General features: G+C 46.3%; 51 protein-coding genes and 1 other RNA gene (2 of these 52 running past the window's edge). 13 read left to right on the forward strand and 39 right to left on the reverse strand.

Going from position 1 to position 57,671, the window contains the following annotated elements:
• From ftsZ to rsmI, 15 genes are all read right to left on the reverse strand, one after another.
• Positions 1 to 333, reverse strand: partial view of a cell division protein FtsZ gene (gene ftsZ, locus L3V32_RS15065; protein WP_237284630.1) — the 5' portion only. 906 nt of this gene lie to the left of the window's left edge; only the first 333 of its 1,239 coding nucleotides appear in the window; the start codon lies at positions 331 to 333; the stop codon falls past the left edge of the window.
• Between the two features lie 30 nt (positions 334 to 363).
• Positions 364 to 1,626 (reverse strand): cell division protein FtsA, encoded by a 1,263-nt coding sequence (gene ftsA, locus L3V32_RS15070; protein ID WP_012842150.1) that lies wholly within the window; start codon positions 1,624 to 1,626, stop codon positions 364 to 366.
• A 16-nt stretch (positions 1,627 to 1,642) separates the two neighbouring features.
• Complete coding sequence (locus tag L3V32_RS15075; protein ID WP_237284631.1) at positions 1,643 to 2,401, reverse strand: cell division protein FtsQ/DivIB; 759 nt, start codon at positions 2,399 to 2,401, stop codon at positions 1,643 to 1,645.
• Positions 2,402 to 2,593: 192 nt separating this feature from the next.
• Positions 2,594 to 4,051 (reverse strand): UDP-N-acetylmuramate--L-alanine ligase, encoded by a 1,458-nt coding sequence (gene murC, locus L3V32_RS15080; RefSeq protein ID WP_237284632.1) that lies wholly within the window; start codon positions 4,049 to 4,051, stop codon positions 2,594 to 2,596.
• Between the two features lie 22 nt (positions 4,052 to 4,073).
• Positions 4,074 to 5,141 (reverse strand): undecaprenyldiphospho-muramoylpentapeptide beta-N-acetylglucosaminyltransferase, encoded by a 1,068-nt coding sequence (gene murG / locus L3V32_RS15085; protein WP_237284633.1) that lies wholly within the window; start codon positions 5,139 to 5,141, stop codon positions 4,074 to 4,076.
• The gene (ftsW, locus tag L3V32_RS15090) at positions 5,128 to 6,324 is read right to left on the reverse strand and encodes a cell division protein FtsW (RefSeq protein ID WP_005396444.1); all 1,197 of its coding nucleotides are present in this window, start codon (positions 6,322 to 6,324) and stop codon (positions 5,128 to 5,130) included. Before ftsW ends, murG begins: the two co-directional genes overlap by 14 nt.
• A gap of 18 nt (positions 6,325 to 6,342) precedes the next feature.
• A complete protein-coding gene (gene murD / locus L3V32_RS15095) occupies positions 6,343 to 7,656 on the reverse strand; it encodes a UDP-N-acetylmuramoyl-L-alanine--D-glutamate ligase (protein WP_237284634.1) in 1,314 nt (437 codons plus the stop codon).
• A gap of 39 nt (positions 7,657 to 7,695) precedes the next feature.
• Positions 7,696 to 8,778 (reverse strand): phospho-N-acetylmuramoyl-pentapeptide-transferase, encoded by a 1,083-nt coding sequence (gene mraY / locus L3V32_RS15100; protein ID WP_005372931.1) that lies wholly within the window; start codon positions 8,776 to 8,778, stop codon positions 7,696 to 7,698.
• Positions 8,778 to 10,142, reverse strand: a complete 1,365-nt coding sequence (murF, locus tag L3V32_RS15105) for a UDP-N-acetylmuramoyl-tripeptide--D-alanyl-D-alanine ligase (RefSeq protein ID WP_047009074.1) — start codon at positions 10,140 to 10,142, stop codon at positions 8,778 to 8,780. Before murF ends, mraY begins: the two co-directional genes overlap by 1 nt.
• Entirely contained in the window at positions 10,139 to 11,620 is a 1,482-nt protein-coding gene (gene murE / locus L3V32_RS15110) for a UDP-N-acetylmuramoyl-L-alanyl-D-glutamate--2,6-diaminopimelate ligase (RefSeq protein WP_237284635.1), read from the reverse strand. Before murE ends, murF begins: the two co-directional genes overlap by 4 nt.
• Before the next feature lie 62 nt (positions 11,621 to 11,682).
• Positions 11,683 to 13,476, reverse strand: a complete 1,794-nt coding sequence (locus L3V32_RS15115; protein ID WP_134647748.1) for a penicillin-binding transpeptidase domain-containing protein — start codon at positions 13,474 to 13,476, stop codon at positions 11,683 to 11,685.
• Complete coding sequence (gene ftsL / locus L3V32_RS15120) at positions 13,473 to 13,790, reverse strand: cell division protein FtsL (protein WP_124008985.1); 318 nt, start codon at positions 13,788 to 13,790, stop codon at positions 13,473 to 13,475. Before ftsL ends, L3V32_RS15115 begins: the two co-directional genes overlap by 4 nt.
• 5 nt (positions 13,791 to 13,795) lie before the next feature.
• Positions 13,796 to 14,746 (reverse strand): 16S rRNA (cytosine(1402)-N(4))-methyltransferase RsmH, encoded by a 951-nt coding sequence (rsmH, locus tag L3V32_RS15125; protein WP_006743238.1) that lies wholly within the window; start codon positions 14,744 to 14,746, stop codon positions 13,796 to 13,798.
• Positions 14,747 to 14,975: 229 nt separating this feature from the next.
• Positions 14,976 to 15,403: RNase P RNA component class A (gene rnpB, locus L3V32_RS15130), an RNA gene on the reverse strand.
• A gap of 167 nt (positions 15,404 to 15,570) precedes the next feature.
• Complete coding sequence (gene rsmI, locus L3V32_RS15135) at positions 15,571 to 16,434, reverse strand: 16S rRNA (cytidine(1402)-2'-O)-methyltransferase (RefSeq protein ID WP_005396454.1); 864 nt, start codon at positions 16,432 to 16,434, stop codon at positions 15,571 to 15,573.
• Positions 16,435 to 16,502: 68 nt separating this feature from the next.
• Here rsmI and L3V32_RS15140 point away from each other — a divergent pair, with 68 nt between their 5' ends.
• The 4 genes from L3V32_RS15140 to L3V32_RS15155 are packed head-to-tail and all read left to right on the forward strand — an operon-like array spanning position 16,503 to position 19,950.
• A complete protein-coding gene (locus L3V32_RS15140; RefSeq protein WP_145533433.1) occupies positions 16,503 to 18,314 on the forward strand; it encodes a penicillin-binding protein activator in 1,812 nt (603 codons plus the stop codon).
• The gene (locus L3V32_RS15145) at positions 18,301 to 18,669 is read left to right on the forward strand and encodes a YraN family protein (RefSeq protein ID WP_012842156.1); all 369 of its coding nucleotides are present in this window, start codon (positions 18,301 to 18,303) and stop codon (positions 18,667 to 18,669) included. The genes L3V32_RS15140 and L3V32_RS15145 overlap by 14 nt, the downstream gene beginning before the upstream one ends.
• Positions 18,670 to 18,672: 3 nt before the next feature.
• On the forward strand, positions 18,673 to 19,263 hold the full coding sequence (locus L3V32_RS15150) for a phosphoheptose isomerase (RefSeq protein WP_005372901.1): 591 nt from the start codon (positions 18,673 to 18,675) through the stop codon (positions 19,261 to 19,263).
• 21 nt (positions 19,264 to 19,284) lie between these two features.
• Entirely contained in the window at positions 19,285 to 19,950 is a 666-nt protein-coding gene (locus L3V32_RS15155; RefSeq protein WP_005396458.1) for a BON domain-containing protein, read from the forward strand.
• A gap of 70 nt (positions 19,951 to 20,020) precedes the next feature.
• On the opposite strand, the gene sspB is transcribed toward L3V32_RS15155, so the two are convergent.
• From sspB to zapE, 8 genes are all read right to left on the reverse strand, one after another.
• Complete coding sequence (gene sspB, locus L3V32_RS15160; RefSeq protein WP_031780550.1) at positions 20,021 to 20,506, reverse strand: ClpXP protease specificity-enhancing factor; 486 nt, start codon at positions 20,504 to 20,506, stop codon at positions 20,021 to 20,023.
• Positions 20,507 to 20,523: 17 nt separating this feature from the next.
• A complete protein-coding gene (gene sspA / locus L3V32_RS15165; protein WP_005372897.1) occupies positions 20,524 to 21,159 on the reverse strand; it encodes a stringent starvation protein SspA in 636 nt (211 codons plus the stop codon).
• A gap of 96 nt (positions 21,160 to 21,255) precedes the next feature.
• The gene (locus L3V32_RS15170; protein ID WP_005372881.1) at positions 21,256 to 21,993 is read right to left on the reverse strand and encodes a cytochrome c1; all 738 of its coding nucleotides are present in this window, start codon (positions 21,991 to 21,993) and stop codon (positions 21,256 to 21,258) included.
• Positions 21,990 to 23,255 (reverse strand): cytochrome bc complex cytochrome b subunit, encoded by a 1,266-nt coding sequence (locus L3V32_RS15175; RefSeq protein ID WP_005372880.1) that lies wholly within the window; start codon positions 23,253 to 23,255, stop codon positions 21,990 to 21,992. The genes L3V32_RS15170 and L3V32_RS15175 overlap by 4 nt, the downstream gene beginning before the upstream one ends.
• The gene (petA, locus tag L3V32_RS15180) at positions 23,255 to 23,845 is read right to left on the reverse strand and encodes a ubiquinol-cytochrome c reductase iron-sulfur subunit (protein ID WP_005396462.1); all 591 of its coding nucleotides are present in this window, start codon (positions 23,843 to 23,845) and stop codon (positions 23,255 to 23,257) included. The genes L3V32_RS15175 and petA overlap by 1 nt, the downstream gene beginning before the upstream one ends.
• Before the next feature lie 618 nt (positions 23,846 to 24,463).
• Entirely contained in the window at positions 24,464 to 24,856 is a 393-nt protein-coding gene (gene rpsI / locus L3V32_RS15185; RefSeq protein ID WP_005372876.1) for a 30S ribosomal protein S9, read from the reverse strand.
• 15 nt (positions 24,857 to 24,871) lie between these two features.
• Complete coding sequence (gene rplM, locus L3V32_RS15190; protein WP_012842158.1) at positions 24,872 to 25,300, reverse strand: 50S ribosomal protein L13; 429 nt, start codon at positions 25,298 to 25,300, stop codon at positions 24,872 to 24,874.
• 250 nt (positions 25,301 to 25,550) lie between these two features.
• On the reverse strand, positions 25,551 to 26,654 hold the full coding sequence (gene zapE / locus L3V32_RS15195) for a cell division protein ZapE (RefSeq protein WP_237284636.1): 1,104 nt from the start codon (positions 26,652 to 26,654) through the stop codon (positions 25,551 to 25,553).
• Positions 26,655 to 26,849: 195 nt separating this feature from the next.
• On the opposite strand from zapE, the gene zapG reads away from it, so the two are divergent.
• From zapG to degS, 3 genes are all read left to right on the forward strand, one after another.
• Complete coding sequence (zapG, locus tag L3V32_RS15200) at positions 26,850 to 27,293, forward strand: Z-ring associated protein ZapG (RefSeq protein ID WP_005395919.1); 444 nt, start codon at positions 26,850 to 26,852, stop codon at positions 27,291 to 27,293.
• Positions 27,294 to 27,496: 203 nt separating this feature from the next.
• Complete coding sequence (locus tag L3V32_RS15205) at positions 27,497 to 28,864, forward strand: Do family serine endopeptidase (protein ID WP_005395920.1); 1,368 nt, start codon at positions 27,497 to 27,499, stop codon at positions 28,862 to 28,864.
• 189 nt (positions 28,865 to 29,053) lie between these two features.
• Entirely contained in the window at positions 29,054 to 30,118 is a 1,065-nt protein-coding gene (gene degS / locus L3V32_RS15210) for an outer membrane-stress sensor serine endopeptidase DegS (protein ID WP_005395921.1), read from the forward strand.
• Positions 30,119 to 30,156: 38 nt separating this feature from the next.
• Here the strand turns inward: degS and parC are convergent, their stop codons facing one another.
• From parC to nudF, 6 genes are all read right to left on the reverse strand, one after another.
• The gene (gene parC, locus L3V32_RS15215; RefSeq protein ID WP_237284637.1) at positions 30,157 to 32,442 is read right to left on the reverse strand and encodes a DNA topoisomerase IV subunit A; all 2,286 of its coding nucleotides are present in this window, start codon (positions 32,440 to 32,442) and stop codon (positions 30,157 to 30,159) included.
• A gap of 3 nt (positions 32,443 to 32,445) precedes the next feature.
• The gene (gene parE / locus L3V32_RS15220; protein ID WP_005395924.1) at positions 32,446 to 34,326 is read right to left on the reverse strand and encodes a DNA topoisomerase IV subunit B; all 1,881 of its coding nucleotides are present in this window, start codon (positions 34,324 to 34,326) and stop codon (positions 32,446 to 32,448) included.
• A gap of 249 nt (positions 34,327 to 34,575) precedes the next feature.
• Positions 34,576 to 35,160, reverse strand: a complete 585-nt coding sequence (gene yqiA, locus L3V32_RS15225) for an esterase YqiA (protein WP_046874000.1) — start codon at positions 35,158 to 35,160, stop codon at positions 34,576 to 34,578.
• Positions 35,161 to 35,207: 47 nt separating this feature from the next.
• Positions 35,208 to 36,014, reverse strand: coding sequence for a 3',5'-cyclic-AMP phosphodiesterase (gene cpdA, locus L3V32_RS15230; RefSeq protein ID WP_046874001.1), 807 nt, complete (start codon positions 36,012 to 36,014; stop codon positions 35,208 to 35,210).
• A gap of 61 nt (positions 36,015 to 36,075) precedes the next feature.
• On the reverse strand, positions 36,076 to 36,519 hold the full coding sequence (locus L3V32_RS15235) for a DUF1249 family protein (RefSeq protein WP_005395930.1): 444 nt from the start codon (positions 36,517 to 36,519) through the stop codon (positions 36,076 to 36,078).
• A complete protein-coding gene (gene nudF / locus L3V32_RS15240) occupies positions 36,519 to 37,169 on the reverse strand; it encodes an ADP-ribose diphosphatase (RefSeq protein ID WP_170892353.1) in 651 nt (216 codons plus the stop codon). The genes L3V32_RS15235 and nudF overlap by 1 nt, the downstream gene beginning before the upstream one ends.
• A gap of 229 nt (positions 37,170 to 37,398) precedes the next feature.
• Between nudF and tolC the strand changes: the two genes are divergently transcribed.
• Positions 37,399 to 38,727: an outer membrane channel protein TolC gene (tolC, locus tag L3V32_RS15245; protein WP_012842165.1), complete on the forward strand. Its 1,329-nt coding sequence runs from the start codon at positions 37,399 to 37,401 to the stop codon at positions 38,725 to 38,727.
• 178 nt (positions 38,728 to 38,905) lie between these two features.
• Here the strand turns inward: tolC and hldE are convergent, their stop codons facing one another.
• The 3 genes from hldE to L3V32_RS15260 form a co-directional block, all read right to left on the reverse strand.
• Positions 38,906 to 40,336 (reverse strand): bifunctional D-glycero-beta-D-manno-heptose-7-phosphate kinase/D-glycero-beta-D-manno-heptose 1-phosphate adenylyltransferase HldE, encoded by a 1,431-nt coding sequence (gene hldE / locus L3V32_RS15250; RefSeq protein ID WP_237284638.1) that lies wholly within the window; start codon positions 40,334 to 40,336, stop codon positions 38,906 to 38,908.
• 67 nt (positions 40,337 to 40,403) lie between these two features.
• Complete coding sequence (glnE, locus tag L3V32_RS15255; RefSeq protein WP_048626622.1) at positions 40,404 to 43,247, reverse strand: bifunctional [glutamate--ammonia ligase]-adenylyl-L-tyrosine phosphorylase/[glutamate--ammonia-ligase] adenylyltransferase; 2,844 nt, start codon at positions 43,245 to 43,247, stop codon at positions 40,404 to 40,406.
• A 113-nt stretch (positions 43,248 to 43,360) separates the two neighbouring features.
• Positions 43,361 to 44,617: a methyl-accepting chemotaxis protein gene (locus L3V32_RS15260; RefSeq protein WP_237284639.1), complete on the reverse strand. Its 1,257-nt coding sequence runs from the start codon at positions 44,615 to 44,617 to the stop codon at positions 43,361 to 43,363.
• A gap of 105 nt (positions 44,618 to 44,722) precedes the next feature.
• Here L3V32_RS15260 and L3V32_RS15265 point away from each other — a divergent pair, with 105 nt between their 5' ends.
• The gene (locus tag L3V32_RS15265; protein WP_182036187.1) at positions 44,723 to 45,496 is read left to right on the forward strand and encodes a potassium channel family protein; all 774 of its coding nucleotides are present in this window, start codon (positions 44,723 to 44,725) and stop codon (positions 45,494 to 45,496) included.
• 40 nt (positions 45,497 to 45,536) lie between these two features.
• On the opposite strand, the gene L3V32_RS15270 is transcribed toward L3V32_RS15265, so the two are convergent.
• A complete protein-coding gene (locus L3V32_RS15270) occupies positions 45,537 to 47,069 on the reverse strand; it encodes an inorganic triphosphatase (RefSeq protein WP_237284640.1) in 1,533 nt (510 codons plus the stop codon).
• A gap of 212 nt (positions 47,070 to 47,281) precedes the next feature.
• Between L3V32_RS15270 and L3V32_RS15275 the strand changes: the two genes are divergently transcribed.
• The 3 genes from L3V32_RS15275 (at position 47,282) to L3V32_RS15285 (ending at position 50,143) form a co-directional block, all read left to right on the forward strand.
• The gene (locus L3V32_RS15275; RefSeq protein WP_031780508.1) at positions 47,282 to 47,962 is read left to right on the forward strand and encodes a TIGR00153 family protein; all 681 of its coding nucleotides are present in this window, start codon (positions 47,282 to 47,284) and stop codon (positions 47,960 to 47,962) included.
• Between the two features lie 131 nt (positions 47,963 to 48,093).
• Complete coding sequence (locus L3V32_RS15280) at positions 48,094 to 49,353, forward strand: inorganic phosphate transporter (protein ID WP_005395948.1); 1,260 nt, start codon at positions 48,094 to 48,096, stop codon at positions 49,351 to 49,353.
• A 178-nt stretch (positions 49,354 to 49,531) separates the two neighbouring features.
• Entirely contained in the window at positions 49,532 to 50,143 is a 612-nt protein-coding gene (locus L3V32_RS15285; protein WP_031780509.1) for a TIGR04211 family SH3 domain-containing protein, read from the forward strand.
• 91 nt (positions 50,144 to 50,234) lie between these two features.
• On the opposite strand, the gene ggt is transcribed toward L3V32_RS15285, so the two are convergent.
• The 3 genes from ggt to L3V32_RS15300 form a co-directional block, all read right to left on the reverse strand.
• On the reverse strand, positions 50,235 to 51,965 hold the full coding sequence (ggt, locus tag L3V32_RS15290) for a gamma-glutamyltransferase (RefSeq protein ID WP_237284641.1): 1,731 nt from the start codon (positions 51,963 to 51,965) through the stop codon (positions 50,235 to 50,237).
• Positions 51,966 to 52,242: 277 nt separating this feature from the next.
• Positions 52,243 to 52,926 (reverse strand): general secretion pathway protein GspB, encoded by a 684-nt coding sequence (locus L3V32_RS15295; RefSeq protein WP_237284642.1) that lies wholly within the window; start codon positions 52,924 to 52,926, stop codon positions 52,243 to 52,245.
• Positions 52,926 to 54,542 carry an ExeA family protein gene (locus L3V32_RS15300; RefSeq protein ID WP_237284643.1) on the reverse strand — a complete coding sequence of 539 codons (1,617 nt, stop codon included), beginning with the start codon at positions 54,540 to 54,542 and terminating at the stop codon, positions 52,926 to 52,928. Before L3V32_RS15300 ends, L3V32_RS15295 begins: the two co-directional genes overlap by 1 nt.
• Positions 54,543 to 54,680: 138 nt before the next feature.
• Between L3V32_RS15300 and L3V32_RS15305 the strand changes: the two genes are divergently transcribed.
• Positions 54,681 to 55,901 carry a multifunctional CCA addition/repair protein gene (locus L3V32_RS15305; RefSeq protein ID WP_237284644.1) on the forward strand — a complete coding sequence of 407 codons (1,221 nt, stop codon included), beginning with the start codon at positions 54,681 to 54,683 and terminating at the stop codon, positions 55,899 to 55,901.
• Positions 55,902 to 56,130: 229 nt separating this feature from the next.
• Here L3V32_RS15305 and L3V32_RS15310 read toward each other — a convergent pair whose 3' ends face one another.
• The 3 genes in view from L3V32_RS15310 to folB are tightly spaced (at most 9 nt apart) and all read right to left on the reverse strand, a layout consistent with a single transcriptional unit that may run on beyond the window.
• A complete protein-coding gene (locus L3V32_RS15310; protein ID WP_006743204.1) occupies positions 56,131 to 56,934 on the reverse strand; it encodes an undecaprenyl-diphosphate phosphatase in 804 nt (267 codons plus the stop codon).
• Between the two features lie 9 nt (positions 56,935 to 56,943).
• Positions 56,944 to 57,432, reverse strand: a complete 489-nt coding sequence (folK, locus tag L3V32_RS15315; protein WP_012841141.1) for a 2-amino-4-hydroxy-6-hydroxymethyldihydropteridine diphosphokinase — start codon at positions 57,430 to 57,432, stop codon at positions 56,944 to 56,946.
• Positions 57,429 to 57,671, reverse strand: partial view of a bifunctional dihydroneopterin aldolase/7,8-dihydroneopterin epimerase gene (gene folB / locus L3V32_RS15320; RefSeq protein WP_005395977.1) — the 3' portion only. It continues 117 nt past the right edge of the window; 243 of the gene's 360 nt are visible here — the last part of the coding sequence; its start codon lies off the right edge, out of view; its stop codon occupies positions 57,429 to 57,431. Before folB ends, folK begins: the two co-directional genes overlap by 4 nt.

Raw genomic sequence — 57,671 nt, forward strand, 5'->3', positions numbered from 1 at the left:
AGTACCTGTACCGCCACCCATACCAGCTGCGATAAACACCATATCGGCGCCAGTTAGGGAATCTTTAATTCTATCTCTGTCTTCGAGAGCTGCGTCACGGCCAACCTGTGGATTAGCACCTGCACCCAGACCTTTGGTGATATCGCCACCGATCTGAATAACATTGCCAACGCTTGTCTTACGAAGTGCTTGCGCATCAGTGTTGACGCTGATGAATTCCACACCTTCGATGGATTCACGCACCATGTGTTCAACGGCGTTACCACCGCCGCCACCAACCCCAACGACCTTGATTACTGCATCGTCAGACATTTCCATCATCGGTTCAAACATGTGTTGTCTCCGTTTATCCTGCAACTCAGGTTAAAACTCTTTTTGTATCCAGTTACGCAATTTATCGAAAAAGCCAGTAACAGATGAGCGTTTAGGTTCATTATAATCGCTATCGTCGCTAGACTGCATGTCTCTTGCGTAATGAAGTAATCCAACTGCCGTAGAATGGTACGGCTCTTTTACATAGTCAGTTAATCCGCTGACTTCGAGCGGTTTGCCGACCCTTACTTGATTGCGGAATACGCGTTCCGCACATTCTATCACTCCGTCCATTTGCGCAGCACCGCCGGTGAGTACCACTCCCGCAGCTAGATGGTGCTTTATACCCTCTTCGCGCAATTTCGCTTGTACAGAGTCAATAGTTTGGTTAACCAGTCCCATAAGCTCAGAGTAGCGTGGCTCAATCACTTCTGACAACGTTTGACGTTGCAGACTACGTGATGGTCGCCCACCTACGCTTGGTACATTAACCGTGTCATCCTTACTGACCAGTTCACTCAAAGCACAGCCATATTTGACTTTTATTTCTTCAGCATCGCTCACTGGCGTACCAAAAGCAAAAGCAATATCGCTGGTTACAGCATTTCCTGCGTACGAAAATACTTCTGTGTGACGTAACGCACCGCCAGTCCAGATGGCCACATCCATCGTGCCGGCGCCAATATCCACCACACAAACTCCAAGCTCTCTTTCATCCTCGGTGATTACTGCATTACTTGCAGCAAGCCCAGAAAATACGAGTTGCTCTACTTTAAGGCCGCATCGTTCTACCGCCTTAATAATATTGCGTGCCATGTCATTATGGCATGAGATAAGGTGGACACTTACTTCCATTCTTACCCCAGATAAACCAAGCGGATTTTTGATTCCCTCTTGGTAATCAATGGTGAACTCTTGCGGAATCACATGAAGGATTCGCTGTTCATCACCGATTTTAATCGATTTTGCGGTATGGATAGCGCGATCCATGTCTTCTTGAGACACTTCTTCATCTGAAATCGTGCCCATACCTTTTTCAATTCGGCTTGCGATATGCTTACCAGACAACGAAATGAAGACTCGGCTGATCTGGCACTCGGCCATCAATTCAGCTTGATCAATTGCACGTTGTACTGATTTTACAACCGACTCCAAGTCATTCACGCCACCTTTATCCATGCCACGTGAAGGGCTACTACCTGCGCCAATAATATTAATTTGACCGTCTGGTAGAACCTCACCCACTAGAGCCGATACGGTTGCAGTGCCTATATCAAGACCAACAATAATGTTGTCATCAGCGGCCTTAGTCATCTGTACTCTCTTCTAACTATTGTTCAGGAAACCAACCAACTGCGGCTCCTGTATCGTACCTAAGATCGATATAACTGATTCTTTGCGTGTCACTGCCAAGCTTGTTATAGAGCTTAAAAAATCGCTCTATACGCTCAAGAAGAGACTCTTTACCGAGCTCTAATCGAATACCGTTATCAAGGATGATTTGCCAAGCTCGTCGCTCGTTTAATACCAGAGACGATATCGCTAAACCCAATTGCTGAAACTTAGGACTCAAATCACGGTAAGTCTGTAAGACTTCTGGTCCGCTGTCTTTGGGTCCGTACAGTTTCACTTTTTCTTCTTGTAACAGAGCCACATCGCCATCAAAAACAAACCCGTTTTTATCTAACAGTTCGTTGCCATTCCAAATGGCTTCAGGTTGATGCTCTGTCAAAAAAACTTTTACTGTATCCGGCCACTGCTTTCGGATTGCGGCATGCGCCACCCATGGCAGAGCTTCGACACTTTGCTGTAATACATCAATATCCTGAGACATAAATGTACCGATGTGATCTATTCGACTAAATGCAGCCTGCACATCGTCAGCTTGGACATACTCCAGTTTTCCCTGAAGTACTATTTTGGAGAGAGGTAACCTTTGGTCATCCCACATCCAACTGATCGCCGAGTACAAAACAGAACTAATTAAGGTCACAACCACAACGAAAAATAACGCACCCAAGATTTTCTCTTGGCGACCACGGTTATTATCCGTGTTTGGTCGCTCGTCATTCAGTGCAATATTCAACAACGTCTTCGTTTCCTGACTTTTGTCGTGTACTTTTTACCCACATAATTACGCAGAGGTAAAAGTCTTGACTTTAACCTTGGGATTATACTGAGCTCTTGTAAACTATCAAACACTGATAGCAATAAATCACAATGATATTGACGCAAAATCGAGATCTGAGTCTTTATCTGTCCTTCGCGCCAACAATCTGTGTTAACCAAGCATCTTGTTTATATTTAATTCAAGACCTGCCAGTTGTTTCGCCACTTTACCAACATCACCCGCACCTTGCGTTAAGATTAGGTCGCCGTCTTGTATAACGTTAGCTAAAACTGAAGGTAATTGCTCGATTTCTGGAACAAAAATCGGATCTACCTTACCTCGGCTGCGAATTGTGCGACACAATGAACGTCCATCAGCTCCTGCAATTGGCTTTTCACCTGCGGCATAAACATCCAACATGATTAATACATCAACTTGCTCTAGAACATTCGCAAAGTCATCGTATAGATCACGAGTACGGCTATAACGGTGTGGTTGGAAAATCATAACGAGACGTTTATCTTGCCAACCGCTTCGCGCAGCATTAATGGTCACATCAACTTCTGTTGGGTGGTGTCCGTAATCATCCACTAACATGGCATGACCATTACCGGTATCAAACTCGCCAAGGTGATCAAAACGTCGTCCCGTGCCTTGCGTTCCGGCCATTGCTTTTAGAATTGCATCGTCTTCAATGTCATCTTCGGTAGCCACTGCAATCGCAGCCGACGCATTAAGTGCATTGTGACGACCTGGAATGTTCAGAGTGATATCTAGGTTGGCACGCCCTTTACGTACTACCGTAAATTTGCCTTGCTGACCTTCTTGACGATAGTTTTCAATGCGTACGTCAGCATCTGCGGAGAAACCGTAAGTAATCACTTGACGACTAATACGTGGGATTAACTCTCGAACCACAGGATCATCAATACAAACAATAGCTTGGCCGTAGAACGGTAGATTGTGTAGAAAATCAATGAAGGTTTGCTTTAACGTTTCAAAGTCACCCCCATAAGTATCCATATGATCGGCTTCAATATTAGTGACGATACTTACCATTGGTTGCAGGTGCAGGAATGACGCGTCGCTCTCATCCGCTTCGGCAATTAGAATACGACTCGAGCCTAAACGAGCATTTGTACCTGCGCTTTTCACCAAGCCGCCGTTTACAAACGTTGGATCAAGACCTGCTTCAGAATAAATTTGTGTCACGAGTGCCGTCGTCGTCGTTTTACCGTGCGTGCCCGCAACGGCAATACCATGACGGAAGCGCATCAACTCAGCGAGCATCTCAGCACGACGTACAATAGGGATACGTAACTCCCGCGCAGCTATCACTTCTGGGTTTTCTTCGTTGATAGCGGTTGAAACCACAACCACACTGGCTTTTTCAACATTGCTAGCTTGGTGCCCGATAAATACCGTCGCACCTTTTGATACTAAACGCTCTGTCACAGGGTTTTCTGATAAGTCAGAACCCGTGATTTGATAGCCTTCATTCAACAGCACTTCTGCAATGCCGCTCATGCCCGCACCACCAATACCGATGAAGTGGATGGATTTCACGCGGCGCATCTCTGGCACCATGGCGCGAATCTGAGCTAAGTCTTGTGTATGTTGGATTGTCATCAATTCTATTCTCAATAATTCGTTAACGCTTTTCGGTCAAAGCGACAATGGCTTGTGCGACAACTCGGTCGGCATTCAATTTAGCAGCGCCACGCGCTTGCTCAGCCATCGTAAGTAAAGCTTGGCGATCCAATTGTTGGATCTGCTGAGTCAAAGACTCAACGGTTAAATCTGGTTGTTCAATCATTTTCGCTGCGCCGCATTCTACTAGATGATCGGCATTCAGTGCTTGTTGGCGATCTTTATGCATAAAAGGAACAAAGATAGCCCCTACGCCTGCCGCTGATACTTCAGAAACAGTTAACGCCCCTGAACGACAAACTAAAAGATCAGCCCATGCATAAGCCTCTGCTACGTCGTCAATGAACTCTGTGACTTCTGCATTTACCACACCATTAGCTTGGTATGCGGCGTTCACTTCTTCGGCGGAACCTTTGCCAGCTTGATGACGAATACAGTAATCACCGCCCAGCTTTGCCATCACTTCTGGCACAGTTTGGTTAAGAATGCGTGCACCTTGGCTACCGCCCATCACCAAAATACGAATTGGGCCTTGGCGATCTTGCATTCGCTCTGCAGGTGCTTCTAATCTTGTTAGGTCTTCACGCACAGGGTTACCGACTACCTCAGCAGCAGGGAACGCGCCAGGGAAGGCCTGAAAGATTTTCTTAGCAATTTTTGATAGCCATTGGTTCGTCAAACCCGCAACCGCGTTTTGTTCGTGCAGAACAACAGGAATACCGCTCAACCAAGCCGCAATACCGCCGGGACCACTCACATACCCTCCCATACCTAACACGGCATCGGGCTTCCAATGTTTCATGTGCGCGCGAGCTTGCATGATGGCATTAATAATTTGAAATGGAGCTGCAAGCAGACGCTTTACGCCTTGACCTCGTAACCCTTTCACTTTGATAAAATCGATTTCAATGCCATGTTTTGGCACCAAATCAGCTTCCATTCGATCCGCCGTGCCTAACCAACGGATCTCCCAGCCTTGCTCTTGCAGCTGTTTTGCTACAGCTAACCCTGGGAATACGTGACCGCCAGTACCACCAGCCATCACCATCAAACGTTTATTTTGTTTCATTAGTTTGTTGTTCTGATTGTTGTTGCTCGCGTTTCAAGCGGCATTCGTAATCGATACGCAGCAATATGGACACTGCGACGGACATAATAATCAGACTGGAACCACCATAACTGATTAGCGGGAGTGTTAAACCTTTGGTTGGTACGATACCGGCTGCAGCACCAACGTTAACCAACGTCTGGAACGCAAACCAAATACCGATACCGAAAGCCAGATAACCGCCGAACATTTCGCCTTCTTCAAACGCACGCTTGCCTATGTAAACCGCTTTTAGCACTAAGCTAAAAATCAACATTAAGACCAACACAACGCCTACAAAACCGAGCTCTTCAGCAAGTACGGCAAACACAAAGTCGGTATGCGCTTCTGGTAGATATTCCAGTTTTTGAATTGAGTTACCGAGACCCTGCCCAAACCATTCACCACGACCAAACGCCATCAAAGACTGAGTCAACTGATAGCCACTACCAAATGGGTCTTCCCACGGGTCAAGGAAGGAGGTTACTCGTCGCATACGGTATGGTTCGACTAAAATCAAACCTACCACAGCGCCGATACCTGCCACCATCAACGCGAGAAACTGAGTCAGTTTTGCGCCTGCGATAAACAGCATGCCAAACAGTGTTACTAGCATCACGACGACTGTACCCAAGTCTGGCTGACCAAGCAGTAATACTGCGAAGAAAGCAAACACCATGATTGGCTTCATAAAGCCACCAAAGAAGGTTTGTCGTACTTCGTCTTGTTTTCGAACTAAGTAACCAGACATGAAGATAAACAGCGATAGCTTCGCGACCTCTGCTGGCTGAAGGTTAAACAGCCCAAGAGGTATCCAACGAGACGCACCATTGACCGACTTACCCGCCAAGAGCACGATGATCAGCAGTGCGAAAGAAGCCCAAAGTAAGTAATGGCTCTTCTTAAACCACTCTTGCAAAGGCACTTGCAAAATAACAGCGGAGGTCCCTAACGCCAGCACAAGAAACGTCGCGTGACGAAACATAAAGTGAAACGGCTGTTCGGTTAATCGTGAGCTGATCGGAAATGATGCAGAGGTTACCATCACCAACCCCGTCAACATCAAACCCAGTGCAATCCACACTAGCTGACGATCAAACATCGCCTCTGGGGCTGGATGCTTGAGCCAATTGCCAATACTGCGTTTAACGTTACCTAAACCCACGAAGTGTGTAACCTTTAATTATGCATATTTCTGAACAAGAGCAGCGAAGGCATCGCCTCTTGCCATAAAGTTGTCGAATTGATCAAAGCTAGCACATGCTGGAGACAGCATCACCATATCACCTGGTTTTAACTGCGAAGATACTTGTTGAATCACATCTTCCATGGTGTCGAAACGTATTGCAGATTCATGCAGTGGCATAAAGTCATCGCCATCAGCGCCAAAGCAGCACAGTTGCAAGTTAAGCGTCGCGAAGATCGGTTTTAATGGCGAGAAGTCAGCACCTTTGCCAACACCACCAACGAGCAAGTAGAGCTTACCTGTCGACTCCAAACCAGATAGCGCAGCCATAGTGCTCGCAATATTAGTTGCTTTAGAGTCATTCACCCATTTTACGCCTTGATTATCCGCAACCACCTGGCATCGGTGTGTCAGTCCCGTGTAATTTTTAAGTGCATTCAATGCGTTGTGATAGTTTACGTCCGCAGCTTTTAATAGCGCTAAAGCAACCAGAGCATTAGATAAGTTGTGCTTACCAACCAACTTAAGCTCATCACTTGCGACGACTCGTTGACCGTGATCGAGTAGCCAAGTGCGATTGCCATCCACCTCGAGACCAAAGTCCTGATTGTCGCTGCCAAATGTCACCAATGGCACCTCTGCATCTGGGAAGGTTTCTTTATCATCACGGTTCACTACCGCGAGATCAGCATGATCAAAAATACGCAACTTGGCTTGTCGATAGTCAGGCATGCCTTGATAACGGTCCATATGATCTTCAGAAAGATTCAGAAACGCAGCGGCTTTGAGCTTTAAGCTTGACGTCGTTTCCAACTGGAAGCTTGACAGTTCAAGCACATATAGGTCTGCGTCTTGTTCTAACAAATCTAGTGCAGGAACACCGATGTTACCACCAACGCCCACATCCAAACCTGCAGCCTTAACCATCACACCTGTGAGGTCGGTGACTGTGCTCTTACCGTTTGAGCCCGTAATCGCAATCACCGGTTTCTGCACCGCCCAGGCGAATAACTCAATATCACCAACTACTGTCGTGCCTTTTGCTAATACGGCTTGGATCTCTGGTGTCGCTAGTGCAATACCAGGGTTGGTCACGATAAGATCAGCGTCAGAAAGCCAGTCTGTATTCCAACCACCACTATGCAGTTGAACATCTTCCGGCAAACGCTCTGCACCCGGAGGATTTACGCGAGTATCAATGACTTTGACCACAAGCTGTGGCTGATTTTTTCTTAGGTGTTTAACGACAGAGAGCCCGGTAATACCGAGCCCTACGACGACAACACTATGTATGTTTTGCCAACGTTCCATATTTGATCACACTGTAAATCTTGTTCTTGGAAAGTGCGATTAACGCACTTTCAATGTCGCAAGACCAATCAGAACAAGAACCATAGAAATAATCCAGAAGCGCACGATTACGCGCGGTTCTGGCCAACCTTTCAATTCGTAGTGGTGGTGAATCGGTGCCATACGGAATATCCGCTGACCACGCAGTTTGTATGAACCCACCTGTAGAATTACCGACAGCGTTTCCATCACAAATACACCGCCCATGATCACCAACACCAACTCTTGGCGAACGAGAACAGCAATGGTGCCTAATGCACCGCCAAGCGCTAGTGAGCCAACATCACCCATGAACACTTGTGCTGGATACGTGTTAAACCACAAGAAACCAAGGCCTGCACCGACGATTGCTGTACATACGACAACCAACTCAGAAGCATGTGGTAGGTATGGAATATGAAGGTATTCAGAGAAGTTAACGTTACCCGTCGCCCATGCAATAACCGCGAAGCCTGCAGCAACAAGAACCGTTGGCATGATTGCCAAACCGTCTAGACCATCGGTCAGGTTAACCGCGTTACTCGTACCGACAATCACAAAGTAAGTCAGGATAATGTACATCAAACCAAGTTGCGGCATGATGTCTTTAAAGAATGGCACCACGAGCTGAGTGGCTGCAGTGTCTTTACCGTAAGCGTACAATGCAAAAGCCACGACAAACGCGATCAACGATTGCCAGAAGTATTTCCAACGCGCGATCAAACCATCGGTATTTTTGCGCACCACTTTACGATAATCATCAACAAATCCGACTGCACCGTAGCCAAGCAAGACCGTCAATACCGCCCATACATATGGGTTGGATAAGTCAGTCCAAAGCAAGATTGTGATTGAGATGGCCGCTAAGATCATGATACCGCCCATAGTTGGAGTACCACGCTTACTAAAGTGAGATTCAGGACCTTCGTTACGTACTACCTGACCAATTTGCAGCATTTGCAAACGCTTGATCATGATTGGTCCCATCCATAATGACAGACCCAGAGCGGTTAATACGCTTAGAATTGCTCGAAAAGACAAGTATTCAAACAATCGGAAAAAAGACAGGTATGGCTGTAGCAGCTCGGCAAGCCAAATAATCATTAATAATACTCCTTCAAAGCAGCAGCGACTTCAAACATACGTGCACCGTTCGCTCCTTTCACCAAAATCGTATGGTTTTCAGGAACGGCTTGGTCTAGATGCTGCTTGATGTATTCAATCATCTCTTGGTGCGTCTCAAAATGAATGCCTTGGCAAAGCTCACTGATCACCTTGGCGTCTGCACCATATGTGAGAACATGTTCAAATTTTTGTGGGGCAGCATGTTCCCCGACTTGACGATGAAGTGCAAGACTTTCCTCGCCCAATTCCGCCATATTACCTAAAATCAGCCAGCGCTGACCTGGGAAAGCAGCCAATAAGTCAACCGCCGCTTTCATGGCTGGCACGCTTGCGTTGTAGCTGTCATCAATCAATTTGATTTTTTCGCTCAGCGCTTCAACCTCGACGCGACCTTTCACTTTGTTTAAATGTTTAAGGCCAGCGCGAACCTCTTCTAATGTGGCGCCCATTTGTAACGCAATAATAGAAGCTGCGATTGCATTCGCCACGTTGTGTTGACCTATAATACCCAGAGACAGTTCAATTTCTTGTGAGCTTGCTGCGATATGTAGGTTAAAGCTGGCCTCTCCCGCGGCATTCATCACGATATTTGATGCATAGTAATCAGCCGCAGAATTACTTTGTGAGAAGGTGATAACTTCCTTATCCGCCAGCACGCTTTCCCACTTTGTTTCGCCATTGCTGTCTAAATTGACAATCGCAATACTACCTGCAGCAAGACCTTGGTAAATTTCACCTTTGGCTTGTTTCACGCCATCAATAGAACCAAAGCCTTCAAGGTGCGCGGCGGCTACATTATTCACTAACGCGATATCTGGTTTTACTAACTGCGTTGTGTAAGCAATTTCACCGATATGATTAGCACCAAGCTCAATCACGGCATAATCGTCATCCTGCTGTGAGCGCAATAACGTCAACGGAACACCAATATCATTATTGAAGTTACCTGCAGTAAACAGCACTTTGCCTTTCAATTGCAGAATGCTCGCGACCATTTCTTTGACGGTCGTTTTACCACAACTGCCTGTGATGGCAACGGTAGGTGTTTGGCAAGTTTGATGCACCCAAGAGGCTAACTCACCCAGTGCCATTTTGGTGTCCGACACCACGACTTGTGGCACATTCACATCTAAACGTTTTTGTACGAGTAAAGCACCAGCGCCTGCATCCACCGCTTGCTGGCAAAAGTTGTGCGCATCAAAGCGCTCACCCACCAGCGCAACAAATAAAGCACCGTTGTCAATCGCTCGTGTATCAGTAGAAACCGCGTCGATAAGTAGATCATCGCCGAATAGCTCACCGCGAGTGATGTTGGCAATTTGAGATAACGTTACTTTGATCATAAGGACAATCCTAAAAGCTGCATAGCAGACTCACGGTCGGAGTAATGAATCGTTTCGCCATTCCGAATTTGATAATCTTCGTGGCCCTTACCCGCTAACAAGATGATGTCTTTTGGCGAAGCATTCTCAACCGCATAAGACAGAGCTTTGAAACGGTCATGCTGCACAATCGCTTCGGCAGGTTTTGACAGCCCGGATAGCATGTCTTTTACAATCTGAACCGGATCTTCACTGCGTGGGTTATCGTCAGTCAACACCACTCTGTCACCTAGACGCTCTGCAATTTCCGCCATCATTGGGCGCTTACCTGCATCGCGATCGCCTCCGCAACCAAAAATAGCCCACAGCTGCCCCTCACAGTGAACTCGTAAAGCTTGCAGTGCTTTTTCTAGTGCATCAGGAGTATGGGCATAATCGACCACGACTTTGGCACGGTCCTCTGTCTGGAATAACTCCATTCGGCCGAGTACAGGTTGTAACTGACCTGCGGTTTCGAGTAACGCTTGTTTATCCTTACCCAAGCTTAATAAGGTCGCAAAAGCGAGCATTATGTTGGTTGCGTTAAACTCACCAATCAGTGGCGCGTGCAATTGACCTGAGCCAAATTTACCATCAAATTGGATAGTAATCCCCGACTCCGCGTAACGAACATCTGTCGCCCAAATAGCGCTTTCAAATTCAGTGTTTGGTTTGAGTGACACCGCAATCGCATTGCTTAACTGCGTCGCCCATGCATGACCGACCTCATCATCGATATTGATAATGGCACGTTCACATTGATGTTGTGTAAACAACCCCAGCTTTGCATTGGCGTACTCTTCCATCGTGCCATGATAATCTAGGTGATCACGACTTAGATTAGTAAACACACCCGCCGCAAACGACAACGCCTTGACACGGCCTTGCGTTAAGCCATGAGAAGAGACTTCTAGTGCGGTGTATGCGGCTTGTTGATTTTCGAGAGAAGAGAGCGTTTTCTGAATTTCTACAGCATTCCCTGTTGTATTCGCGGCTTGCTGTAAATTGTCGAGAAAACCATTTCCCGTCGTGCCCATCACTGCCGCTTTGTGGCCAAGTAGCTCTAGCCATTGTGCAATTAGCTGAGTAATGGTGGTTTTTCCGTTGGTGCCGGTGACACCAATCAAATCCATATCTGGGTAAGCATAGAGCTTTCCAGCAATTGCAGATAATCGTTGATCCAACGTATCGAGGTAAATAACGGGAACGTCATCGATGATTTCCACCGTGCCGTGTGCTTTTACATCACAGGCTTGCGCTAGAACCGCATTGGCGCCTTGCTCAATGGCAGAAGCAATGAAGTTACGCCCATCCACAACATGGCCAATCACCGCGACAAACGTGGTTCCAGGTTGAACTCTTCGGCTGTCGAGCTCCAATTCAGAAACAAGAACGGACGATAAGCTAGGGCAATCCACCCAAGGGGAAAGCAGCACGTCCATACTGATGGCTTTAGTCATATTTGTTCTCCGAGCTTTGGCTCAGGTTTTCTTAATTTTGTTTGCTCAGTAAGCCACTCGGCTTACTGCTGGAATTTGTTTTCGTCTGGTGCAACATTGAGTATTTGTAGCGCGCCTTTCATTATTTCAGAGAAGACGGGAGACGCTACCGAACCACCATAATAGTCATCACCTTGAGGCTCATTTACGATCACAACCAATGCAATTCGCGGATCGCTAACCGGAGCAAGCCCTGCCGTATAAGTGATGTACTCATCGCTGTATCCACCTGCAGACGCTTTACGTGAGGTACCCGTTTTGGCTCCCACTCGATAACCAGGAACTGCCGCTCTACGAGCCGAGCCTCCTTTTTGGGTTACGGTTTCCAGCATGTCCAAGACCTGGCGTGCGTACTTTGCACTCACTACTTGGCGCGACATGTCATGATCATTGCTTTCGATAATATGGATTGGCTCGTATTTGCCGAGATTTCCAAGCGTCGCATAGGCATGCGCTAACTGGATTGGCGTTATCGATAGACCATAACCAAACGCAATCGTGGCACGTTCAATAGGAGACCATCGTGTTCGTGTCGGGAAGATACCAGTCACTTCCCCAACGAGGTTCAGACCAGAAAGCTCACCAAAGCCCACAGAGCTGTACAGACCGAGCAGCGCCTCTACTGGCATTTGCATTGCCAGCTTCGTCACACCGATGTTACTCGATTTTTTGAGGATCGTGGTCAAGCTCGCTTTACCCACGCGGGATACATCTCTTACTCGGCTACCACCTAAACGAAGTACACCATTACCGGTATCTACGATGGTATCTTTATCGGCTACCCCATTTTCTAAGGCGGCTAAAATAACGAAAGGCTTAATGGTGGAGCCTGGCTCCATCGAGTCCGTGATCACTCGGTTACGCATTTTATAGCTTTGCCAGTCGCTACGATTGTTAGGGTTGTAGGAAGGCGCATTCACCATGGCCAATACGGCGCCGGTTTTCACGTCCAACATAACAACGGAGCCTGACGTAGCGCGATGGTCCGCAACGGCTTGTTTAATCGCACGATAAGCAATCGCCTGTAGGCGCTGGTCGATTGTCAACTGGAGTGACTTACCTTCTTGCTTGTCTTGCCACGCAATGTTTTCTACGACGCGACCATAACGGTCTTTACGAATGGTTTTCTTACCTGCGGCGCCAGTAAGCCACTCATCGTAGCTACGCTCAACACCCTCTAGACCATGCCCATCAATCCCCGTCACCCCAACTAAGTGAGCACTAACCTCACCGGCAGGATAGTAACGACGAGATTCTGACTTAAGACCCACACCAGGCAGCTTTAGCTCACGAATATAGTTCGCCATGGCTGGACTCACTTGGCGCTGCAAGTAAATAAAGCGGCGCTTTTCATTGTGCTTGATCTTGTCTATCAACCCTTGTCGGTCAACACCAAGAACATCCGCTAATGCATACCAGCTCTTGGTCTGGCTTAAGGCGTTTTCTTTAAATATCGTCGCGGGATCCGCCCAAACGGCCTCAACAGGCACACTGACAGCGAGCGGCTCACCATTTCGGTCCGAAATAATACCGCGTGCAGAAGGGATGGATTTCACACGAACCGAGCGTAGGTCACCTTGTTTAATCAGGTTATCCGGTTCAATGATTTGAATATAGGCTACGCGCGCCACCAAAAGTGCAAATGCACAAAAGACAAAAAACAGTAATAGATGGAAGCGCCAACGAATCAGAAAGGATTCTTCAACCTCCACTTTCACTGCTTTTTTCTCGGTTTTCGTATCCCCCGAAGCGTTTTTTTCTTTCGCGACAGGTTTACGCTTGTTGCTTGGTTTCGTGTTGGTTTTCTTTCTAATCATTTGAGCGTGACAACCACTTCTTTATCGCCATCAGGTCGTTTCATTTCAAGTTCTTTTTTGGCAAGGTCTTGAACACGACTGTGTTCCGCGAGGGCCGTTTCTTCCAACATCAGGTTGCGCCATTCGCTATCTAAACGCTCTCGTTCAACCAAAGTGTGATCTTTTTCGGTGATCGCTTGACGCGCATGGTGGGTAGCAAATACCACTCCCATTGCCGATGCCACGATCAATAGCAACAACAGTAATGGCCAGCGACCAACGCTGATAAGATCCGTTGCAATCAACTTAGCAAGGTTAGGAGTGGGTTTCGTCATAATAATTAAAGCTTTTCTGCAATTCTTAGCACAGAGCTGCGCGAACGAGGGTTCATTTCAATTTCTTGTTTGCTTGGCTTAATCGCTTTGCTCACCGCTTTCATATTCGCACTACCAAGAGCACGAATTTGCTCTTCAGTCATTGGAATGCCATGTGGCACTTCAGGTCCTTTGCTCTCTTTACGGATAAAACGTTTGACCATACGGTCTTCCAGAGAGTGGAAACTGATGACAGATAAACGACCTTCAGGAGCCAGAATGCTTGCCGCACCTTTTAGTGCCGTATCAATTTCTTCTAACTCACTGTTGATGTAAATACGAAATGCCTGGAACGCACGAGTCGCAGGGTGTTTTTTCTCTTTAAAGCTTTTGGGTGCAGCATCTGAGATCAGCTTCGCGAGCTGGCCAGTACGTACCAGTGGTTCATTTTCTTCGTCTTCACGGTAGGCAACAATCGCTTTGGCAATACGGCGCGCGTGTTTGTCTTCACCAAACTCACGAATCACCCAAGTAATATCATCTAAGTCAGCTTCCATTAGCCATTGAGATACGGGAATACCTGATGTTGGGTCCATACGCATATCTAGCGGGCCGTCTTTCATAAAGCTAAAGCCACGCTCTGCGTCGTCTAACTGCGGAGAAGAAACACCTAAATCCAGTAGAACGCCATCAACTTTGCCAACCAAGTCATACTCTTCAGCATACTCAGCAATACCAGAAAATGGACCATGAATGATGGTGAAGCGAGGATCATTGATTTTGCCTGCTTCAGCTATCGCTTGAGGGTCACGATCGATACTGTACAGTCGACCGTTTTCGCCGAGTTTAGATAGAATAGTCCGGCTGTGACCGCCACGGCCAAATGTTCCATCGATATAGATACCGTCTGGTTTGATAGCTAAGCCATCAATGGATTCATTTAATAACACGGAAATATGTTGGAAGGTTTCGGTCATAGCTTTCTCGTTGAATGATCTTGAAGCGATTTTAAGATACGTTGCTCTCTCATGCTGAATATTTATAGCAAAAGATCAACCTACCATAGTGTACTGATTTCCCACATCATCGCCACCTCAAGTCTAAAGTCAGACGTGATTTAACGCCAAGTTTATTGGTAATGACAGGGTTTGCGTCAATAAAATGCAAAAAACCCATCACTACAAAAAGTAGTGATGGGTCTCGAATAGTTGGAGTCGACACATAAGCCGGGTTCTGTTCCGCTTGCGCGGCGGTAGCCATTCGTCTAGGCCAGCAATCGCTCACTGGCTCAAGCAACCTACCCGCCTCCTTACGCGAGCAACGCAATGTGGAGGCCTATTTGGTCTTGCTCCGGGTGGAGTTTACCCTGCAACGAACTATTGCTAGTCGTCCGGTGCGCTCTTACCGCACCCTTTCACCCTTACCTGTGCCCTAGGGCCATCGGCGGTCTTCTCTCTGCTGCACTTGTCGTAGGCTTGCGCCTCCCAGGCGTTACCTGGCACCCTGCTCTATGGAGCCCGGACTTTCCTCCCCTTTACCAGTCTCCCGAAGGACGTCAACGTCAGTCTCCCAAAGGACTTCAACGTCAGTCTCCCGAAGGACATCAGTAAAGCAGCGACTACCCAGTCAACTCCGAGGGCGGATTGTATAGAGTTATCTACTCAGAGTCTAGTGAGATCACAGATATGATGAAATGAATGCATTGAGTGATGTTTTTTTAACCTAACCATCAAACATTGAGCCTAAAAAAGGCCGATATTTTCACATCGACCCGCTTTACCATGTGTCTCGTTAGCAGTGCTTAGTCTAAGTTTTCTAAGCCCCACTTATACAACGCATTCTTCTTCAAGTTATGAATTTCTGCCACCAAAGCCGCTGCTTTTTTCAAAGGCAGCTCTTTGGTTAAAATCCCTAATGTACGCAAGGCATCATCTGGCAATGAATCGTCCGCGGTTTCGCGATGACCATGTACCAATAATACCATTTCGCCACGCTGTTGGTTATCGTCACTTTTCACCCACTCAATTAACTCACCTAATGGCATACCTTGAATGGTTTCAAAGGTTTTCGTTAGTTCTCTCGCCAACACGACTTCTCTATCTGGGCCAAGAACGTCTAACATGTCTTGTAGAGAGTCCAAAATACGGTGCGGTGACTCGTAAAAAATACACGTACGCTCTACCGAAGCAATCTCTAGGAATTTATCCTTACGGCCTTTGCTTTTCGGTGGTAAAAAGCCTTCGAAGCTAAAGCGATCGGATGGCAAGCCTGATGCACTTAACGCCGTAATGACCGCGCAAGCACCAGGAAGCGGCACAACTCTAACGCCCGCTTGACGACATTTTGTCACCAAATGGTATCCTGGGTCGCTGATAAGTGGCGTACCAGCGTCAGAAACTAACGCGATAGACTGACCGGAAAGCAGCTTTTCTACCAAAACCTGTGCTTTTTGCTGTTCATTGTGATCATGCAGAGCAAAAGTTTTGGTTTGAATATTGAAGTGAGACAGTAATTTACCCGTATGTCGAGTATCCTCAGCAGCAATGATGTCCACCGTCGACAGAATTTCGATAGCACGTTGGGTGATATCCGCTAAATTTCCGATTGGAGTCGGTACGATATAGAGAGTTGGCCCCTCATTCGGCAACTTATTTTTATCTGTCATTTGTTTACCATCACTTCAACGATTAATATAGAGACAATTTTGTACAAAATTATAGAGAACTCACGGCAATGATTAACCATAAGAGACTCAGTGTACCACGCATACTTACTCCTGTTGCACTAGCAATTACGCTCGCCGCCTGTTCTTCAGGTCCAAGACAGCCTGATGGCGTTGATGTAACACTTGAGCCTACTCAGTCTGTTCAGAACTATATGATCCAAGCTGATAGCACGGAAGGCAGTTTACAAAATGACTGGTTGATCATGGCAACCAAAGCCGCTATTCAAGCGAACCAGTTTGATCAAGCAGAACTGTTGATCAAACGTCTGGCTCGACAACAGTTGACCGAAGTTCAGCAAGCGGAGTGGCAACTGGCGCGTGCGACCATACAGCAAAAGCAAGGTAATTACTCGCAGTTGCTACAATTGTTAAACTTTAAACCTTGGTGGAAATTGCCAAACGAGCAATGGAAAGACTATTACTTGATGCGTGCCGACGCTTATCAAGGCCTTAACCAAGCGTTTGAAGCAAACCGCCAGCTGGTTGCATTTGGTCAATACGCCTCGTCAGCAGAGCAGAGGGAAATCTCTAGCCGTATTTGGATGAACTTTGGCAGCTACTCAGAATATGAACTCACCTCATTAGAAACAGAGCCGAATGAGGATGTTCTAGACGGCTGGCTTCAGCTGGCTGTTTATGCAAAAACGCTATCGGGCAACCTGTCCCAACTTAAAAATACGCTAGAGCGCTGGTTAAGCGAAAACCCTTCGCACCCTGCTGCTATCTATACACCAGAAGAGATTCAAAACATTCTCTCTCTTGATATCGTGAAGCCAAACAATACTGCTTTATTGCTGCCGCTGACGGGTAAGTTCTCGCCACAAGCGCAATTAATTCGTGATGGTTTTGTGTTTGCGATGATGAATGATCGCAATCGAGATCCTAGTGCAACACTTACGGTGATTGACACCAATGCGTATAACGCTGACCAAATTAAACAACGCTTGATCAATGAAAACATCGATTTTGTTGTTGGCCCTCTAGAAAAAGAGAACGTGGAGTTGTTGCACACAACCATGGATGGCTCAGCAAATGGCCCTACCATTCCAGCCCTTGCGCTAAATATCCCCGAGGATGTGCAACCAGATAGCAATATTTGTTACTTGGCATTATCACCGGAACAAGAAGCCGCACAAGCTGCAAAACACTTGTTCAGCGAAGGCTACAACTTCCCTCTTATTCTTGCACCAAAAGGCAGCTTTGGAGAGCGTGTAACTGAGGCTTTCAACAAAGAATGGCGAAAGTACAGCTCTAACAAAGTCGCAGCAAGTTACTTTGGTGACAAGCGCCAACTTCAAAAAGACATCAATGAAGTATTTGGCCTGCAAGAGAGCAAGCAGCGTATCGCCCAGATGCAATCATTAATGCGAATTAAGCTTGAAACACAGCCACGTAGCCGTCGTGATGTTGATGCGGTTTATATCGTAGCTAGAAGCACTGAGCTGACTTTGATCAAGCCGTTTATCGAAGTAGCGATTAACCCTGATGCGAAAGCACCACAAATCTTCTCTAGTTCGCGTAGCAACAGTGGCGGCGCGACATACGAAGATCTAACAGGCATCATCTACAGCGACATTCCATTGCTGATTGACCCAGATCCTAGCGTAACCGCTGAAATGAACGAGCTTTGGTCAGAGCAATCTAACATGGAAAAACGTTTGAAAGCACTCGGTATGGATGCATATAAATTGATCGGTGAACTTCCACAAATGAAGGTCGTTCCTGGTTACTCAGTCAGTGGCCAAACCGGTATTTTAAGTATCGACAACAACTGTGTTGTACAGCGTGAATTGAGCTGGGCTGAGCGTGGGGCTCTTTAGTAAGCGCCAAATCGGAAATCAATATGAAGCTCTGGCGAAGCACTATTTGCAACGCCAGGGCTTGCGCTTTATTGAACAAAATTTCCTGACCAAGGTCGGTGAGATTGATTTAATCTTCCAACAAGGTGAAACTATCGTGTTTGTTGAAGTCAAATATCGTAAGAACGATCACTTTGGCTCAGCAGCAGAAATGGTAACGCACGCAAAAATGCGCAAGCTAATCAAAACTGCACAAGTTTGGCTTAGCCAACAAAAGCGCTTAAAACACAATATCGATTATCGGTTTGATGTCATCGCTATTCATGACAATGGGCGAGATATCAACTGGATAGAAAACGCAATCTCTGAAGGATAAGCGATGCTAGACAGCATTAAAGACAGCTTTACAGAAAGTATTCAAATTCAAATCGCAGCAGCAGAGGCGCTGCCCGATGCCATTACTCACGCGGCCCAAGCGATGGTCTCAAGCTTGCTCAATGGCAACAAAATTTTATGTTGTGGTAATGGCGGCAGTGCTTCAAACGCTCAACAATTTGTTTCTTGTCTTTTAAACCGTTTTGAAACTGAGCGCCCTAGCCTACCTGCAATGGCCTTAACAGCCGATAACACAACCCTGACCGCTGTTGCAAACGACTACCACTACCAGGAAATTTTCTCAAAACAGGTACGAGCGTTTGGCCAGCCAGGCGACATTCTGCTTGCCATGTCGACTAGCGGTAACAGCAAAAATATTATCAAAGCGATGGAAGCGGCCGTAACTCGAGACATGACGATTATCGCGCTAACAGGCAAAGATGGCGGTGAGATGGCAGGACTGCTTGGTGAGAACGACGTCGAAATTCGCATTCCATCACACCGCACTGCACGTATTCACGAAGTACATATGGTGACACTCCATTGTCTTTGTGATCTTATTGACCAGGTGCTTTTCCCTGCTCATGAAGAGTAACCAAGACTGAGGGTCAGAATTATGATACGTAGCCTCGTTATCTTATTAACAGCATTGAGTTTAAGTGGTTGCGCTGGCTTGTTTATCGCTGGCGCTGCAACCACAGCAAATATTGTCACGGACACACGCAGTACAAAACAAATTTGGCAGGACAACAACATCGAATTCGAAGTTGCGGCGATCGGTAACAAGGCGCCGTTTAAAGGTGAAGTTCGTGTGGTTGCCAGCTCCTATAACGGTACGGTTGTTCTTATGGGTCAGGCTCCAACGCAAGACCTTATCCATGCTTTAGAGCGAAGAGCTCGAGAAGTTAGTGGTGTGAAAGTCATACACAATCAAATCAAACAAAAAGAGCCACTCACTGTCACTCAAATTAGCAACGACAGCTGGATCACAACCAAAGTAAAATCAGCCTTGCTTACCGACTCTGAACTCAATGGCGTTAAGGTTAAAGTGATCACCGAAGACGGCGATGTTTTTCTGTTTGGTTATGTCACACCAGAGCAAGGCGAGCGAGCGACAGAAATTGCGCGTAATATCTCTGGCGTAAAACAAGTCATTAAAGGGTTCCAATATGGCGAAATGGAACCTGTTGAAGTGGACTTACCGAGTGACGGTGTACAAACAATAGAAAGTGAGACAAACGCGGAAAATGAAGCCAACGTCGAAGCATTTACGATTGAGTAATTGCGAAACATCACTTGAAAACACGTCAAGACACTAAAAAGAAAAAAAGCAGCGTTACGCTGCTTTTTTATTATTTAATCACTCTTAAGCTTGGTTTGCCTTTTGGTCGAGGAGCATCGTCCTCTTCGGCATCCGAATCAGAGGCTAACTCAGAAGGCTCATCGCTAACCGTTGTAAACGATGGGGATGATTCTTCCTCGGTCATCGCTTCTTCTTCGATGTGAGTGTACGCTTCTTCTGGTTCAAACATAGTACCAGCACCATTCTCACGCGCATAAATAGCTTGGACAGCATACACAGGCACAATTACTGAGTGTGGACGACCGCTAAAGCGAGCATGGAAGGTAATCGCATCATTACCTAACTCAAGATTACCCACCGCACGTGGCGCAATATTCAAAATAATTTGACCATCTTGAATAAACTCAACCGGTACACGTACGCCCGGCATCGTTGCATCCACCACCAAGTGAGGAGTCAAGTCATTGTCTACTAGCCAATCGTAAAATGCACGAAGCATATACGGACGGCGAGCAGTCATTTTTGCAATATCCATAACGTGTTCTAAATCGCTTAGCGAACTAGGCGCATTTCACGTTCAGCTTCAGTTAAAGAAGCAAGGAACGAATCACGTTCAAATACGCGGTTCATGTACACCTTGATTTCTTTTGAACCAGGGCCAACCAGATCGATACCAAGTTGAGGCAAACGCCACAATAATGGAGCTAGGTAACAGTCGATCAAGCTGAATTCTTCGCTCATGAAGTACTCATATTCAGCAAAAATTGGCGCTAACGTCAGAAGATCATTACGCAGCTTTGTGCGTGCTTTTTCTGATTCTTCTGCATTACCTTTCATCACTTTTTCAGCGAGTGAATACCAGTTGCGTTCGATACGGTACATCATCAAGCGGCTGTTGCCACGAGCAACAGGGTAAACCGGCATTAGAGGTGGATGAGGGAAACGCTCGTCCAAGTACTCCATGATGATTTTTGAATCGTAAAGAGCTAGCTCACGGTCAACAAGAGTTGGCACTGATTTATATGGGTTTAGCTCAACAAGCTCAGCAGGAAGGTTTGCTTCGTCAACAAGCTCAACTTCAACACTTACGCCTTTTTCAGCTAGTACAATGCGAACCTGATGGCTATACAAATCTGATGCACTTGAGAAAAGAGTCATCACAGAACGTTTATTGGCAGCTACAGCCATGGAGCCCTCCAGTACACTTACAAATAAAAACAATGGAGGCTAAGCCTCCATTGTACATCAATTAAAATTGGGAATTAGCACGGTATTTTAGCACAATTAATGCACATCGCGCCAATACTCTTTCTTGAGCATCACGACAACGATAGTTAGAAGCACTAAGAAGCCCATTACCCACCAACCTAAAGCATGACGCTCAAGCTGCACTGGGTCACCTGAATAAACCAAGAAGTTCACTAGGTCGCCAACCGCTTTGTCGTATTCGCCTTCGCTCAGCTCACCCGTACCGTCTGTTTCAGTACCAACAACAACTTGTACTTCTTCGCCATCTACGATTTTCGTATCGTAAATCGGCGTCGGGATACCTTGTAACTCTTCGAGCACATGTGGCATACCAACACTCGGGAAGACAATGTTGTTCACGCCGAATGGACGAGATGGATCAACATAGAAAGAGCGTAAGTAAGTGTATAACCAATCAGCACCACGAACTCGTGCAACCAACGTAAGATCTGGTGGTGGAGCACCAAACCAGTTTGCCGCTTGCTTCGGTGGCATTGCGTTGACCATTAGATCACCGATTTTCGCTTCAGGATTGAAAATCAGGTTTTCTTTCATTAAGTCTGTTGGAATTTCCAAGTCTGTTGCTACACGCTCATAACGCTGATACTGCGTTGAGTGACAAGCAAAACAGTAGTTCATGAACAACTTCGCACCGTTTTGTAGCGAAGCTTTATCCGTTAGGTCAACATTCGCTTTATCAAGCGGAACGTTAGCCCCCGCTGCCATCGCTAGTGATGGCAACATAGCAAATAGAATTACAATCCACTTCTTCATTTGAATGTCACCCTCTCTGGTAATGGTTTGGTTGCTTCATTTTTGCTGTAGAAGAACAGCAACACAAAGAACATGAAGTAACACAAGCTAAAGATCTGAGATAGTAGTGTGTACGTTGGTGTTGCAGGTAACGCACCTAAAATACCCAGAGCGATAAAGGCGATAGTGAACTGTACAATATTCAACAGATGAAGTTTGCTACGGTAACGGTATGAACGAACTTTACAACGATCCAACCAAGGTAGAACAAACAGCACTGCTATTGACGCACCCATTAGGATAACACCTAATAGTTTGTCTGGAACCGCACGTAAGATTGCGTAAAACGGCGTGAAGTACCATACCGGAGCAATGTGCTCTGGTGTCTTCAGTGGGTTGGCCGCTTCAAAGTTAGGCGGTTCAAGGAAGTATCCTCCCATTTCTGGGTTAAAGAACAGCACGTAACAGAAGAAGAACAAGAAACCAGCCACACCAACTAAGTCCTTAACCGTACCGTATGGGTGGAAAGGAATAGAGTCGATAATGTCGTATTTCTTCGTGTAGTAATCGTGGAACTTGAACTGTGTCTTGTAATCATCGCCCATTGAACCTTTTGGTAGCTTAGTTTCGATACCATCAGGGTTGTTTGATCCGACTTCGTGCAGCGCCAATACGTGCAGAACCACAAGAAGAAGCAGAACGATAGGCAGTGCAATAACGTGTAGTGCGAAGAAACGGTTTAACGTTGCACCAGAGATGATGTAGTCACCACGGATCCAAAGCGTTAGGTCATCACCGATAACAGGAATCGCACCAAACAAAGAAATGATTACCTGCGCACCCCAGTATGACATCTGACCCCATGGCAGTAGGTAACCCATGAATGCTTCAGCCATTAGAACGAGGAAGATCAACATACCGAAGATCCACAGTAGTTCACGAGGTTTTTGGTATGAGCCGTAGATCAGGCCACGGAACATGTGCAAGTACACAACAACGAAAAACGCAGATGCGCCAGTTGAGTGCATGTAACGTAGAAGCCAACCGTACTCTACATCACGCATGATGTACTCGATAGAAGCAAACGCACCGTCACCAGAAGGAACGTAGTTCATCGTTAGCCAAATACCCGTTAGGATTTGGTTAACCAGAACCAGCATCGCCAGAGAACCGAAAAGGTACCAAAAGTTGAAGTTCTTAGGCATTGGGTATTCAGACAAATGCTTTTTATAAGCATTCATTGCAGGAATACGCTTTTCAACCCAGTCTAACATTGCTTGCATTATGCATCCCCCTCATCAACACCCACAATGAGCTTGGTGTCGCTCAAATACATGTGCTTAGGAACGACAAGGTTCAATGGAGCAGGTACCCCTTGGAACACTCGACCAGCCATATCGAACTTAGAACCATGACAAGGACAGAAGAAGCCAGATCTTACGCCCTGGACCTGCTCTGAGAAAGAGTCTGGTAGATAGGTTGGTGAACAACCTAGGTGAGTACAGAAACCAACAGCGACAAAAAACTCTTCCTTAATCGAACGAAACTCATTCTGAGCGTACTCAGGCTGCTGTTCCATTTCAGATTGCGGATCACGAAGCTTATCGCCGATCGTTTTTAAGTTATCTAGAACGCTTTGAGTGCGGCGAACAATCCATACAGGTTTCCCCTGCCACTCGACACGAACCAGCTGACCTGGTTCAATTTTACTTATATCCACTTCCACCGGTGCACCTGCCGCTTTGGCTTTGGCACTCGGATTCCATGATTTGATAAAAGGCACGGCGACGGCGACTGCCCCTAACCCACCAACAACTGCCGTTGTAGCGGTTAGAAAACGCCTGCGACCGTTATTTAAAGGCGCGTTGCTCATCCAAACATTCTCCCATTTGCTCCCTTTGGATCGTTATTATTCCGCTTATAAGAGCATGGCTAACAAATAATGAATTTAGTTCTATTTATTGGAGGGAAATGATAAAGAAAACCCTACTTTTTGACAAGATAAAGCTACCTTTTTGTAACATTTGTGAGGCAAATCGCTCGCGTCGTCACAAAAGCGGCAGAATTATAAAAAATTGATGTGATTTGTAACAAGAAAGCACAACATGGAAGTTCTGCTGAAAGCTATTCAAACCTTTTATCTTGGTAGTTTTCAGTTAATTACACAGCAAAATATTTCTTAGTGCGCATTCAACTTACGTTGTTTGTATTTTCACTTTTGTAGCACGCCGCATACGCAAAAAAGACGAGTAGGCATTTTAAAACATGTTGCAGGGATATTAAGACGTAAAGGCACCCACAGCAGATAAATAAGCTTATGACGTATGGTAAGGAAGAAGCCTTACTCTGAGCCTAGTTATAAGTGAATACAAATGGATATTGATAGGCAGGTATTATTTCTTTAAAAACAAAAAAGCCCGGCATAGAGCCGAGCTTTTGGTACACAGTTTCCAGAATAACTCTGAAAAGCAGAATTTCCAATAAGAGGAAATTAACGCTTAGAGAACTGTGGACGACGACGTGCTTTACGTAGACCAACTTTCTTACGTTCAACGCAACGAGCGTCACGAGTAACGTAGCCAGCTGCGCGTAGAGCAGGACGTAGAGACTCATCGTATTCCATAAGCGCGCGAGTGATACCGTGACGGATAGCACCAGCTTGACCAGAAATACCGCCGCCTTTAACTGTTACGTAAAGGTCTAGCTTTTCAGTTAGTTCAACAAGTTCTAGAGGTTGTTGTACAACCATGCGAGCTGTTGGACGACCGAAGTATTCGTCAAGGTTACGCTTGTTTACTACAATGTTGCCGCTGCCTGGTTTAATAAAAACACGTGCAGCTGAGCTTTTGCGACGGCCAGTGCCGTAGTATTGATTCTCTGCCATTTTCGAAATCCCCAATTAGATGTCTAGTACTTGTGGTTGTTGAGCAACATGGTTGTGCTCAGCGCCTGCGTAAACTTTAAGCTTACGGTACATAGCACGGCCTAGAGGACCACGTGGAAGCATGCCTTTAACTGCAAGCTCAAGAACCATCTCAGGTTTACGATCGATCAACTTTTCAAAAGTGATAGATTTTAGACCACCTGGGAACTCAGAGTGACGGTAGTACACTTTGTTCTTAGCTTTGTTACCAGTTACAGCAACTTTCTCAGCGTTGATAACGATGATGTAGTCACCAGCGTCAACGTGAGGAGTGTATTCAGCTTTATGTTTGCCACGTAGGCGAGATGCAATTTCACTTGCTAGACGACCAAGAGTTTTACCTTCAGCGTCTACAACGTACCAGTCGCGTTTTACAGTTTCTGGTTTAGCAACGAAAGTTTTCATGCTAATAATAACCCGTTAATTAAAATTTAAACTTTAAGGAACACCGTTCTGGTGCTCCCACACTGTCTAAGAGCCCAGTCATCACCCCTTCGAGTCGTTGGTACTCTCGACCTTCAATTTCGAAATAACTTCGATAATCAGGTCTGCAGTAACGGTGGGTCGCAGGATTATAGAGAAGAGCGAAGAAAAAATCACCTTTTTTTGCGCCAAATCACTAATTTTTTCTTCACTTTTTAAGAACCCACTAGATTTAGGCCAAATGCTCACGCGCGAGGTACTCATGACTTTGCATCTCAGTGAGCCGAGACAAACAGCGCTTAAATTCAAACTCGAGCTGCCCCTCAGTATATAAGTCTTCCATTGGCACTTCGGCAGAAATAATCAACTTCACATTGCGCTCGTAAAACTCATCGACCAGTGCGATAAAACGCCTCGCTGCATCATCTATTTTACGATTCATCTGTTGAACGTCCGCCAATAATACCGTGTGATAAATTCGGGACAGCTCAATGTAGTCATTTTGACTTCGAGCGGTTTGGCATAACTGAGCAAAAGACGCATGCAGAACCCCATCACTCGCTTCAATTACCTCAAGCTGACGGTGATTAACTTCGATTTGATGAGCGACGATCTGACGTTCGCCCGTCAGCTGCTGATAATACTTGTTGAGATTAATGTTGGCCTGTTCATCAAGTGGATAATGGTATATTTCGGCCTGTTCAAGCGTTCTTAAGCGATAATCAACGCCACTATCAACATTCAACACGTCACAGCGTGCCAAAATCATATCAATTGCAGGCAAAAAGCGCGCTCTTTGTAAGCCATTACGATATAAGTTCTGCGGTTCGATGTTTGAAGTCGCGACTAGGATCATCTGCCGCTTGAACATCTCTTGGAGTAACGTTGCAAGGATCATCGCATCCGTAATGTCAGAGACAAAAAATTCATCAAAGCAAACCACATCCGCTTCTTCTTTGAATTTATCCGCTACTTTTGCTAGCGGATTTTCGACATCACCTAACAGCTTCAACTCATCATGTACTCGATACATGAAGCGGTGAAAGTGTACGCGCATTTTTCTTTGGGTTGGTAAAGCATCAAAAAACGCATCCATGAGGTACGTTTTACCGCGTCCGACTCCTCCCCAAAAGTAAAGACCTTTTGGGGGTTCAGGCATGTCGATTTTTTTCCCCATGAGCTTTTGCCATTTGGAAAGCTGGGGCACAGGAGCTGACTGAAATTCAACGATAGCATGGTAAAGCTTATCTAATGCAACGACCGCTTGATACTGAGCTTCATCACGCTGAAACCCGTATTCTGCTATGTCTTTTTGATATTGTTGTAGTGGTGTCATCGTATTAAGTCGTATAGAGGTACTGGGAAAAGGGTTACCTCGGGGTCAACTTTGAGAATAGAGAGAAGTAGTTATCAGTCCCCGAAGACATACTGCTATTTTTCTTTATCGGCTGTTCAAGCCATAGTAACATGGACTAGCACCGCGTGTAACTAAGTAGTAAAAGACTTGTTAAAACAACTATAAGGAGCAGTTATGCCTTGGATTTATGCCATTGTGGGTTTGCTGGTCGGTACAATCGTAGGCGTAGTCATTAGTAGACTAACCACCCCTGAATACAAGAAACAAAAGTCTGTGCAGAAAGAACTTGAAGCGGCCAAGTTTGAACTAGAGCAACAACGTCAAGAGCTCGTCGATCATTTTGCACAAACCGCAGAAATGTTGGATACACTAGGTAAAGATTACACCAAGCTGTACCAACATATGGCTAAGACCTCTTCTGAGCTTTTGCCAAACTTGCCAGAGCAAGACAACCCGTTTGATAAGAAAACGGCAATGTCTTCTGAAGCTATTGCAGAAGATCAACCAGAGTTTAACGAACAGCCAAAAGACTACGCCAATGGCGCAACGGGTCTTTTAAAGGATCAAGAGAAAGAAATCATTAATGCTCCCGAAGCGGTAACCGCAAAAGCATCATAACCTTCTCTTACCTCTACCTACTAGGGCCGATACATTTGTATCGGCCCTTTTTTGAACTTTTTCTTCTTACCTTTGCTCTAACTTGGATGTGAACTGCCTCCCCCTTTGATTATCCGAACTAGGCCCTATATTAGTTATTAACAAAGTGAACTAACCGTTCGGATATTTCTTTTTGGCAGACATGTTTCAAGAGGAGTTATTGGATGAAAAAACCACTGCTTGCGCTCACCGTTCTATCTCTGAGTTTGGGCTCTATTATTGCGCCAGTTCAAGCCACCGCCGCATTACCTTTAAATGTGGATGGCCAACAGTTACCTAGCTTGGCGCCCATGCTTGAGAAAGTAACCCCTGCTGTTGTGAGTATTGCTGTAGAAGGCAAACAAGTACAAACCAGCCGTATTCCCGAACAATTTCAATTCTTCTTTGGACCGGACTTTCCGATGGAGCAAAGGCGCGAGCGCCCGTTCAGAGGTTTAGGTTCTGGTGTCATTATTGATGCGAAAAAAGGGCATATCGTCACTAACTACCACGTAATCAAGGGCGCGGATGAGATTCGAGTTCGCCTCTATGATGGTCGCGAGTATGACGCTACGCTCGTTGGCGGCGATGAGATGGCCGATGTTGCGTTGCTTAAATTAGAAAAAGCGAAAAACTTAACGCAAATTAAAGTCGCAGATTCCGACAAACTTCGCGTAGGTGACTTTACGGTTGCGATTGGTAACCCATTCGGACTCGGTCAAACCGTGACGTCGGGCATCGTCTCAGCGTTAGGCCGTAGTGGCTTAAACGTTGAAAACTTCGAAAACTTCATCCAAACCGATGCCGCAATTAACAGCGGTAACTCTGGTGGTGCATTGGTCAACCTTAATGGTGAGCTGATCGGTATTAATACTGCGATTTTAGGCCCTAACGGCGGTAACGTGGGGATTGGCTTTGCGATTCCGTCCAACATGATGAAAAACCTCACCGAGCAAATTCTAGAGTTTGGTGAAGTCAAACGCGGCATGTTGGGTGTACAGGGCGGTGAAGTAACCTCTGAGCTGGCTGATGCCTTGGGTTACGAGTCGAGTAAAGGAGCCTTTATTGGCCAAGTCGTACCAGACAGCGCAGCCGATAAAGCTGGATTGAAAGCCGGTGATGTAATTGTATCGGTAAACGGCAAAGCGATTAATACTTTCTCAGAGCTCCGCGCAAAAGTAGCAACGCTGGGCGCAGGAAAAGAAATCACATTAGGTGTGGTTCGAGATGGTAAGAATAAAACCTTTGATGTAACGCTTGGCGAATCTACAAATATGAAAGCCAAAGCCGAAACATTACACGAAGGGCTCAAGGGTGCGGAATTAAGCAATACGACACCAAGTGATGCAATTCAAGGCGTTAAAGTATCGAGCGTTGCAGATAACTCTCCGGCTGCTCAATATCAATTACAGCAAGGTGACATCATTATCGGTGTGAACCGCCAGCGCGTGAAAAACCTTGCTGAGCTTCGTGCAATAGTGGATAAACACAAAGGCGTATTGGCTCTGAATATTCAGCGTGGCGAACGTACTATTTATCTTGTTATTCGTTAGTCACTTTCAAAGTGATAGGAAATAAGGTTTTCGATGCATAGCACCGATAATAAGCCTCAAATACTTTTCCTTATCGCTCAATAGCTAATGAAAAGGGCAGCACGATTCCGTGCTGCCCTTTTGTTATTTTTCAATGTAATGCTATTCTTCATCTTCTATGCCATTTTGGCGCTCATGCATGGAGAGGATATGCTCAGCTTTTTATTACGTTCTGTCTTTTTAGGCTTGGCTACTGCCGCAGTGGTATTACTGGCGGTGCCATCTTTGCGCAACAACGTAATTCCTGCCGCGCTAGATCCGCAACCAGTTAATATCGCGTCCGTTGAGTTGACATTTAATCAGGCGGTGCGAAGAGCAGCACCTGCCGTAGTAAACATCTACAGCCGTAAATATGTTGAAAATGATCGCAGTAAACTCTCGACTCAAGGTCTGGGTTCAGGTGTTATTGTCAGTGAGAAAGGCTACATCATTACCAACTACCACGTGGTTGCTCAAGCAGACCAAATTGTTGTCGCACTACAAGACGGTAGAGCCGCGGCAGCTCAGCTAGTTGGCACGGATAAACGCACAGATATTGCCGTACTTCGTGTCGAAGGTTCGAACTTACCTGTTATTCCTCTGAACTCTAATTACAAGCCACAAGTGGGTGATGTGGTCCTAGCCATCGGTAACCCATACAACCTTGGTCAAACCACAACGTTCGGCATTATTTCAGCAACAGGACGCTCATCTATTAGCGACGGTCGCCAAGCATTTATTCAAACCGATGCCGCCATCAATGAGGGGAACTCTGGCGGTGCTCTAGTGAACACACAAGGTGAGCTCGTCGGCATCAATACCGCCTCTTTCCAACAAGCGACTGATTTAGAAACTTACGGTATTTCCTTTGCGATCCCTGCGCCACTAGCCAGCAAGATCATGCAGAAAATCATCGCTGATGGTCGCGTGATTCGTGGTTATATTGGAATCGACGGCCAAGACATTAATGCGGTCACTGCTCGCCTACTTGGAAATGAACACATAGGTGGTATTGTCGTGCTTGGTATTGATCCAAATGGTCCAGCCAATGCAGCAGGCTTCCAAAAGCAGGACATCATTATCAGTATTGATGGCAATAAAGTGCAAGGGCGTCAGAGCGTCATGGATATCGTCACCGATTTACGTCCTGGCACCACCGTAGACGTCGGCATCATTCGCAAAGGAAAAGAGATGAGCTTGAAAGTCACCATTGCCGAAGACAAGCAAGAAGCATAAAAAATCCCAGCCATTGGCTGGGATTTTTTATTTGTGCGTTACTCGCTATCGCTCGGTGCTTCCGTCGTATCGGAATCATCCAGCTCAACTTCTATACGAGTAACTCGCTGCAAACCTCTTGGTAATAACCCACCTCGGCGACCACGTTCGCCACGGAAGTTATCAAGGTCAGACGGTTTAAGACCCAACTTTCGCTTACCCGCGTACAGCGTTAACGATGCACCTTTTGGTAAAGACATTAAGTGAGATAGTACTTCTTCTCGCTCTTTTGCTTTAGCCGCAGGAATATTGATGATCTTATTCCCTTTACCTTTCGCCAGTTGTGGCAGGTCTTTGATTGGGAACAGCAGCATGCGACCTTGGTTAGTGATTGCTAAGATTTCATCAGAATCTAAATCTTCAATCGCTTTTGGCGTCATGACCTCAGAGTTAGCCGGCAAAGTGACCAGCGCTTTACCACTGCGGTTTTTAGACAGCAAGTCAGCACCTTTACATACAAAGCCGTAACCTGCATCAGAGCCCACCAGCCACAGCTGATCTTCTTCACTCATGATCACTTGGCGAATACTGCTACCAGCCGTAATATTCAAACGACCGGTAATCGGCTCACCTTGACTACGAGCAGAAGGCAGCGAGTGCGATTCCAGAGAGTAACTTCGACCGTCACTGCCTAGGAATACCGCAGGCTGATTACTCTTACCTCGCGCATGCGCTAAGTATTTATCACCCGACTTATAGTTCAAGCCTTCTGCATCCACTTCGTGGCCTTTCGCGTGACGAATCCAACCTTTTTCAGAAAGCACAACCGTGATTGGTTCACTTGGAACAAGATCACGTTCAGTGAGCGCTTTTGCCTCTGCACGCTCAACCAATGGAGATCGACGGTCATCACCGTATTTCTCTGCGTCTGCTTTAATTTCTTTTTTCAGTAGTGTGTTTAGACGGCGCTCAGAACCGAGTAGCTGTTCTAGCTTCTCGCGCTCTTTCTCTAGCTCGTCTTGCTCACCACGAATCTTCATCTCTTCTAGCTTGGCTAGATGACGAAGTTTGGTATCTAGAATCGCATCCGCTTGGATATCGGTAATACCGAAGCGTGCCATCAATACCGCTTTAGGATCATCTTCGGTACGGATGATCTCAATCACTTCATCTAGGTTTAGGTAAGCAACCAACAAACCTTCCAAAATGTGTAAGCGAGCCATGACTTTGTCTAGGCGGTGTTGTAGACGACGACGTACGGTCGTGCGACGGAACTCAATCCACTCTGACAGAATTTGCACCAGACCTTTAACTTGAGGACGATTATCCAAACCAATCATGTTCAAGTTAACGCGGTAGCTGCGCTCAAGATCCGTTGATGCGAACAAGTGGTTCATCAACAAATCACAATCGACGCGGTTTGACTTAGGTACCACAACGATACGCGTTGGGTTCTCGTGATCCGACTCGTCACGAAGATCGTCAACCATTGGTAGCTTCTTCGCACGCATCTGGTTGGCGATTTGCTCAAGCAGTTTTGCACCCGATACTTGGTGTGGCAGAGAGGTGATAACGATATCAGAACCTTCTTTGTGCCATACCGCGCGCATCTTGATGCTGCCGCGACCGTTGCGGTAAATCTTCTCAATATCCGCTTGCGGCGAGATGATTTCTGCTTCTGTTGGGTAATCCGGACCTTTAACATATTGCATCACGTCCGGCAGTTCTGCTTTCGGGTTGTCGATCAAATGAATAGTCGCATCTGCGATTTCACGAACGTTATGCGGTGGGATGTCTGTTGCCATACCAACCGCAATACCGGTTACACCGTTAAGCAGGATATGAGGCAGGCGTGCTGGCAACATTTGTGGCTCTTTCATTGTGCCATCAAAGTTAGGTTGCCATTCAACCGTACCCTGGCCCAGTTCGCCTAGCAATACTTCAGCAAACTTAGACAGTTTTGCTTCGGTATAACGCATTGCCGCGAATGATTTCGGGTCATCTGGCGCACCCCAGTTACCTTGACCATCCACTAATGGATAGCGGTAAGAGAATGGCTGAGCCATCAATACCATCGCTTCGTAACACGCTGAATCACCGTGCGGATGGTATTTACCTAACACGTCACCAACCGTACGTGCAGATTTTTTGTATTTTGCTGATGCAGAGAGACCAAGCTCCGACATCGCATAAATGATGCGTCGTTGAACCGGCTTTAAGCCATCACCAATGTATGGCAAGGCGCGGTCCATGATTACGTACATCGAGTAGTTCAGATAAGCGTCTTCAGTGAACTTGCGCATTGGCAACTGTTCGACGCCATCGTAGGTAATTTCTGTAGACATCCGTTACACCTCTGCCAAGTCGCCGTTGTTTTGTAGCCAAGAACGACGGTCATCTGCACGCTTTTTGCCCAGCAGCATGTCCATCATTTCCATGGTCGCCGTAGAGTCGTCAATGGTTAGCTGCACTAAGCGACGCGTGTTCGGATCCATGGTGGTTTCACGCAACTGAAGTGGGTTCATCTCACCCAGACCTTTGAATCGTTGCACGTTGATTTTGGCTTTCTTCTTCGACAAGCGCTCTAAAATGCCATCTTTTTCATCGTCATCGAGGGCGTAGAACACTTCTTTCCCGCAATCGATTCGATACAGAGGCGGCATCGCCACATAGATATGGCCCGCTTCAACCAGTGCACGGAAGTGACGAGTGAACAGTGCACAAAGCAGCGTTGCGATGTGAAGACCATCCGAGTCCGCATCGGCAAGGATACAGATCTTACCGTAACGAAGACCATCAAGGTTATCGCTGTCAGGATCAATCCCCAAAGCCACTGAGATATCGTGTACTTCTTGAGATGCTAATACTTGGTCAGCAGAGACTTCCCACGTGTTCAAGATCTTACCACGCAGTGGCATCACAGCTTGGAACTCACGGTCACGTGCCTGTTTTGCCGAGCCCCCCGCAGAGTCACCCTCCACAAAGAAGATTTCAGTGCGACTTAAATCCTGTGCTGAACAGTCGGTCAACTTACCTGGCAGTGCCGGGCCGGACGCCACTTTCTTACGTACGACTTTTTTCGCTGCACGCATACGACGGTGCGCATTAGCGATACAGACTTCTGCCAATTGCTCTGCTAGCTGAGGCTTTTCGTTCAACCAAAGACTGAACGCATCTTTTACTACGCCAGAGACAAATGCTGCAGTTTGACGAGAGGACAGACGTTCTTTGGTCTGGCCTGCAAATTGCGGATCTTGAATTTTAACCGACAACACGTAAGAACAGCGGTCGAAAACGTCATCACCCGTTAGCTTCACGCCACGAGGTAATAGATTACGGAACTCACAGAATTCGCGCATCGCTTCTAACAAGCCTTGGCGTAAACCATTAACGTGCGTACCACCTTGAGCAGTTGGGATCAGGTTAACGTAGCTTTCGGTGATCATCTCACCACCTTCTGGCTGCCAAATTACCGCCCAGTTTGCCGCTTCGGTATCCGCCAAGAACTCACCAGTAAATGGTTCTTCAGGAATAACTGGGTAGCCTTTTACGCCTTCCGCAAGATAGTCTTTAAGACCGTCTTCGTAGTACCACTTATAGTCTTTACCATTAACTTTGTCGGTTAATGTAATTTCTAGGCCCGGGCACAAAACCGCTTTTGCGCGCAGATTATTGACTAGGCGTGTAACAGAGAAGTTAGCCGAATCGAAGTACTTCGCATCAGGCCAGAAATGCACGCTGGTACCGCGATTGCGACGACCACATGTGCCGGTTACGGTCAGGTCAGAGACTTTATCACCGTGCTCAAATGCAATTTCATACACTTGACCATCACGACGAACGGTTACTTCAACGCGTTTTGACAACGCGTTTACTACCGAAATACCTACCCCGTGCAAACCACCAGAGAATTGGTAGTTTTTGTTAGAGAACTTACCACCTGCGTGCAGCTTGCATAGGATTAACTCTACGCCCGACACTTTCTCTTCTGGGTGGATATCAACAGGCATGCCTCGACCATCATCGATCACTTCTAGTGATTGGTCGGCATGTAGGATGACTTGTACTTTTGAGGCATGTCCGGCTAGCGCTTCATCGACACTGTTGTCGATAACTTCTTGGCCCAAATGGTTTGGGCGCGCTGTATCCGTATACATCCCTGGTCGGCGACGTACTGGCTCTAAGCCATTCAGTACTTCAATGGCACCAGCATTATATTGTTCAGTCATAATACGGAATTATTCTCAAAGTTTACTTGTTGCCTGAATATCACCAATGGGTGAACCCATACTCAGGAAACGAAAAAGCCACCCTGTTCACATCACTAAGTGCTTGTAAACATGATGCATAACAAAGTAGCCAGGGTCCTCGACCCTTAAGATCTTTTGGCAAAACATAGTCGGAAAGCATACCGCCCATGTCAAGAAACGGTTGGATATATCAATAAAAACTATGAGCCTTTTCCAATCGCTTTCGAATTACAGTTCTAGAAATTCGATAATCTGTGCAGGATAACGCTCAAAGCCTACAAAACTGTGATCACCGCCTTGTTCTACTGTTTGCTTAGCGTCTGCAAACTTATCTACCGCTTGTCGATAGTCTAAAACCTCATCTTCTGTCTGCTGTAACAACCAGAAAGAATGTGGCGACGCGATGCTTTGTACATCAAGAGCTTTTAACTCGTCAATATGACAAGCTTCAAGTGTATAGGTTTCGTGCGTATAAGGGTTAGTTTGCTCACCCAAATAATCTACTAACAACTCATAGGGCTTAACCGCGGGGTTGACCACAACCGCTTTAAATCCAAACTTGTCATTTAGCCACATTGACATAAAGCCGCCTAATGAGCTGCCCACCAGACCAATGTTATAGTCGTCTTTATATTGCTCGATGATATCCAACAACATTTTCGCCGCTTGTTGAGGATAACAAGGTAACTGGGGAACAATCACTTTGATATCAGGACGATGCTGCTCGCAGTATGCTCTCATCACATTGGCTTTCATTGAGAGTGGGGAGCTGTTAAAACCATGGATATACAGAAGAAGTGAAGGTTTACTCATAGATATCTCGCACAAAAAAGCGAGCCCGAACATAGAGCTCGGGCGCGTTAGTATCCGTTAGAAGAGAAGTCTGGTTGGAACTGACCATCAGGAAGTCGGCCCACTTGAGTCGTAATATCACCACAAGCATGCAGCTGCAGTTCACGCCAACCAGGCGAAGTCGTATCGAGGGCAAAATCATCCGAGTTAGGCTTAAACTGAACACACGTCGAGGGTGTTGCCATCACTCGAATGCCATTATGAAGCACATTCATGTCTTGATGAACATGACCACAGAGAATACCTTTCACGTTATCAAAACGATCGACAACCTGCCAGAACGCTTCGGCATCTTTTAAGGTATGTTGATCAAGCCACGCGCTTCCCACTAATAATGGATGGTGATGCAGCAACACAAGTGTGTGCCTTTCTGGGTGTTCTGCTAACTTTTCTTCGAGTAACGCTAACTGCTGATCACTCAAGCGTCCGTGGGGAACGCCAACAACTTGCGAGTCTAAAAGAACCAACTGCCAATGCGCGCCAAGCAATACATGCTCTGCCGCTTTGATTTGTTGCGAAGGTAATACACTGCCCATATTGGGCTTGTAGTCATGATTACCAGGCAGCCAAAAGCAGTCTTTCTCTAGCGGTTCAATGCCTTCGGCAAAGCGCTGGTAAGATTCTGCACTATGGTCTTGGGAAATGTCCCCTGTCGCCAAGATGTAATCAAACGTCACGTTGCGGCGTAAAACATCAGCAACAACAGCGTTAAAGCTATCGGCCGTTTTTACGCTCAGCAAACTTCCCTCATCGGCAGCAAACAGATGAGTATCCGTAATTTGTAAAAGTTTGATGCTGTCACTAGATGATTGCAAAATGAAAACCTGATTCGTCCACTATATCGTTATTTGTTATTTTCCTTTAGTGACGTGACGATCAATTGAAGGCAAGTGGTGTTCTACTGATACCACTTCGTAAACAAAACGTCAGCCATTCACCGAGGAATGTGTTTAGTTGATGCTTTTCATCTTTCTGCATCAGTTGGTCGTTGGGATAATCATACTTAGCTTTTATGCGAGAGAACTCTCCGCTTGAGCATACTTCGGCTACTCTCGCATCGTGATAAAGCCTGACAGACATCGTCGGTAAAGGAAACACTGGCGTTTCATCACTCTGACATATCTCAACAACTGTGGTGTATTTTGTGATTTCATTCACGGTCAATTGGTAAACCATGTTCGCCGCTTGGTAGCAACGCACATCCCCAACTTCGGCAGAAGCAGGCAATAAGGCATTCAATTTAGCGTAGTTGGTCTCATAGGTTCTCATTAGACCCGCCAAATCAACATGATACCTCTGTTTTTCAGCCACTTGTGCCATTACTTACTCTCCACCATTTGGGGTTGCCCCCACTGTGACTTCAACTCTTGATGGTTTAATTGCAACCATTGCAACGCAATAATCGACGCACCATTTTCAAATTTTCCGTCTTTCACCCATTGATATGCTTGCTCACGACTCAAAACATGTACGCGAATATCTTCATTCTCATAGTCTAAACCATGAATGCCGTGCGCTTTAGATGCGTCCACTTCACCAACAAATACGTCCAACTTTTCCGAGCAACCGCCAGCAGAAGGATAATAAGAAGTGACTGGCGCAACACGCCCCACTTGTATCCCCGCCTCTTCGACAGCTTCTCGGCGAATGACGGCTTCGGCTGATTCATCACGGTCAATCATACCCGCGACAATCTCTAGCTGCCATGGGTATTGATGCTCTAAGGCTCCTACTCGAATCTGTTCAATGATAACCACTTGATCCGTATTTGGATCATAAGGAAGCATTGCTGCAGCATGACCACGCTCGAACATTTCTCGTTCGACAACCTCGCTCCAACCTCCAGCAAATAGCTTATGCTGAAAGCGATATTTCACCATTTTGAAAAAGCCTTCAAATAAGGTTTCTTTCGAGATGACTTTTACATCTTGCGAAGTAAAATCCTTTTGTTGTTTGTCACACTGTTGCATTCGACACCTCTCTGAGTGAATCTTGTAGTTTACTCATTGTTATTCGCTTGCTCAAAGGACTTGGCTCAACTTTTTGTACAATAGTTACAAATTAATTTAAGTCTTTGGTGAAAATTTATTGCACGACTGGATAATTACGTGTAAAAAAGTGCAAACTTTAGAGTAAATATCGTGCAAATTGAGTTAAACTACTGAGAATTAACCAATCTATTGACCGCGGGAATAGAAAATGAAAAAATTGCTTCCACTATTTATCAGTGCAGCGCTAGGTAGCATGAGTACGTCTGCGTTCGCAGACTCTTTGGCTGAAATCTACGACTTAGCAAAACAAAATGATCCACAATTGCTCAGTGTAGCAGCACAACGTGACCAAGCTTTCGAAGCAATCACCTCAAGCCGTAGTGCTCTATTACCACAAATTAACCTAACAGCAGGTTACAACTTAACTCGTGGTGATACTGAATACGACTCAAATCTAGTCAATGACGTATCAAACGATGCCAACGCTCTAACCGCTGGTGTTAGCTTTTCACAAGCACTTTACAACCGCGCATCTTGGATCTCGCTAGATACCGCTGAGAAAAGTGCTCGTCAAGCAGACGCAACTTACGCTGCGACTCAACAAGCACTAATTCTTCGTGTTTCACAAGCGTATTTTGAAGTTCTACGCGCACAAGACAACCTTGTCTTCGTCCGTGCAGAAAAAGCCGCAGTGGGTCGTCAACTAGAGCAAACAAAACAGCGTTTTGAAGTAGGTTTATCTGCGATCACTGACGTACACGACGCGCAAGCTCAGTACGACCAAGTACTGGCGGATGAAGTGTTAGCAGAAAACGCACTGACTAACAGCTACGAGTCATTACGTGAAATCACTGGTCAAGAGCACAAAGATCTCAACATCTTGGACACTCGCCGCTTCACTGCTAGCCCATCGACCGTGCCTGCTGAATCACTAATTGACGAAGCAAAAACCAAAAACCTGACCTTGCTATCTTCACGTATTCTTCAAGATATCGCACGTGACAATATTTCACTAGCAAGTTCTGGTCATCTACCAACGCTGTCTCTAGACGGTGGTTACAACTACGGTGATACGTCTCATAGCTCTCGTGACAACACCACAGACAACTTCAATATCGGTGTGAACCTTGCGGTGCCGCTATACACAGGTGGTAACGTCACCTCTCAAACCAAACAGGCTGAATACGCGTACGTGGCTGCAAGTGAAGATCTTGAAGCACAATACCGCAGCGTAGTAAAAGATGTTCGCGCACAAAACAACAACATTAACGCCTCTATCGGCGCACTACGTGCTTATGAGCAAGCCGTTATTTCTGCGCGCTCTGCACTAGAAGCAACAGAAGCAGGTTTTGATGTGGGTACTCGTACTATCGTTGACGTGCTAGACGCAACTCGTCGTCTATACGATGCGAATAAAAACCTATCGAACGCTCGTTACGACTACATCTTAAGTGTTCTTCAGCTACGCCAAGCCGTTGGTACGCTAAGCGAACAAGACATCTTAGACGTTGATGCAGGTTTGAAAGCAGCAAAATAACTGCTGACTGAATGCTTCAGTTCTCAATAAATAAAAACGCCAGTTGATTTATCAGCTGGCGTTTTTTATTGCTTGCCGTTAAGAGACGAAAAGTGTCTCAGAACATCAAGTATCAAAAAGGCCGCACTTGGCGACCTTTTACAAACAAATAGCGTTTCAATGCCAACAAATCGTAGGCTTAGCCCTTACCGCCTTTGATTGCATTGATGATTTCACTGGTTGAGCACCCATCCTCAAAGTTCAATACACGAACTTCGCCACCTGCAGCAATGACTTCTTTACCACCAGCAATCTCTTCTGGTTTGTAGTCACCACCTTTTACTAGCAAGCTTGGCAGAACTTCCGAGATCAAACGTTGCGGCGTATCTTCACTAAATGGTACTACCCAATCCACAGCGCCCAAACCTGCCAATACCGCCATGCGGCGATCGGTTGGATTCACAGGACGACCAGGCCCTTTAAGACGCTTCACTGATTCATCGGTATTCACCGCAACAATCAGGCGATCACCAAGTTCTGCAGCGTGATTGAGGTAAGAAACATGCCCAGCGTGAAGAATATCAAAGCAGCCGTTTGTCATAACGACTTTCTCGCCACGTGCACGTGCTTTTTTCACTGCTTCAATCAGCGCTTTTTCTGAAATCACACCGTAATCCGTGTCTTGGCTGCCATGTACCGCTTCTGCCAGTTCAATTTCAGACAAGGTCGAGGTACCAAGCTTACCAACAACAACGCCTGCCGCAGCATTCGCTAGTGCACACGCTTCTTCGAAGGATTTGCCTGCGGCAACAGACGCTGCCAATACAGAGATAACCGTGTCGCCAGCCCCTGTCACGTCGTACACTTCTTTCGCTTGAGTCGGAAGGTGGAATGGCTCTTGATCACGGCGGATCAACGTCATGCCGTTTTCACTACGCGTAACCAGTAGCGCTTCAAAATCAAACTCTTCAACAAGCTGAAGTGCTTTTTCAACCAGCTCTTGGTCTGATTTTACTTTGCCAACGACATCTTCAAACTCTTTCATGTTTGGTGTTAAGAGTGTCGCGCCGCGGTAGCGTTCAAAATCCGCACCTTTAGGGTCAATGAAAACTGGAATGTGTGCTGCGCGCGCTTTTTGGATGTATGCCTGAACATGCTCTAACGAGCCTTTTGCGTAGTCAGACATAATCACGGCTTTAACGTTTGGCAGAGCGGCATCCATACGCGATAGCACAGGTGCAGAATCCGTGTTTTCAAATTTATCTTCGAAGTCGAGACGAATAAGCTGTTGTCCACGGCTCATTACGCGAAGCTTCGTGATCGTTGGGTAATCAGGCAGTGCAACGAAATCGCACTTCACATTGAGTGAGCTCAGCGTCTCCGTCAGCACTTTTGCAGGCTCATCTTCCCCTGTTAGACCAACAATGTGAGCATGACCACCTAGTGATGCGATGTTCATCGCAACGTTCGCAGCACCACCAGGACGCTCTTCATTGTTTTCTACTTTTACAACAGGAACCGGCGCTTCAGGAGAAATGCGTCCGGTTGGGCCATACCAGTAACGATCTAGCATGACATCACCGATGATGAGCACACCAGCGCTGTTGTAATCAGGTAGAATTGGTTTCATTATTGGTCTCCAAAAATTAAATCGAAGTGAGTTTATCACAGCCCTTATCGAGGCTAAATATATGGTCTTAACTGAACCACTGATTCCAAGCCTGTTTTACCCACTCCCTTTCGGCAACAAACTTATCTTCCACCACATCAGCATCTAAATTGAGTAGATTTCGTCGGTGTATTTCGTTTCGCATTGTCGTGTAGGCACGTATCAACTGCATTGCCTGGTCTTCGTCCATGACATTTTGTGCAATCAGCGTTTCAAAGATGCGCACATTATCACACCAACGCGTTAATTTCGGCTTATCGTGACTATAGTTGAGCACTAAGTACTGAGCGAGAAATTCGATATCGGTAATCCCTCCCACGTCTTGCTTGAGCATAAAACGGCCGGGCTTTTTCCCCCCAAGATGACCGCGCATTTTCTCTCTCATTTCGACAACGGCTTTTTTCAGTTCCGCCCGATCGCGCGCTTTGCACAACACATCATGTCGCGTATTGTGAAATGCAATAGCAAGGGGTTCATCGCCATAAATCAAGCGCGCGCGCACAAGTGCTTGATGCTCCCATGTCCAGGCTTCTTGATGCTGATAATCGTCAAACGCATCGGTTGGGCTAACCAACAAACCTGACGCGCCAGATGGGCGCAAGCGGGTATCGACTTCGTACAAAATGCCGGAAGCGGTGCGAGTCGAGAAAATATGGATGATGCGCTGCGCTAGGCGAAGGTAGAACTGACGGCCGTCGATTTCCTTTTTGCCATCTGTATAGACATTGACTGGGCAGTCATGCATGAAGACGATATCCAAGTCGGAGTTATAGCCGAGTTCCCAGCCACCGACTTTGCCATAGCCAATGACGGCAAAACCCTTGCCTTCACGATCTTTCACATGCGTTGGCTCGCCGTATTTTTCGGACACTTGCAACCAAGCCTGACTGACCACAGCATCAACGATAGCTTCCGCCAAATAGGTTAAGTGATCACTCACTTTCATCACCGGCAATGCACCAGCAATATCCGCCGCCGCAATACGTAAAATGCAGATTTGCTTAAACTGGCGCAACGCTTCCATTTGCTGCTCCATATCATCTTCTGGAATACGGGCCAGATAATCACGCAGCTCTGTACGGTAACTGTCTAATGGGATTGGATTGTACAACTGTGCAGGGTCGATCAACTCATCGAGTAAGATCGGATACCGAGATAGCTGCTCTGAAATCATTGGGCTTGCGGTACACAAACGCACGAGCTGTACTAAAGCCGCTGGGTGCTCATCCAATAACTCCAGATAAGTCGTACGAGTGCAGATATTGTGCAGTAAATGCAGCACTCGCGGTAAACCAAACTGTGCATCAGGGTGAGCAAACACCGCATCAAACACCTTCGGCATCAAACGGTTTAACACTTCTCGTCCACGCGGTCCTAACGTTTTTTTAGCCAGATCGGTTTTAAAGTTGATGATGGTTTTCGCGCATGAAGCAAAGTCTTCAACCTGAATATCCTGCTGCAAGATATGTTCAAGCACATCTTGTTTGTTCGCCATATCCCATAACTCATGAAAATGACGAGCAACCGTAGTGCCCTCGTCTTCTTCATCATCACCAATTAACGACTCAAATACTTGATGGACATTCGCCATGTGCTGCTGAGTTTGCTCAATCAGTTGGTCCCAAGAGGTCATTTGCATCGCGGTGGCGAGCTTTAAGCGTTCGGTTTCGCAATCAGGTAACGTCTGGGTTTGCTTGTCCGCCATCGCTTGCAACAAGTTTTCTAATTGACGCAAGTACTTGTATGCAGCTTCTAGACTGCTGACTTCTTGCGAAGTGAGTAACGCCAGCTCTTCAATGCCTTGCAGCGTTTCCAACAACCCTCGATTACGAAGAGAAGGCTCGCGACCACCTCGAATTAATTGAAAAACTTGGGCGATAAATTCAATTTCTCGGATGCCACCTGCACCTAACTTAATGTTGTTGTTCAAACCTCGGCGGCGAACCTCACTACTGATCATCGATTTCATCCGACGCAAAGACTGAATCGCACTGAAATCAATATAGCGACGAAAAACAAAAGGACGCAGCATTTGGCGTAGCTCTTGGTATTGCGGGTACATTTCGCACCCCATCACTCGAGCTTTGATCATCGCGTAACGTTCCCAGTCACGTCCCTGTTCTTGATAGTAATCCTCTAGTGCCGCATAGCTCATGACTAATGGACCACTCTCACCAAACGGACGCAAACGCATATCTACGCGGTAACAGAAGCCATCGAAAGTTTGTTGATCGAGCGCTTTGATGATGCGTTGACCAAGGCGAGTAAAGAACTGGGCATTGGCAATACTGCGGCGCGCGCCTTGCGTCTCACCGTTTTCTGGATACGTGAAAATCAGATCGATATCGGAAGAAAAGTTTAACTCGCCACCACCCAGTTTCCCCATGCCGATAATCAACATCGGCTGTACTTCACCTTCCTCACTCGTCGGCGTTCCCCACTCCTGACAACACGCTTGATATTGCCATTGATAGGTTTCAAAAATCATCGCTTCAGCCAACTCGGATAAGTGGCTTAAAGACGTTTCTAGCGACCATGTATGCGTGAAATCCTTCCACGCAATGTACACCATTTCTCGGTTGCGAAACTGACGCAACACGCGATGACCAGACATCTCATCCGGGCATTGTCCCAACAGTGCAGCAAGACGTGAGCGGTAAGATTCCTGACGACTTGATTGCGCTAACATGCTTGGCAACTCACGGGCTAAAACTTCATCGCGATGAATGGCCTCGGTAATAAACTGGCTTAAGCCCGCCACATAGCGAAATTGCTGCGCAATCTCATCTGGCCAAAGGGGAAAATAACCTGCCTCTTGAGCATTTTGTACGGCAGATTCAGCGATAGAAATCAGTGGCGAAGGCAGCTGCATTTTTCTTCCTTGTTTGAAAAGCACGGTAACTCATTCTTTATACCAGACTTAAAGCAAATAAAAACGCCCACAAAAGGTTTGTGGGCGTTTTATCAAAAGTTCTGGATGGAATATTAAACTTGGAAAGATTTGATCTTCTTATCTAACTCGCCAGCATTATTTTGCATCATTTCAGAAGTTTCTAGCAGCTCTGTCACAACCACAACCGAGGCTTCCACCAGCTCACGTACATTGGTGAGGTTTTGACTCATCTCTTCTGCAACACTGCTTTGCTGACCAGACGCCGTCGCGATTTGGAAGTTCATGTCATTGATTTGCGTCACTTGCCCAACAATACCATCGAGCTCAGATCCAGCATTAGAAACCAGCTCGTTTCCATCGGCCGCTTCCACTACGCTTTTCTCCATGAGTTCTACAGCAGATTCTGCACTGGTTTGCAGCTGAGCAATCATCTCTTGAATTTCTACCGTCGCTTGTTGTGTACGCTGTGCAAGGTTACGAACTTCATCTGCAACCACCGCAAAACCACGACCCGCCTCGCCAGCTCGCGCAGCTTCAATAGCCGCATTCAGTGCAAGCAGGTTAGTTTGTTCAGAGATACCTTGAATCGTACCCACAACACTACCAATGGATTCAACACGTTCTTCGACCTGGTTAACCGCCTGCGCCGATGAAGCGATGTCCGACGAGAGTTCACTCATTTTCGCCATCGTACTTTGCAAGAACTGTTGACCAGAAATCGCTTGTGCGGAAGCTTGCTCTGTAAGAGAAGACGCCGTCTGGGCATGTTCTGCGACGGTTTGCACCGTCGACGACATTTCACTCATCGCCGTCGCAAGTTGATCAATTTCGTTAAACTCTTCTTGCGCCGACTCTTTCGTTTCCGACATGCTCAGCGTCATCACTTCCGTGAGTGTGGATAACTCATCAGAAGCATTAATTTGCATTTGAATCACATCGTACAATTGGCGACGTGTCTTTTCTAATTCACGTGCCACGTCTCCGTATTCATCTTTACAATCCATACCAAATGGCACGGAGAGGTTCTTGCTCGCCATCAGTTTGATCGCGTCGCTCAGATACTGCGTTTGACGCAGCATCACTCTAGCCGCCGCTAATAAGAGCACGACAAAAACCACAATCAATAAGGCGGTTTGCCAAGCAACTTGCGTTAAGTATGCTTCGTAATGCTGTTGGGCAACTTGCGCGTTTTGTGTCGCCGCTAAAAGTGAATCGTAAAAGGTGTTCGCGTCCCACAGTTGTTTTGCCACAATCAGGACAGTACTGAAGACCATCAACATGACCATTTTAGGAACCAGTCGAATGTCGGATATGACCCTTTCCCATGGCTTAAATGCCAGCTTTTCCATTGTCAGTTCTCCACCGAGTCTTATATAGTCTTTATCTATAATCTTTATATTACTTATAGTTATGTTCGCGTTTAGCGTGGTTACGCGATTTATTTCGAGCTTCGTATGAAAAACAATGATATCAAAGACAGCACACGACCGATGGGCCTGTTGTCACTAATATTGTCTTTTATGGCACTATTTGTGATCTCTGGCTTGTTGTTTTTCCCGATCGATCACGAAACCCGTCAAGTTCTTATCGGTCTGGATTTCATAATCTGTAGTATTTTTCTATTACAGCTCACCATTGATTTGATCCGGTCCACAGATCGGTGGTTGTTTCTTAAACGTCATTGGATAGATTTCGTGGCGAGCATCCCATTAATAGAGCCACTGCGCTTTGCTCGTATCTTTCATATTCTTCGAGTGGTATTAGTACTGCGCTCGTCAAAGTTCATTTTGCATCAGCTCAAAGAGAACCGCCGCGAAACCACGGTCGCCTCAATATTACTGTTGATGGTGATCCTCATTACGCTCGGTTCTAGTGCCATGCTGTTTATCGAAGCGAAAAACCCAGAAGCGAATATTCGCACTGGCGCCGATGCTTTGTGGTGGGTATTCGTAACGATCTCAACCGTTGGTTACGGCGATCATTATCCGGTGACCTCAGTAGGAAAGTTTTTAGCCGTCATCATCATTGTTTGTGGTGTGGGGATCTTTGGTATGATTTCGGGTCTTATCACCTCTATCCTTACTGCCCCGACAAAACAACAGACGCACAGCTCAATCAATAAAGAACGTATGCTCGAGCAGCTCCTAAGCCAACAAGCGCAAATACTAGAACGACTCGACTTCATAGAACAAGAGCTGCAACAAAGCAAAACAAAGACAAAAAAATAGGACCATGCGGTCCTATTTTTTGTACAGGTACTCAAGGTGATCATTCACGCCAATAAGGCTGAACTTCTACACTGATCGCTCGGGTTTGATCCATTGCATGCAAAATTGAACGCTCTTGACGGTGCAACCAGCGTTCTAACTGCTCTTTTTCTGCGTCTTCCAACATATCAACCAACGGAAGTAAGTGGTTCAGCATTAGCAGATCATCAATACCATGCACCAGATCCGCCCATGGCAAACGGAAGCTGTTACGCTCATCCGAGTTATATAGACTCGCGAAACCAATACCGGTATAGAGGTTACGCAGCAAGCGATAGCGCTGATCAACGTACTCTTGCGCCGTCAGGTCGCGCTCTGCTGGGAAAGCTTCCATTAGTTCTGCCCAAGTGCGATCGAGCTGAGTGACTGAAAACGGCATGATATTACTTGCCATTTTTTCGCGCGCTTTTTCATCAAGAAACGGCTGCCAGCCACGCGCTAAGATCCAGCGACTAAGATCCAGCAATAACCCGGTGTAACGCGCGGAATTGAGCAGCCCAAGCACCTCTTCACGGCTTGGCAGCTCTTGTAGCTGCTGAGTCAACTCAGATACTAAGAACTTACGCGCATCCAACTTACGTAGCACGTTGCCTTTGTCATCCAAAAGTTCTTCAAGATGCGCGTGCTCATCCAACCAACTCAGCTCTTCTTCCAACCATTTGAGCTCTTGGCGCAGGATAGCGCTAGCACGACGAGGGACAACACCACCAAAAATGGTCAATGTTTGACGAATAAAACGAATGGCATTGCTGATTTCACGTAGCGCTTCCACATTGTCACGCTCAGCATAAATTTGCTCGTGATAATGCCAGTGAGATAGGGCGTGTTCTAAAGAGTTGATCAAGCAGTATTCAACGGTATCCGTCGGGCTACTGTCCACAAGCGCCAACGATTTTACTTCATCACCTGCATAGCCACTTGCAAGTCGATAGCCTTTCGCCGCTTTACTCAAGTTACCCAAACGCATGCCACCTTGCTCGCAAAAGCTACGTGCTAGTGTAAATAGGGCATCGGTTTGGCCCGATTTAAGTTCCAGTTCAACTTCGCAAATCGGTTCTTGTTTCTCTTCCCCATCTTCACCTTTGGCGACGACCATACCTTGGTCAAACGCCACTTCTATTTGGCTACCGTCTGGCATGCCAATCAGCCACTGTTCACGTGTGAAGTTGGTCGAGAATAACGGCATAAGCTCAGATTGCAGCGTTGCTACGTCTTTACCTGGCGGCCAAATGTCTACAGGATGAAGCGACAGGTTAGGCTCGTCGCTAGTGTGCTCAGCATTGTATTCTGGTCTTTGATGTAAGCCTGCGACGACGCGTCCTGCTGTCTTTACGGTTTGGACGAATACATCATCAAAACGGCGAATTCTTAAACCAATGTCGTGCTTTCTCAGCCATTTATCGGCGGTATCAAAGTAGGTGTTACCCAAGTCACGACAACTATGCTGAAGTACTTTTGTCTCAGAAATTTTTTCTTTTAAAGTTTCTGAAAATTCAGGAGAAACAAAAAACTTCAGTTCTATTTCGGTTTCCATAGCTATACCTTTCAAAGCAGATAGAAACAGGATATTGCGTAATTTCTCGCACGGCAAGAGAGAAATATCGCCGGAATGATGATCTAAAACAGTTTTAATGAGCGATTTAATGCGTTACCATGCGCGCCTTTATAGCCATCGTTCAACATTTCGCCAAGCACTCAGAAATGGTGTATGTTTTTTTAAGGTTATAGTTATTAGGTTGAATGACCATGCCAGTAAATACAATTATGGGGTTATTTGCAAAGTCCCCAATTAAGCCTTTGCAACGCCACGTTGTGTGTGTCAACGAATGTTGTTCACACTTGGTGAAATTCTTTGAAGTATCTTCAAAGGGTGACTGGGAAAAAGCATCTGAAATCCGTGCACAAATTTCTCACCTAGAGAAAGAAGCGGACGTGCTGAAACGTGAAATCCGTCTAAAACTGCCTCGCGGTTTGTTCATGCCAGTAGACCGTACTGACATGCTTGAGCTTCTGACTCAGCAGGACAAACTTGCAAACCTGGCAAAAGACATTGCTGGCCGTGTATATGGTCGTCAACTTGTCATTCCTGAGGCTCTCCAACCAAACTTCCTCGCTTACGTTCAACGTTGTCTTGATGCGGCCGATCAGGCGCAAAAGGTAATCAATGAACTTGATGAATTGCTAGAAACCGGCTTCAAAGGTCGTGAAGTGACGCTCGTCGCTGAAATGATTCATCAATTAGATGTCATCGAAGATGATACCGATGCTATGCAGATTGAACTTCGTCAACAGTTGATGGCGATTGAGTCTGACATGAACCCTATCGATGTCATGTTCTTGTACAAGATTCTTGAATGGGTAGGTGGTATTGCCGACCAAGCGCAGCGCGTAGGTGCTCGTTTGGAAGTCATGCTATCTCGATCTTAAAACATAAAGTTAACGACATAACGAAGAGCATAATGAACACGTGTCATAGGGACGATGACTATTTTCATCGTCTTATGGTTTGGCGCGCGTAAAATTTTGTTCCGCTTGTTATAAAACAACTAGGTATTACGATGGATATCCTTGCGAACTACGGCACTGTCCTGATTATTGTTGCAGCGATTTTTGGTTTCATGATGGCGATTGGTATTGGCGCGAACGACGTTGCTAATGCGATGGGTACATCAGTAGGTTCAAAAGCGCTAACCGTAAAACAAGCTATCATCATTGCGATGATCTTCGAATTTGCAGGTGCTTACCTTGCAGGCGGTGAAGTAACCGACACTATCCGTAAAGGTGTAATCGAAACTTCTTTATTTGCTAGTCAACCTGACGTTCTTGTCTACGGTATGATGTCTGCTCTTTTGGCTGCGGGTACATGGTTACTTCTTGCCTCTTACATGGGCTGGCCAGTATCTACGACTCACTCAATCATCGGTGCAATCATTGGTTTTGCATGCGTATCAGTAGGTACTGAAGCGGTTGACTGGGGCAGCGTTCAAGGCATTGTTGGTAGCTGGATTATTACACCAGTGATTTCAGGTTTCTTTGCTTACGTTATCTTTGTCAGCGCACAACGTCTGATTTTTGATACTGAGAACCCGTTATTCAACGCCAAACGTTTTGTTCCTGTTTACATGTTCATCACAACAATGGTGATTGCACTTGTAACTATCAAAAAAGGTCTAAAACACGTTGGTCTTCACCTAACCAATGGCGAAGCTTGGATGTGGGCAGCAGCAGTTTCAGCACTCGTGATGGTTGGCGGCTACGTATACATCCAGAAAAAATTCGCTAATCGCGAAGAAGACCGCAGCTTTTCTGGCGTGGAAGGTATCTTCAGCGTTCTGATGGTTATCACCGCTTGTGCAATGGCATTTGCACACGGTTCAAACGACGTTGCAAACGCCATTGGTCCACTGTCTGCTGTAGTATCGACTGTTGAACACATGGGCGAAATCAGCACGAAAAGCACCATCGCTTGGTGGATTCTACCTCTTGGTGGTATTGGTATCGTGGTCGGTCTTGCGACACTGGGTCACAAAGTAATGGCAACCGTTGGTACAGGTATCACTGAGCTAACTCCTAGCCGTGGTTTTGCAGCTCAGCTAGCAACCGCTTGTACTGTTGTTCTAGCTTCTGGTACTGGTCTGCCAATCTCAACCACTCAAACATTGGTTGGTGCGGTTCTCGGTGTTGGCTTTGCTCGTGGTATCGCGGCACTAAACCTGGGCGTGGTTCGTAACATCGTGGCATCATGGATCGTTACACTACCAGCAGGTGCACTATTGGCCGTTGTATTCTTCTACGGACTTCAAGCGATGTTCGCTTAAGACACTCGTCAATAGAATGTAAGCGCTTTGTCATTATTGACTCAAACGCACAGAAAGGGAGGCTTTGCCTCCCTTCTTTGTTGCACCGAAGTTTGAAACTGCATACTATTCGTCTATTTCCGGCTCCAATCATTCGGTGCCAACGCTGTCTCCAAGAAAAATCGTTAAGGGATTTACTGTGAAAAAACTAATCATCACGGTTTTGTTTACTTTGCTAGCAGCGCCAGCGGCCCTAGCAGCAGACCGTTATATTTCTGATGACCTCTTCACTTTTATGCACTCAGGTCCAAATAACACCTACCGTATTATTGGTAGTGTTAATGCCGGTTCTAAAGTACAACTGATTAAAACCAACCGAGATACTGGCTATACGCAAGTTCGTGATGACCGCGGTCGTACTGGTTGGGTACAAAGCAAGTTTGTGACAAACCAAGAAAGCATGGCGATTCGCCTTCCTCGCATTGAGAAAGAGCTAGCAGAAGTGAAAGAGCAGCTTGCTAACGCTCGTAAAACTTCTGATGCAGAGAAAGCCGGCCTTGTTACCTCTCTAGAAACGCGTAACCAACAAATTTCCGATCTTGAGAATAAATACTCTGAGATCAGCGATCAGCTTACTTCTGTTGAAACAGAAAACCGCGAGCTGCGCGCTAAACTGGATACACAAAAAGACGACATGCTGCTTAAGTACTTCACTTATGGCGGCGGTGTTGCAGGTTTAGGTTTGCTATTTGGTTTGATTCTTCCGCATGTCATGCCTCGTAGAAAACGTTCACCTGCGGGTTGGGCATAAATCCTTCGCCCTTTTATCTATAAAAAAGAATGCAAAAGCCAGTCGATATTCGACTGGCTTTTTTGTTTGCTTAGTTTTACGGAAATCTGCACTACTCACCCATTGAACTAGACGCTCGACGACGATCCGTTGCGCCATAAAGCTTGCCATCTTTTAGCTCAATTGCATTCAAACCACTTACCACTGGAACAACGTGTACTGGGTAGCCAAGCTCCATAAACTCCGGCACCAACATTTCTGCGAAGGTTTTCTTCTCCACTAGCAAGCCTGTTGGGTCATACGGCTTAGTGCGGTCTATCTTGGTGCCGTACTGGATATTTGGTAGGTCAATGGCGTCTTGCGCTGATAACTTCCAATCCAGTACCCCAACCACGGTTTTGAGTACATACCCCGGAATTTGCGAACTGCCCGGCGAGCCGACCACTAAGCGCAGATTGCCATCGCCGTCCATCACCATTAATGGCGTAATGGCTGAGCGTGGACGCTTACCCGCTTCAATCGAGTTTTGAGTAGGCTTACCGTTAAGCGTTGGTTGAGGTGAAAAGTTTGCCATTTGTGCATTCAAGATAACGCCATCAACCATGACACCAGCTCCCATTCCCGTGCCAACGGTACTGGTCATAGCAATCGCATTACCTTCCCTATCAACGATAGAAATGTGCCCTGTATCTTTGCTCTCGAAGCCTTGATATTGCGCATACTGAGTTTGCGTTATCTGTCCGGCTTTTGGATTCTCTTTTGAGGTGCCATTATCAGGGATTAAATCACGTCTCTGATCTAGATAGGCTTTAGACAACAACTGTTCAACTGGCGCTTCCACATAATCCGGATCTCCGGCATACGCAATACGATCGGCTTTTGCTAAGCGCATCGCCTCGGTCATTAAACGCCAAGGCTCTACATCCGTTAATGCCATCTGAGATATATCGTACGGCTCCAGCAATTTCAGACTTTGAGCAACCATCACACCGCCAGAGGCCGGGTAACCAAACGAAACGATTTTGCTGCCCCGATAATCGCTTTCAATAATATCGCGAGATTTCACCTGATAGTTTTTAAAGTCCTCTAACGACAATTTCTCATGCTGATCGTTAATACGACGATTCACCGTATCAACAATATGTTGACCAAGTGCACCACCATACAAATAGCGATCGCCTTTCTGGGCTATTTTCTCTAGCGTCTCAGCCATTTTAGGGTTCTTCATTAACGTCCCTGTTGGCTTCACTTCATCATCTTGCCAATACAAGGCTTTAATTTCTGGATCGCGAGCCAAACGGGATTGCTCTCGCACGACGATATCATAGGTATAGCTGTTCATCGCGTACCCATCACGCGCGAGCTTAATCGCAGGTTGAACCAACTCAGACCATGGTAATTTGCCGTATTGCTCATGAGTGGAATAAAGTAGACGCAAGGTGCCCGGCACTGCAACGGAGCGAGGCCCCAAAATTTCATCGCGGCTGAGTGCTTTCCCATTTTCAATAAACATCTCAGGGTGAGCGCTAGACGGCGCTTCATCTCGTCCATCAAGGGCTAAAAACTTCTGCTTGTCATGTTGATAAAACAGCGCGAAAGTACCGCCGCCAATTCCCGTCATATCCGGTTCAACCACAGACATCACCATCTGCATCGCGACCATAGCATCAACGGCGTTCCCGCCCTCTTTCAATACTGAATAACCAGTGCTGCTCACGTAAGGGTTGGTCGCGCTGACCATAAAATCTTGTCCGTTATTATCTGGTGTTATAGGGAAAGGGGTCGGCTTTGCTGCGTAACTTAACGACGCAACAACACTTAAAGAAAAAATCAGAATACGCATGTGTCTCTGTGTAGACTCCTGTTATTTCATGGGGTCTAACGTGGACCATGTCGTGATGACGAAGTTCGTCAATATGGCGTTTTTTTACACAACGCTGACTGGAGTTATTCTACTAATACATGACTGATATTGATGTAATTTAAACGACTGAGAAAAGCTATATTTAGCTTGTGTGAGTCCCTAAAAATCATCACTCAAATAGATAAAAAAGACCTTATGAGAAACAAAAAAGCCAGCGACATACCTCGCTGGCTTGATGATTTACTATAAAAAACGGCTACCCTTTCCACTCATACAACGCTGGGATACGAATTTGCTCACCTTGGAACTCGACAATCACCGCTTGCGGTTGTATTTCCCTTAATGTGACCTGCCCATCAACAACGTCTCCTTGATGATATTCAACATTGTTAATCTTCACCCAGCGGCGATTTTCATCACTGGCGTACATGTGAGTTTGCAAATTGAGCGCAGGTAAACGCCCTTGCCATTGGTGAGCGTTGCGCTCTAAATCGTTCACGCGCACCGTTTGTGGTGAAGACGTATCATCTCGGGATAACGCATTTTCGACCTTTCGCGCCAAATCAGGAGATAATGAGGACAAGTCAAGATCGTCCAGAGACAAACCTAGGTCCTCTTCAACTACTGAAGAGCCTTGAGTTGATACAGATGTTTCTATCTCGTCTTTGTTTGCTGTATTACTCACGTATTCATCAGATGTTGCAAACGTACCAAAATCACGAGACAGTTCTGCACTTGGCCACTCTCTTGGCAATAGCGCCAACTGAGTAGTTTCAGGATAGTCCAATGCTTTGAACGGTTGTTCCGCTTCCATCTTAGCCTTAGGGGCGGAAGTACTAGCTTCAGCATGAGGCGTAAGGAGATCTAAATACCAAGCAACTCCGATTGCAGCAACGGTGATCGGCAACAAGAACAAACCAATATGTTTCATGGCTGACATTATGCGTCCTCCTTCTCGATTCGTGCCAGTTGAGGCGCATCTGGCTGCACGTTTTGTTGAAGACGATCTAGCGTTCGCTTACCTGCAATGCCGTCGACCCCGATACCTTGCCAACGTTGGAATAACTCAACGCGCTCTTTCATCGCACCATCAAAAATAGACGTTTCAAGCAGTGGCTCACTTACCGCTTCTGCTAATAATCGGTCTAATACTTCGATCGCAGGACCTTCCATGTCTAAACGTAATGTCTCTTTCAACGGTGCTTGCCACAGTTCAATGATATTGCCTTGCCACATCGGCTTTAGCCACGAAATAGGCAGACGCAGACGCTGCTTACCATTGAGCACTTCGACTTTGTCATTGCCGACGGCGTACAAAATGACATACCCAACATCACCTTGATAATTCAACTCCAAAATTACAGGGCGATTTTGTTGCATCAGCAGCGGCCAGGTCGCCATTTTACGCTCACAACGCATGGTCGATTGGGGCTCTGACAAACAAAGATTGTCGCGAACCGATGCTTGATAACCCCACAAACGATACAAATCATTCACGGCGAGATTCGACTGTTTTTGTGCTAACAATAAGTCACGCTGATCATCTGTCAATTGTTGGTTGACGACTATTGGCGTTGGATCCTCTCTTGGTGCGGTCACTTGCGCCAACACTGACGTTGCTTGAGCTGGCATATAATTCACGACCGCCCACCCCGTACCTAATGCCGCAATAAGACCCACCGTGACTGAGCCCCAAGCAGGCCAGCGGAAAGTACGGCGCTCTTTTTTATCTTGCTGATAAATATCTGCCTGAAACTGCATCACCTCTTCACAAGCCTGCTGAACGGTTTGCTTATCCACCACCACATTACCTTGGTGATAACTGATGTTGAGAGATTTATCACAGATAAGATTAATCAAGCGCGGGATGCCGTGACTGTATTTGGCAATGAGTTTACAAGAAGCACGATTAAACAGTTGCTGGTCACCACCTGCCGTATGTAATCGAAACGCGATGTAATCTTCTGTCTCTTTTTCATCCAACGGCAACAAGTGATAACGCCCAGTAATGCGCTGAGCGAGCTGGCGTAGTTGCGTCGTTTGTAATAGCCGCTGTAATTCAGGCTGTCCGACCAACAACACTTTGAGCAGTTTTCTGGTATCAGTTTCCAAGTTGGTCAACAAACGTAACTGCTCTAAAACGTCGGCAGCAAGGTGTTGAGCCTCATCAATGACCAGCAATGTCTGCCAGCCTGAGCGATAATTACGCAGCAAGTATTTGTGAATCACTTGGTTTAGCTGTTTGAGGTTTGCATCTGGCGGATAAGTAATTTTGAATTCATCGCAAATAGCTTCGAGCAAGTCTCGACTCGAAAACGTGGGATTCAGGATCAGACCCGCTTTGGTGTTATCACCTAAATTCGCCAGCATCGCTTTTGCGACGGTCGTTTTGCCTGTACCCACTTCGCCAGTAAGCATAGCAAAACCACCGCCATCGCCTAACCCGGCTTGGAGATGTGTGATTGCCTCTTTGTGACGTTGGCTTAAATACAAATAACGCGAGTTTGGAACAATCGAAAATGGTTGTTCTACAAACCCAAAAAAGTCCTTATACATTAGGCTCTCCAGCTAAAAAACCACCAGGGAATAGTCAGATATAATATAAACATAGCTGCATCTACTCTCGGGAGTAAAGAAAAGTACCATTGCTTGCTACAATGTCCAACGGCATATCAATAAATTAAGAGGTAATTCGTGCAAGTTTATTTAGTAGGTGGCGCAGTTCGAGATAAATTGCTCGGAATTGATAGTTATGACAACGACTGGGTGGTCGTAGGTGCGACTCCCGAGATGATGCTGTCCCAAGGGTACACCGCCGTTGGTAAAGACTTTCCTGTATTTTTGCACCCAAAAAGTAAAGAAGAACATGCACTTGCGCGAACAGAAAGAAAATCAGGCTCTGGTTACACTGGCTTTGAGTGTTTCTTTGATCAAAGTGTCACCTTAGAAGAGGATTTAATTCGTCGTGATTTAACCATTAATGCAATGGCAATGGATGATGCAGGTAAGCTCCATGATCCTTACGGCGGCCAGAAAGATCTCAATAATAAACTCCTACGCCATGTCTCAGACGCCTTTGTCGAAGACCCTCTACGCGTTTTACGTGTCGCTCGCTTCGCAGCAAAGCTTGCTGATCTAAACTTTACGGTTGCCGACGAAACCATGCGCTTAATGCGCCACATGGCAGAGTCTGGGGAGCTGAGCACACTGACTCCCGAGCGTGTTTGGCAAGAATGGCATAAGTCCCTCTCCACCCCTCGCCCTGATATCTTCTTATCGGTTCTAAGAGATTGTGGTGCATTGGCCGTTGTTTTACCTGAAATTGATGCACTATTTGGCGTACCTCAACCAGAAAAATGGCATCCAGAAATCGATACGGGCATCCATACTTTGATGGTAGCAAAGCAAGCTGCAAGACTGAGTGACTCACTCCCCGTCAGATTTGCCGCCCAAGTGCATGATTTGGGCAAAGGGGTGACACCAGAGAGCGAATGGCCAAGCCACAAAATGCATTGTCATACAGGGTTAAAACTGATCAAAAAGCTGTGCGAACGTGTCCGTGTACCGAATGAGTTTCGTGATTTAGCCTTGATGGTGTGCGAACAGCACTCCAATATCCATCGTGCGGCCGAGTTAAAGCCGCAAACCATCATAAAAATACTCAACAAATTCGATGTGTGGCGCAAAGCTGAGCGCTTAGAAGATATTTTAATATGTTGTCAGGCTGACCATGCAGGTCGAAAAGGGTTAGAAGAGAAGCCTTATCCTCAAGCTGAGATTTTTACCCGCGCTTATCAAGCCGCAGCCGCCGTAGATGTTCAGAGCATCATTAAGGATGGATTTAAAGGCCCGGCAATACGTGATGAACAAGAAAAGAGACGGATTGAAGCGGTAAGAGTCGCTTTGAATAAATGATCTGAGCTCAGATTAATTAACCGAATTGTATTCATGCCAGGTCATTCCAGCGAGCCTTAGCGAGACTGGGAATCTAACATCAGCACGCAGGGAAGTTTTAGAAATGGCCAACGCCATAAGAAACTAAGAGGAGAAGATTCTGAACCTCGCTCCTTCGTCGCTGTTCAGAATGACGTTGTGGTTTAGGTATGCAGCTTGCGGTTAAGCAAGCTGCCAATCCGTCGCGTTATCATGCGCTAAGCAAGAACGCAAACAAGCCGAAACCTAGAATCAGACGGTAAATCACAAACGGTGTCATGCCCATGCGTGAAATCATCTTTAAGAAGAAGTGGATACAGATGTACGCACTGATAAACGATGTGATGATACCAGTCAGCAAGAAACCAATATGGACAGGTTCACCACTGGTCACTAGCTTCATGCCTAAGTAGCTACCTGCTAATGTAATGATCGGGATCGACATTAAAAATGAAAAGCGCGCAGCCGCTTCTCGAGTAAAGCCAAGGTAAAGTGCAGCCGTAATGGTCGCCCCTGAACGCGACGTTCCAGGAATCATCGCTAAGGCTTGGGCAATACCGATAAACACGGCTTTCTTCCAACCCGTTTGGTATTCATCCGCAACCAACTTAGCGTTTTTGTCTACCCACCAAAGCAACAAACCAAATACGATCGTTGTGGTCGCGATGACATAAGCGCTACGTAGATACACTTCAATGATGTCTTTCATCAACAAGCCAAACACACAAGCTGGAATCGTGGCGATCACGATCATCCAAGCAAGTTTTGCTTCTTTACTCCGATCTCCTTTAAAGATCGAAGCAAATAATGCCTGGAACAGAGTGATCACTTCATGGCGAAAATAGATCACTACCGCCATTAATGTACCGACGTGAACAGCAACATCAAAGGCTAGACCTTGGTCTTCCCATCCCAAAATGGCGGAGGGCAGGATCAAATGGGCAGAGCTCGAAATAGGCAAAAACTCTGTCAGACCCTGAATCAGAGCCAGAATAAAGGCTTCAAAATAACTCATGTAAACAACTCAAATTAAAAATGAAAACGAAACAGGTTTGAGTGAATCGACTGGCTGCATTGCATGCCAAATATCTGCGACTGTGCGTCCATCGCCTGGGATCACTAATTGAGGTTCGAGATCATACAGAGGCTTTGTGACAAAAGGATATTTGTAGATATCACTGCGAGGTAGCTCAGGTTTTTTCTTGGAGACACATTCACCGAACAACACTATATCGAGATCCAGTGTTCGATCCTGATACTTTTGCGCATTTTCTTCGCGTCCCCACTTAAATTCAATCTCACGTAGCTGATGACTCAACTCTTCTAATGACAACTCGGTACGCATTGCAACGACAAAGTTGTAGAAGTTCTGGCTGCTAAAGCCAATAGGTTCACATTCATATACCGGCGATACGAGGAGACTTTCTCCAAGCTGTAGCAACTCCTGATACGCAGCGAGCGCATGTTGCTCTCTTTCTACATTCGTACCAACACCGATATAGGTGGTGATCATGCTTGACCTCGCTCAATCACGACACCAACAGCGCGAGCTTGTGGCACGGCACCAGGTTTTGCTAAACGGATTTTCACCCAAGGCACAGAGAAACGCTGCATGATAAGCTCTGCCACTTCTTCGGCTACACGTTCAACCAACAGAAAACGACCATTTTCAATATGGCTCAGTACCGCCTCACTCACTTGTGAATAATCCAACGCATCTTGCACATCATCGCTTTTACCCGCAGGCTTGTT

The organism is Vibrio sp. J2-4 (assembly GCF_021728155.1).
GTDB lineage: Bacteria > Pseudomonadota > Gammaproteobacteria > Enterobacterales > Vibrionaceae > Vibrio > Vibrio diabolicus.

Bases quoted from the DNA above. Each gene is read 5' to 3' on its own strand.
- ftsA (WP_012842150.1), bottom strand. From the start codon at position 1,626: ATGACTAAGGCCGCTGATGACAACATTATTGTTGGTCTTGATATAGGC.
- murC (WP_237284632.1), bottom strand. From the start codon at position 4,051: ATGACAATCCAACATACACAAGACTTAGCTCAGATTCGCGCCATGGTG.
- murG (WP_237284633.1), bottom strand. From the start codon at position 5,141: ATGAAACAAAATAAACGTTTGATGGTGATGGCTGGTGGTACTGGCGGT.
- murD (WP_237284634.1), bottom strand. From the start codon at position 7,656: ATGGAACGTTGGCAAAACATACATAGTGTTGTCGTCGTAGGGCTCGGT.
- mraY (WP_005372931.1), bottom strand. From the start codon at position 8,778: ATGATTATTTGGCTTGCCGAGCTGCTACAGCCATACCTGTCTTTTTTC.
- murF (WP_047009074.1), bottom strand. From the start codon at position 10,142: ATGATCAAAGTAACGTTATCTCAAATTGCCAACATCACTCGCGGTGAG.
- murE (WP_237284635.1), bottom strand. From the start codon at position 11,620: ATGACTAAAGCCATCAGTATGGACGTGCTGCTTTCCCCTTGGGTGGAT.
- L3V32_RS15115 (WP_134647748.1), bottom strand. From the start codon at position 13,476: ATGATTAGAAAGAAAACCAACACGAAACCAAGCAACAAGCGTAAACCT.
- ftsL (WP_124008985.1), bottom strand. From the start codon at position 13,790: ATGACGAAACCCACTCCTAACCTTGCTAAGTTGATTGCAACGGATCTT.
- rsmH (WP_006743238.1), bottom strand. From the start codon at position 14,746: ATGACCGAAACCTTCCAACATATTTCCGTGTTATTAAATGAATCCATT.
- rsmI (WP_005396454.1), bottom strand. From the start codon at position 16,434: ATGACAGATAAAAATAAGTTGCCGAATGAGGGGCCAACTCTCTATATC.
- L3V32_RS15140 (WP_145533433.1), top strand. From the start codon at position 16,503: ATGATTAACCATAAGAGACTCAGTGTACCACGCATACTTACTCCTGTT.
- L3V32_RS15150 (WP_005372901.1), top strand. From the start codon at position 18,673: ATGCTAGACAGCATTAAAGACAGCTTTACAGAAAGTATTCAAATTCAA.
- L3V32_RS15155 (WP_005396458.1), top strand. From the start codon at position 19,285: ATGATACGTAGCCTCGTTATCTTATTAACAGCATTGAGTTTAAGTGGT.
- sspB (WP_031780550.1), bottom strand. From the start codon at position 20,506: ATGGATATTGCAAAAATGACTGCTCGCCGTCCGTATATGCTTCGTGCA.
- sspA (WP_005372897.1), bottom strand. From the start codon at position 21,159: ATGGCTGTAGCTGCCAATAAACGTTCTGTGATGACTCTTTTCTCAAGT.
- L3V32_RS15170 (WP_005372881.1), bottom strand. From the start codon at position 21,993: ATGAAGAAGTGGATTGTAATTCTATTTGCTATGTTGCCATCACTAGCG.
- L3V32_RS15175 (WP_005372880.1), bottom strand. From the start codon at position 23,255: ATGCAAGCAATGTTAGACTGGGTTGAAAAGCGTATTCCTGCAATGAAT.
- petA (WP_005396462.1), bottom strand. From the start codon at position 23,845: ATGAGCAACGCGCCTTTAAATAACGGTCGCAGGCGTTTTCTAACCGCT.
- rpsI (WP_005372876.1), bottom strand. From the start codon at position 24,856: ATGGCAGAGAATCAATACTACGGCACTGGCCGTCGCAAAAGCTCAGCT.
- rplM (WP_012842158.1), bottom strand. From the start codon at position 25,300: ATGAAAACTTTCGTTGCTAAACCAGAAACTGTAAAACGCGACTGGTAC.
- zapE (WP_237284636.1), bottom strand. From the start codon at position 26,654: ATGACACCACTACAACAATATCAAAAAGACATAGCAGAATACGGGTTT.
- zapG (WP_005395919.1), top strand. From the start codon at position 26,850: ATGCCTTGGATTTATGCCATTGTGGGTTTGCTGGTCGGTACAATCGTA.
- L3V32_RS15205 (WP_005395920.1), top strand. From the start codon at position 27,497: ATGAAAAAACCACTGCTTGCGCTCACCGTTCTATCTCTGAGTTTGGGC.
- degS (WP_005395921.1), top strand. From the start codon at position 29,054: ATGCTCAGCTTTTTATTACGTTCTGTCTTTTTAGGCTTGGCTACTGCC.
- parC (WP_237284637.1), bottom strand. From the start codon at position 32,442: ATGTCTACAGAAATTACCTACGATGGCGTCGAACAGTTGCCAATGCGC.
- parE (WP_005395924.1), bottom strand. From the start codon at position 34,326: ATGACTGAACAATATAATGCTGGTGCCATTGAAGTACTGAATGGCTTA.
- yqiA (WP_046874000.1), bottom strand. From the start codon at position 35,160: ATGAGTAAACCTTCACTTCTTCTGTATATCCATGGTTTTAACAGCTCC.
- L3V32_RS15235 (WP_005395930.1), bottom strand. From the start codon at position 36,519: ATGGCACAAGTGGCTGAAAAACAGAGGTATCATGTTGATTTGGCGGGT.
- nudF (WP_170892353.1), bottom strand. From the start codon at position 37,169: ATGCAACAGTGTGACAAACAACAAAAGGATTTTACTTCGCAAGATGTA.
- tolC (WP_012842165.1), top strand. From the start codon at position 37,399: ATGAAAAAATTGCTTCCACTATTTATCAGTGCAGCGCTAGGTAGCATG.
- hldE (WP_237284638.1), bottom strand. From the start codon at position 40,336: ATGAAACCAATTCTACCTGATTACAACAGCGCTGGTGTGCTCATCATC.
- glnE (WP_048626622.1), bottom strand. From the start codon at position 43,247: ATGCAGCTGCCTTCGCCACTGATTTCTATCGCTGAATCTGCCGTACAA.
- L3V32_RS15260 (WP_237284639.1), bottom strand. From the start codon at position 44,617: ATGGAAAAGCTGGCATTTAAGCCATGGGAAAGGGTCATATCCGACATT.
- L3V32_RS15265 (WP_182036187.1), top strand. From the start codon at position 44,723: ATGAAAAACAATGATATCAAAGACAGCACACGACCGATGGGCCTGTTG.
- L3V32_RS15270 (WP_237284640.1), bottom strand. From the start codon at position 47,069: ATGGAAACCGAAATAGAACTGAAGTTTTTTGTTTCTCCTGAATTTTCA.
- L3V32_RS15275 (WP_031780508.1), top strand. From the start codon at position 47,282: ATGCCAGTAAATACAATTATGGGGTTATTTGCAAAGTCCCCAATTAAG.
- L3V32_RS15280 (WP_005395948.1), top strand. From the start codon at position 48,094: ATGGATATCCTTGCGAACTACGGCACTGTCCTGATTATTGTTGCAGCG.
- ggt (WP_237284641.1), bottom strand. From the start codon at position 51,965: ATGCGTATTCTGATTTTTTCTTTAAGTGTTGTTGCGTCGTTAAGTTAC.
- L3V32_RS15295 (WP_237284642.1), bottom strand. From the start codon at position 52,926: ATGTCAGCCATGAAACATATTGGTTTGTTCTTGTTGCCGATCACCGTT.
- L3V32_RS15300 (WP_237284643.1), bottom strand. From the start codon at position 54,542: ATGTATAAGGACTTTTTTGGGTTTGTAGAACAACCATTTTCGATTGTT.
- L3V32_RS15310 (WP_006743204.1), bottom strand. From the start codon at position 56,934: ATGAGTTATTTTGAAGCCTTTATTCTGGCTCTGATTCAGGGTCTGACA.
- folK (WP_012841141.1), bottom strand. From the start codon at position 57,432: ATGATCACCACCTATATCGGTGTTGGTACGAATGTAGAAAGAGAGCAA.